At 61.2% G+C, this 42,564-nt stretch carries 36 protein-coding genes; 17 read left to right on the top strand and 19 right to left on the bottom strand.

Annotation, left to right across the window (positions count from 1 at the left end):
• Positions 1-371 precede the first annotated feature (371 nt).
• The 3 genes from QRN48_RS06950 (at position 372) to QRN48_RS06940 (ending at position 1,771) form a co-directional block, all read left to right on the top strand.
• Positions 372-1,127 carry a hypothetical protein gene (locus QRN48_RS06950; protein ID WP_285349649.1) on the top strand — a complete coding sequence of 252 codons (756 nt, stop codon included), beginning with the start codon at positions 372-374 and terminating at the stop codon, positions 1,125-1,127.
• Positions 1,128-1,242: 115 nt separating this feature from the next.
• Positions 1,243-1,491: a hypothetical protein gene (locus QRN48_RS06945; protein WP_285349648.1), complete on the top strand. Its 249-nt coding sequence runs from the start codon at positions 1,243-1,245 to the stop codon at positions 1,489-1,491.
• Between the two features lie 64 nt (positions 1,492-1,555).
• On the top strand, positions 1,556-1,771 hold the full coding sequence (locus tag QRN48_RS06940; RefSeq protein WP_285349646.1) for a hypothetical protein: 216 nt from the start codon (positions 1,556-1,558) through the stop codon (positions 1,769-1,771).
• Between the two features lie 111 nt (positions 1,772-1,882).
• Here QRN48_RS06940 and QRN48_RS06935 read toward each other — a convergent pair whose 3' ends face one another.
• Positions 1,883-4,291 (bottom strand): glucose/quinate/shikimate family membrane-bound PQQ-dependent dehydrogenase, encoded by a 2,409-nt coding sequence (locus QRN48_RS06935; protein WP_285349644.1) that lies wholly within the window; start codon positions 4,289-4,291, stop codon positions 1,883-1,885.
• A gap of 308 nt (positions 4,292-4,599) precedes the next feature.
• Here QRN48_RS06935 and QRN48_RS06930 point away from each other — a divergent pair, with 308 nt between their 5' ends.
• On the top strand, positions 4,600-5,064 hold the full coding sequence (locus tag QRN48_RS06930; protein ID WP_285349643.1) for a hypothetical protein: 465 nt from the start codon (positions 4,600-4,602) through the stop codon (positions 5,062-5,064).
• Positions 5,065-5,256: 192 nt separating this feature from the next.
• A complete protein-coding gene (locus tag QRN48_RS06925; protein WP_285349642.1) occupies positions 5,257-6,066 on the top strand; it encodes a GNAT family N-acetyltransferase in 810 nt (269 codons plus the stop codon).
• Position 6,067: 1 nt separating this feature from the next.
• On the opposite strand, the gene QRN48_RS06920 is transcribed toward QRN48_RS06925, so the two are convergent.
• From QRN48_RS06920 to QRN48_RS06910, 3 genes are read right to left on the bottom strand one after another with little or no spacing between them, the layout of a single operon-like run.
• Complete coding sequence (locus QRN48_RS06920; RefSeq protein ID WP_285349641.1) at positions 6,068-6,667, bottom strand: SAM-dependent methyltransferase; 600 nt, start codon at positions 6,665-6,667, stop codon at positions 6,068-6,070.
• Positions 6,664-7,425 carry a PIG-L deacetylase family protein gene (locus QRN48_RS06915; RefSeq protein ID WP_285349640.1) on the bottom strand — a complete coding sequence of 254 codons (762 nt, stop codon included), beginning with the start codon at positions 7,423-7,425 and terminating at the stop codon, positions 6,664-6,666. The genes QRN48_RS06920 and QRN48_RS06915 overlap by 4 nt, the downstream gene beginning before the upstream one ends.
• Complete coding sequence (locus tag QRN48_RS06910) at positions 7,422-8,510, bottom strand: acyl-CoA dehydrogenase family protein (protein WP_285349639.1); 1,089 nt, start codon at positions 8,508-8,510, stop codon at positions 7,422-7,424. The genes QRN48_RS06915 and QRN48_RS06910 overlap by 4 nt, the downstream gene beginning before the upstream one ends.
• Before the next feature lie 434 nt (positions 8,511-8,944).
• Between QRN48_RS06910 and QRN48_RS06905 the strand changes: the two genes are divergently transcribed.
• Together QRN48_RS06905 and QRN48_RS06900 are read left to right on the top strand one after the other, a co-directional pair.
• On the top strand, positions 8,945-9,553 hold the full coding sequence (locus QRN48_RS06905; RefSeq protein WP_037010666.1) for an SCO family protein: 609 nt from the start codon (positions 8,945-8,947) through the stop codon (positions 9,551-9,553).
• Positions 9,553-10,050: a copper chaperone PCu(A)C gene (locus tag QRN48_RS06900; RefSeq protein ID WP_285349637.1), complete on the top strand. Its 498-nt coding sequence runs from the start codon at positions 9,553-9,555 to the stop codon at positions 10,048-10,050. The genes QRN48_RS06905 and QRN48_RS06900 overlap by 1 nt, the downstream gene beginning before the upstream one ends.
• A 685-nt stretch (positions 10,051-10,735) precedes the next feature.
• On the opposite strand, the gene QRN48_RS06895 is transcribed toward QRN48_RS06900, so the two are convergent.
• The 5 genes from QRN48_RS06895 to QRN48_RS06875 form a co-directional block, all read right to left on the bottom strand.
• Complete coding sequence (locus tag QRN48_RS06895; RefSeq protein ID WP_285349650.1) at positions 10,736-12,010, bottom strand: Nramp family divalent metal transporter; 1,275 nt, start codon at positions 12,008-12,010, stop codon at positions 10,736-10,738.
• 188 nt (positions 12,011-12,198) lie between these two features.
• Positions 12,199-12,864 carry a glycosyltransferase family 2 protein gene (locus QRN48_RS06890; protein WP_191943474.1) on the bottom strand — a complete coding sequence of 222 codons (666 nt, stop codon included), beginning with the start codon at positions 12,862-12,864 and terminating at the stop codon, positions 12,199-12,201.
• 220 nt (positions 12,865-13,084) lie between these two features.
• The gene (locus QRN48_RS06885) at positions 13,085-13,648 is read right to left on the bottom strand and encodes a type 1 glutamine amidotransferase domain-containing protein (RefSeq protein ID WP_191943473.1); all 564 of its coding nucleotides are present in this window, start codon (positions 13,646-13,648) and stop codon (positions 13,085-13,087) included.
• Positions 13,649-13,850: 202 nt separating this feature from the next.
• On the bottom strand, positions 13,851-14,198 hold the full coding sequence (locus QRN48_RS06880) for a hypothetical protein (protein ID WP_191943472.1): 348 nt from the start codon (positions 14,196-14,198) through the stop codon (positions 13,851-13,853).
• 41 nt (positions 14,199-14,239) lie between these two features.
• Complete coding sequence (locus QRN48_RS06875) at positions 14,240-14,470, bottom strand: hypothetical protein (RefSeq protein ID WP_285349634.1); 231 nt, start codon at positions 14,468-14,470, stop codon at positions 14,240-14,242.
• 40 nt (positions 14,471-14,510) lie between these two features.
• On the opposite strand from QRN48_RS06875, the gene QRN48_RS06870 reads away from it, so the two are divergent.
• The 4 genes from QRN48_RS06870 (at position 14,511) to QRN48_RS06855 (ending at position 18,097) form a co-directional block, all read left to right on the top strand.
• A complete protein-coding gene (locus QRN48_RS06870) occupies positions 14,511-15,596 on the top strand; it encodes a glycoside hydrolase family 3 N-terminal domain-containing protein (RefSeq protein ID WP_285349631.1) in 1,086 nt (361 codons plus the stop codon).
• A 191-nt stretch (positions 15,597-15,787) separates the two neighbouring features.
• Complete coding sequence (gene tam / locus QRN48_RS06865) at positions 15,788-16,552, top strand: trans-aconitate 2-methyltransferase (protein WP_285349630.1); 765 nt, start codon at positions 15,788-15,790, stop codon at positions 16,550-16,552.
• Between the two features lie 80 nt (positions 16,553-16,632).
• A complete protein-coding gene (locus QRN48_RS06860) occupies positions 16,633-17,136 on the top strand; it encodes a cupin domain-containing protein (protein WP_285349629.1) in 504 nt (167 codons plus the stop codon).
• A 175-nt stretch (positions 17,137-17,311) separates the two neighbouring features.
• Positions 17,312-18,097 carry a sulfite exporter TauE/SafE family protein gene (locus QRN48_RS06855; protein WP_037010645.1) on the top strand — a complete coding sequence of 262 codons (786 nt, stop codon included), beginning with the start codon at positions 17,312-17,314 and terminating at the stop codon, positions 18,095-18,097.
• A 113-nt stretch (positions 18,098-18,210) separates the two neighbouring features.
• Here the strand turns inward: QRN48_RS06855 and QRN48_RS06850 are convergent, their stop codons facing one another.
• The 8 genes from QRN48_RS06850 to glgA all read right to left on the bottom strand — a co-directional run bounded on the left by QRN48_RS06850 (position 18,211) and on the right by glgA (position 30,900).
• Positions 18,211-18,516 (bottom strand): DUF6482 family protein, encoded by a 306-nt coding sequence (locus QRN48_RS06850; RefSeq protein WP_037010644.1) that lies wholly within the window; start codon positions 18,514-18,516, stop codon positions 18,211-18,213.
• A gap of 230 nt (positions 18,517-18,746) precedes the next feature.
• A complete protein-coding gene (locus QRN48_RS06845; RefSeq protein ID WP_191943467.1) occupies positions 18,747-19,076 on the bottom strand; it encodes a hypothetical protein in 330 nt (109 codons plus the stop codon).
• A 671-nt stretch (positions 19,077-19,747) separates the two neighbouring features.
• A complete protein-coding gene (gene glgX / locus QRN48_RS06840) occupies positions 19,748-21,928 on the bottom strand; it encodes a glycogen debranching protein GlgX (protein WP_191943466.1) in 2,181 nt (726 codons plus the stop codon).
• Between the two features lie 184 nt (positions 21,929-22,112).
• Positions 22,113-22,604 (bottom strand): DUF2934 domain-containing protein, encoded by a 492-nt coding sequence (locus tag QRN48_RS06835; RefSeq protein ID WP_037010639.1) that lies wholly within the window; start codon positions 22,602-22,604, stop codon positions 22,113-22,115.
• A gap of 16 nt (positions 22,605-22,620) precedes the next feature.
• Positions 22,621-25,407, bottom strand: coding sequence for a malto-oligosyltrehalose synthase (locus QRN48_RS06830; protein WP_285349625.1), 2,787 nt, complete (start codon positions 25,405-25,407; stop codon positions 22,621-22,623).
• Positions 25,404-27,473 carry a 4-alpha-glucanotransferase gene (gene malQ, locus QRN48_RS06825; protein ID WP_285349624.1) on the bottom strand — a complete coding sequence of 690 codons (2,070 nt, stop codon included), beginning with the start codon at positions 27,471-27,473 and terminating at the stop codon, positions 25,404-25,406. Before malQ ends, QRN48_RS06830 begins: the two co-directional genes overlap by 4 nt.
• On the bottom strand, positions 27,463-29,289 hold the full coding sequence (gene treZ / locus QRN48_RS06820) for a malto-oligosyltrehalose trehalohydrolase (protein ID WP_285349622.1): 1,827 nt from the start codon (positions 29,287-29,289) through the stop codon (positions 27,463-27,465). The genes malQ and treZ overlap by 11 nt, the downstream gene beginning before the upstream one ends.
• A gap of 24 nt (positions 29,290-29,313) precedes the next feature.
• Positions 29,314-30,900, bottom strand: a complete 1,587-nt coding sequence (glgA, locus tag QRN48_RS06815) for a glycogen synthase GlgA (RefSeq protein WP_285349620.1) — start codon at positions 30,898-30,900, stop codon at positions 29,314-29,316.
• A gap of 615 nt (positions 30,901-31,515) precedes the next feature.
• On the opposite strand from glgA, the gene QRN48_RS06810 reads away from it, so the two are divergent.
• Positions 31,516-32,007: a GNAT family N-acetyltransferase gene (locus QRN48_RS06810; RefSeq protein WP_037010630.1), complete on the top strand. Its 492-nt coding sequence runs from the start codon at positions 31,516-31,518 to the stop codon at positions 32,005-32,007.
• Between the two features lie 585 nt (positions 32,008-32,592).
• Positions 32,593-34,155 carry a TerC family protein gene (locus QRN48_RS06805; protein ID WP_285349617.1) on the top strand — a complete coding sequence of 521 codons (1,563 nt, stop codon included), beginning with the start codon at positions 32,593-32,595 and terminating at the stop codon, positions 34,153-34,155.
• A gap of 106 nt (positions 34,156-34,261) precedes the next feature.
• On the opposite strand, the gene QRN48_RS06800 is transcribed toward QRN48_RS06805, so the two are convergent.
• A complete protein-coding gene (locus QRN48_RS06800) occupies positions 34,262-36,007 on the bottom strand; it encodes a phosphoethanolamine transferase CptA (protein WP_285349615.1) in 1,746 nt (581 codons plus the stop codon).
• A gap of 328 nt (positions 36,008-36,335) precedes the next feature.
• Complete coding sequence (locus QRN48_RS06795) at positions 36,336-36,509, bottom strand: DUF6026 family protein (protein ID WP_152597594.1); 174 nt, start codon at positions 36,507-36,509, stop codon at positions 36,336-36,338.
• Between the two features lie 321 nt (positions 36,510-36,830).
• Between QRN48_RS06795 and gnd the strand changes: the two genes are divergently transcribed.
• From gnd to QRN48_RS06775, 4 genes are all read left to right on the top strand, one after another.
• Positions 36,831-37,808, top strand: coding sequence for a phosphogluconate dehydrogenase (NAD(+)-dependent, decarboxylating) (gnd, locus tag QRN48_RS06790; protein ID WP_285349613.1), 978 nt, complete (start codon positions 36,831-36,833; stop codon positions 37,806-37,808).
• Positions 37,808-39,331 (top strand): glucose-6-phosphate dehydrogenase, encoded by a 1,524-nt coding sequence (gene zwf / locus QRN48_RS06785; RefSeq protein WP_037010620.1) that lies wholly within the window; start codon positions 37,808-37,810, stop codon positions 39,329-39,331. The genes gnd and zwf overlap by 1 nt, the downstream gene beginning before the upstream one ends.
• The gene (locus tag QRN48_RS06780; protein ID WP_191943456.1) at positions 39,328-40,146 is read left to right on the top strand and encodes an HAD family hydrolase; all 819 of its coding nucleotides are present in this window, start codon (positions 39,328-39,330) and stop codon (positions 40,144-40,146) included. Before zwf ends, QRN48_RS06780 begins: the two co-directional genes overlap by 4 nt.
• A 78-nt stretch (positions 40,147-40,224) precedes the next feature.
• On the top strand, positions 40,225-42,030 hold the full coding sequence (locus QRN48_RS06775) for a glycoside hydrolase family 15 protein (protein ID WP_191943455.1): 1,806 nt from the start codon (positions 40,225-40,227) through the stop codon (positions 42,028-42,030).
• Positions 42,031-42,564: the final 534 nt, after the last annotated feature.

Raw genomic sequence — 42,564 nt, 5'->3', positions numbered from 1 at the left:
GACCGGCTTCAGCCGGGAAGAGGCCCTTGGAAGCACCATAAAATTTCGCAGCGTGACACTCAATGCCTTCCCGGCTAAAGCCGGTCCTACAGGATGCACACCATTGCTGTTGGTGGGACCGGCTTCAGCCGGGAAGAGGGCATCGGCAACACCATAAATTTCGCAGCGTGACAACCGACGCCTTCCCGGCTGAAGCAGGGCCTTCGCGTGTTCATATTGCCTTTGTCGGGTAGCGCATCGGGATGTGCGGCGGTATCTTCACGCGTCTTTTTGTCTTTCAAGGATGATTTCTCTTGCCCGCTTGCCCATCGTTTCGTCTCCCTCGTCTTCTCCCCACGTCCTTCTGCAGCCGACTCCTGATCAGCGCCGTCATGGCTGCTGCCGTTACAGGCTGCCAGTCACACCAGGTCGCCTCGCCTTCTGCGGGGTCCGCAGCTGCCGAGTCCGCGCCCAGCGCCGAAGCCACCAAAAAGCAGCGCTTCGATCAATTCGTCAGGCGCTTCCAGTCAGCTATCGGTAATGCGGCGATGGACGCCAACAGCGACGGGTTGACCGGAGAAGTGCGGCTGGTCGTGCAGATTGATCGCAGCAATGCGGTCGTCAGTTGCGACACCCACGCCACCGGCTTGTTCTCGGCGAATCCGCGGCTTGCCGAGCTTTCAAAGGCGGCCTGTTGGAGCGCCGTGTTCCCACCGGTGCCTCCGGAACGGCTTGACCAGGACGGTTTAAAAGTCGTTGCGCCCTTGATCTTTCTTTCGATGAACGAGCGCCAGCGACTCTCCATGCAGGGCCGATATCAACAATCCGCACAGGCACGCTATTTCGCCGAGCGCACGTTGATGAAGTCACCACCCGACAGCATGGGTGTCGTCACCTTCGAGTACCTGGCGGACAAGCAAGGCAAGGTCCAGGAGTGCGTCGTCAATCTGGAGCGTCACCTCGACAGGCTGGACGCGTTCAAATACGACAATGCGCTGCAGGCGAGGCTGACTGAACAGTGCAAGCACCTGGAACTCGCTCAAATGCCGGGGTTTGAGGTGGATGCCTCCGGCGTTGCCAGGGGCACCGTGTTCTTCAACTACAGCCCCTGGATGGGCGGCGGCCTGCGCGGTAGTCAGGCGCAGTAGTCAGGCGCGATAGTCCGGCGCCGGCCGCGATGCGCAACGCCGTGCGTCTTCCGGGAGTGAACTGTGCCGGCCTGCTGCGGCCTGACAGTTACACTCGCTTAAGGAAGCCAACGCCATGAACAACGACGACTTCAACCAATACGACGCAGAACGGTTCCATGGTCAGGTTGCCGAGCAACTGGGCATCAGCGTCGACGAACTCAAAACCTGGATGATCAACGACATTGAGCGGGTCACCGAGGGCGGCAAGGAAGTCGGGCACATGGTGGTGTTTCGTGAATCCACGCCGGAAGAGGTCCTGGAAAAACTCCACAATCGCCAGACCCACTTCACTGCAATGACGGGCGTCATCGAAAGCGCCTGAGACAGCCGCAATCGGCGTGCGCAGATGTCACTGCACGCCTGGAACAACGATGGTGATGCCTGCCATGGACGTGTTCAGAATCGAAGCAGACGGGCCGCAATGGAAATTGCTCAAGGCCCATGGCTACAAGGTAATCAGGGTGGCAGAGGATCAGGCCACCCTGATTGAGCATGTGCTGACCCTCACCCAGGGCCACGGCGCCGTCATCCGCTTTGAGTCCGACAGCGGTGTGCGTGAACTGCGTGTCGGAGATGTCGACACGGATGAGTACACGCCTTAGCGGCCTTAAGCCGGCCCGGCTGCGCTCGACCCGTCCAACGCAAGACCTTCAAAAACAGCAGACAAAAAGAAGCCCGATCACTCGGGCTTCTTTTTGTTGCTCAACCGCCGATCATTTCGACGGCAGCGCGTAGGCGATCAGCGAATCGCCCATCTTCGTGCCGAACGAGCCGTGCCCGCCGGCCATGATCACAATGTACTGTTTGCCATTGCTCTCGTAGGTCATTGGCGTGGCCTGACCACCTGCTGGCAGGCGTGCTTCCCACAGCAAATCGCCATTTGTCACGTTGAAGGCGCGCAGGTAGTTGTCCTGCGTACCGGCGATGAACATCAGGTTGCCCGCAGTTGAGATAGGGCCGCCGAGCATGGGCACACCGATTTTCAGCGGCGGCAGTTGAATCCCTTTCAGGCTGTCGCGGATGGTGCCGATGCGCTTGCGCCAGACCACGTCGTGGGTCTTCATGTCGACGCCGGCAACGTAGCCCCAGGCCGGCTCTTTGCACGGCAGGCCCAACGGCGACAGGAAGGCATTGATTTCCACGCCGTACGGAACGCCATATTGCGGCTGGATACCCATTTCGGTGCCGGTACCGGTACCGGTCAGGCCTTCTTTAGGCCAGAGGGGATTGTTCGGACCACGAGGAATCAGCTTGGACACGAACGGCAGTGCCATCGGGTTCATCAACGCGACCTGACGATCGGCGTTTACCGAAATGCCGCCCCATTCGAACACGCCCAGGTTGCCCGGGAACACCAGCGTGCCTTGCTCGGACGGCGGTGTGTACTGGCCGTTGTAGGACAGCTGCTTGAAAATCACGCGGCAGACCAGTTGGTCGAACATGGTCGCGCCCCACATTTCCTTGTCGGACAGCGTCTGGATCGACGTCAGGTTAAGGTCCGAGCGCGGCTGAGTAGGACTGACACGATCACCCGGCGCAGCTTCACCGGCAGGCACCGGCATCTCGTGGACCGGCACGATTGGCTTGCCATCGCGACGGTCAAGGACGAACAGATTGCCGGCCTTGGTCGGCACATACACCGCAGGCACCGCCTCGCCGGTCCCGGTCTTGACGTCAGCCAGAGTAGGCTGAGCCGGCACGTCCATGTCCCACAGGTCGTGGTGAGTGGTCTGGAAGCTCCACACCAGCTTGCCGGTGGAGCCGTTCATTGCAACGATCGAACTGGCATAGCGCTCCATCACCGGCGTGCGGTTGCCACCCCAGATGTCTGGCGTCGGATTGCCGGTCGGTACGTAGACCACGTCGGTTTTAGCGTCGTAAGCGAGCGGCGCCCAAGCGTTAGGCGAGTTGTTGACCAGTGTCTGGCCGTCGCCTGGAATGGCATTGGGGTCTTCTGCGCCCGTGTCGAAAATCCACTTCAACTTGCCGGTGTGGACGTCGTAACCGCGGATGGCGCCGGAAGGCTCATGCACCGACAGGTTGTCGGTCACCGAACCACCGATGATCACCGTAGTGCCGGTCACCACAGGCGGGGAGGTAGGTTCGAGGCCACCCGGATACGGGTAAGGCTGCAAGTGCAGCAGGTCCAGCTCGCCGTTGTTGGCGAAGTCGGCGCAAGGGGTGCCGTTGTCGGCATTGATCGCGAACAGACGCCCATCGTTGACCGGCAGGAACACTTTGCGCGGGCAGCTGGTGGTGGCCGGCTGCGCGCCTTCCAGGCTCTTGGCGAATTGCGCGGTGTCGGCCTGATCAAAGTAGGCAACGCCACGGCAGGTCAAGTGCTGGAAGGAGGGATCGGATTTGAGCTTGGGATCGAATCTCCACTTCTCTTTGCCCGTGGCCGGGTCCAGCGCCACCAGAATCTGGTGGGTGGTGCAGATGTACATGTTGTCGCCGATCTTGATCGGCGTCAGCTCGTTGGTGGTTTCACCGGAATCGTTGGCGGTTTTCGATTCGCCGCTGTTGAAGGTCCAGGCCACCTGCAGGTCTTTGACGTTGCCTTCGTTGATCTGGGTCAGCGGAGAGTAACGCGTTCCTGACTGCGAACGGCCATAGGCCGGCCAGTCACCGTTGGCGATCCCTTCAACCGGCTGATGCTGCGCGGGTTGCGCGGTGGCCATGCTGCCGTTGATTTCCTGCGGATCGTTGAAGATCGAGTAAACCAGCACAGCAATTGCCAGGGCCAGTGTTGCAGAAAGAAAGGTCTTGCCGGGCTTCAGGCGCGCCGGAATGTCCCGCGTCACCGCCGGAATCAGCAGCCACAGGCCCAGCACCCCAAGGATGTCGAAGCGCGGCACCAACGCCCAGAAATCTGTACTGGCTTCCCACAGGCCCCAGACCACAGTGATCAGCATCAGCGCGCCGTACAGCCATAGCGAAGCAGGCGAGCGTCGCCACAACAGCGCAGCGAATACCAACAGCGCAACGCCTATAAACAGGTAATAAAAAGAGCCGCCCAACGTGAGCAGCCAGATACCGCCTACCAACAGAAACAGAGCGAAGATGCCTGCAATGATGGATGTGAAACGCCTCAGCCCTGAAGCTTTTGATAAGTCGTTCATCGATGATCCCCCCTAGGTGTAGTGCATGGACTGTGCGCCGTAATTGGGGTTCAACAATCCACCGCGTCGGAAGATGAAATGTTTCGGCATCACTGACCACCCGCTTTTTTCAAGCATAGGTCGGATTTGCGATCTGATAGCGGGCAAAAACCATTCAGATCGGGAATCGCAAAGTGCATCCCGTCAGCGCGGTTTGCGACGGGCAGGGCAGCGTACTAAAGTCAGTTTCAGCATGAAGCGGCAGACAGGTCTGCAAACACTGGCTGCTGCCGCCCTAGGAAACACGGGAAGTTCACGTTCTTATGGATATGAGATTCAAACGAGCCGAAGCCGCGCTGATGCTGCTGTTGGCGGTGGCCTTGTCGAGCGCAGCGGGCTGCACATCCCCGAAGGCCAGCGGGTTGTCGCTGGTGGATTACGCCTCGGTGAGCGCCACGCCGCCGCCTGAGGACCTCACGGGTCTGTGGGCCGGGCCTCACGCTGGCGGGACCTTTTTCGTCGAGATTTTTGATGACGGTGGCTTGCGCACCTGTCTCAGCGCGCCGCCTTATTATCAGGCGCTGGACGGGAAGTATTCAGACGAGGCGCTGCACCTTGAGGATGGCGCCCGCATCGAGTTTGAGACCAAGGGCGCGCATCACATCACGATCTACTCGCCGCCCGGTAAACCCGTGACGACGCTTGCCCGCAGCGCGTTGTCGGTGTCCGCAGAGAAGTGCCTGGCGGGCGCTGCAGACGTTCAGCGCAAAGTTGCGCATTGGGCTTCGCACTAAATCAGGCTTTTAACTTGACCAGGCTTTTCACCGCTCAACACCCGGGCCTGGCGCGTGGTGCATCTGCGGCCGGTGATTCGGGACACAGCGCCGGGCAGCGAGGGGCCCCACTCCAGGGCAAGGCGGGTATGATGCACCTCGCGATGCGATGCGAAGCGCCTTGCGCAGTCCAGCCACAGACTCAGGATCACCATGCTCAGCCCCACGTTCACCGTCACCCGTCTTGACACAACCCCGCCCGAATTCATCAAAAGCCAAATCATGCAAATGGTGATCGACTATGTCACCGACATCAGCATGGTCGCGATCGCGCCGAGCAACCCGCTGTACCCGCTCTATCAATACGGCGTCGGTCACGAGGTGCACCAGTACCTGCAGGCAATGGACGGTTCGCGCGGGATCGCAGTGGAGTTGATCGTGGCGCTCGACGCCGAGGACCCCTCGGTGGTCATCGGCTTCCTGCTCTGCCTGCCGGTGACGGAAGCGGCCGCACAAGATGCCCCCTCACAGGATCGGCTGACCGAGCATCCAACCAATCAGCAGCCTGCGGTGCTTCAAGACGTTGAGCGGGCCTGCTCCGTGGCGTACATGGCGGTTCAGACGGCGCGCCGCCGTCAGGGTGTCGCGCGGGCCATGCTGAAGCTGATGACCGACCGATATCCACACGCCGAGCTCGCGTGCTTCGTCCCCAAAGTGCCTGTGTTCGAAGCGTTGGGCTTTAATGTGTTGGGCGCGCGGGGCCCCCAGGTACTGATGAACACCCGGACGCGGCAGAGCGGAGGCTTGCTGGCCGTCCTGGACGTGGCGCCGATTTACAATTCGCTGGAAGTGCGGCAGATCCACAGCTACCTGCTCAAGCAGCACGGCAAGCGTGCCATGACCGATGCAGAGAAGCAGCGTGATCGCCACATCGACCACCTGACCCGTCAGGCGCGGCTGTTCGCCAACGATCGTCTGGGCGAGGCGGGCGGGCAAAAGCTAAACGGACCGCGGCTGGTGTGAATCAAAGCACGGCTTCGGCGAGGTCGATTCCGCGGGGGTCCTTGCTCCACACCTCCAGCAGGAAGTCGCGCTCCTCGTGCCGAATCGTGCGCTCCATTGCCAGGTGTCGCCCCAGCACTTGATGCACGTCGCGGCCGTCCATCGGGCAACCTTCGATGGGGTGCAGCCAATGGCAGGCCAGCACCGTGCCGTCCGGTGTCAGGCTTTCGCGGACGCGCTCGATGATCTCGGCGAAAGCTTCAGGCGTGAGGTAGTAAGCCCATTCGCTGATGACCACCAGGTCGAATGCGCCGGCCGGCCAGTCCTGCGGCAGGCAGCCCTCCAGCACCTCGACGTGGGGATGTGCGCTCAGCCGTGCACGGGCCAGCGTGACGGCCCGGGCGCTCATGTCCATGCACAGCAAGGCGTCACAGCGCTCTGCCAGGCGCAGGCTCAGTTCGCCGTTGGCGCAACCCGGTTCGAAAGCTCGCGCGTAGCGCTGACGAGGGAGCATTGCCAGGGTCAGGTCACGTTTGCGGTGTTCGTACCAGCGGGTGCGAAACGCCCAGGGATCGTCGCTGTTGGCGAACAGAGCGTCGAAATACTCACCGGAAATGCTCACAGAAATACCAGTTCGAATGGCTGCAGGAGACGCTCTAGCGTTACCGGGCTCAGGACCGGGGGGGCGCCGGTGCTGGGGTCGCTTTCAAGCTGGCTCAGATGAGCGCCGACTGCTTTGCGCTTGCGTTGCAGTTGCTCGTCGCTGAGCCAGAATTTACGCGCTTGCTCCCATGGAATGCGCGGGTCGTTGGGCTCGGCCCAGTGCCATGCCCAGACCGGGATTTCCACCAGCGTCGCGCCGCTGTTGGCGGCCGCCTGGGCAGCGCAGTGGCCAACCGCTTCGTGATCACAGTGGCCGTCGTGGCGCCAGGTGGTGACCAGAACATCCGAAGGGCGCAGGTCTTCGCTGAGCAGCGCGATCAGTGACTCGGCCTGCTCGGCGACCTGCCCGTCGCGCAGGCCGAGCCGTTGCCAGGACAACCGCATGACGTCGAGGCCCAGGTGTGCCACCGCGTGCACGCTTTCCCGGGGACGCTCGGCTTGCAGGCGCTGTACGGGCCACAGCGGCGAGCCCGGATGGCTGCCCTCGCCATCAGTGACGGCGATCAGCTGCACATCATCCTGGCGTCGGGCCATCGCGGCAAGCAGCCCGCCGCAGGTCAGCACTTCATCGTCGGGGTGTGGCGCAAGCACAATCAGGCGCGCCCCGGGCGGTACCAGTTCTTCGAGGGTAACGGGGCGCACACCGCGTAGCGCGACACTGTCTTGCCAGGCGCTCAAGGAGGTTCCGCTGACGCCAAAAGGGGATGCTTCATTCATAGAGACCAGTCCTCGGTTGCGCTCGCGGCGACTCGCTGGCCCAAGTGCGCCAGGTCCCGTTCGGCGTGACTTTGTCGGATAAACACGGGCAGGTCAGCGGCCAGCCGGGCGAAGTGCGGATCGCGGCAGAAAGGCGTCGCGCCCAGCGCCCGGCCGACATGCCGACACACCTGCTCGACGGCCATTTCGACCTGCGCACGCAGGCGCTGAACGGGCAGACTTGCATCCTGTTGCGGGTGCGCATCAATCCATCCGGCGCATTCACGCAAGGACGCTGCAGCGCCAGCCAGCGCTGCATCAACGGCGCCCAGATGGGCATCGGCGTGGGGTTCGGCACGCCCATCTCGTCGATGCCTGCGCAGGACGTTCGCCAGCGCCACTGCCGCGCCATACCAGGCCGCAGCGATGCCGCCGCCGCCCTGCCAAAACCCGGGGCGGGAGAGGTAGCCACCACTGTCGCCGACGCAAAAGCCGACTGCCCGGTCAAAATGCACATCGACGCTGGCGGTACTCGCCATGCCCACGGCCTGCCAGTGCTGACTGGCAAAGCTGACGCTCTGTTGTTTGAGGTCGACAGCCACCAGGTGCGGCGTGCCATCGTTCGCCCACGCAGTCAGCAAGGCGTAATCGAGCAGTTGCGCGCCGGAGCACCAGGCCTTGCGGCCGTCTAGCTGTACTTGATCGCCTTTGCGCTGACTGACGATGACCCTGGCGTCGGGCGGTTCTGCCGCCCACACCCCCCAGACCCCGGGCTTGGCAAACGGCGCTTCGACCGCCCTCCGGTCGCTCGGCGGGTTTAAGTCGGACTGCATGCCCGGTGGGTTAAAGCCCAGTTCATGGAGGATGGCGAGGGCGTCGGTGTGGCCCTCATAAAGCTTGAGCAGCGGCAGGTCGATACCGGCCACGGCCGCCAGGCGCTGCCAGCGAAGCAAGGTGCGGCCGCTGCCCGGCAAGGGAAGTTGATCGAGGCCATGGTCGACGCAGCGCTGCATGGCGGCACGCAACGCGGCATCCGGCAGGTGCGGATTGTCACGCCGGGCGAACTCAGCCAGCAGTGATTCCAGTCCTTGTGCGTCGTTGTGCATGCTGAGCCCTCAATGTCCGTCGCTCATGCGCAAGACGTGAGCGTTGTGGCCCTGTTGCGCGGCCTGCTGAAGCCATTCGGCAGCGCAAGCGAAGCGGGGTTCAAACATTTCTGCGGTCACAGTCGTTGCATTGATGCGGGATGGGCTGGCCAAAAAAACGCAGCGCGTGAGGCCTGCAGGAACAGGTGTGCGGTTTTGTCGCAGCGGGCAGTCCGTTGGCACTGCGGGTCAAGGCGTTCACGGCGTTAGAATGCTGTCGGTAACAGTCGTCCGCTACGCAATCGGCGCACTTATGCGCGACACTGTCGGGCACCTGTTTTTTTCGCTTCGTCCCTCGCCGCTCCAGTGCGACTGCCAATGAACGCCTGCGAACCGGCAAGCTGGACGAAAAAAGGCCTGGCATTGGCTGGCCGCTGCTTTCGAGAGATCGCCAGATGAATGAGTTTCTGACCCGCCGTCAGGTGGTCGCCGGCATGGGCCTGTTGGGGCTGGGCCTGCTGGCCGGTTGTGACGGTTCGACCACTGCGCTGGATTTCAAATACGGCAAAGATCTGAGCAACAAGATCATGGGCCGCACGTTCAAGCTGACCGACACTGACGGTGAGGTCAGAACCCTGTCGAGTTATCGCGGGCTGATGCCGATGGTTTTCTTCGGCTTCACCCAATGCCCGGCAGTGTGCCCAACGGCCCTGGCGCGCGCCGCACAGATCAAGAAGCTCATGGGCGAGGACGGCAAGACGCTGCAGGTGATTTTTATCACCGTAGACCCCGAGCGCGACACGCCGCAGATTCTCGACGCTTACATCAAACAGTTCGACCCGACGTTTGTGGCGCTGCGCGGTTCGCTGGAAGACACCGCCCATGTCGCCAAAGAATTCGGCGTGTTCTACGAGAAGGTCCCGGCGGGCAATACGTACACCATGTCCCACACCGCCACCAGTTTCGTCTTCGACTCCCGTGGCAATCTGCGCCTGGGGCTGTCGCCATCCCTTTCCGCCAAACAATGCGCGGAAGATTTGCTCACTGTCATGGAAGTCTGCTGATGAATGCTTTGTTGAATGCTGTTTCGCGTTCGCTCGCCTCGCGTGCGTGCGGGGTCGTGCTGCTGGTGGGTGTCAGCCTGGGCGCGGTTGCACAGACGCGGGTCGAGGACCCCTGGGTGCGTGCGACAGTGGCGGGGCAGCCGTCCTCCGGCGCGTTCATGCGCATCACCGCCGACACCGACAGCACGTTGCTCAGCGTGACATCGCCGGTGGCCAAGGACGTGCAGATCCATGAGATGAGCATGACCAATGACGTCATGCGCATGGGCCCGGTCGACGCCGTGCCTCTGCCCGCAGGCAAGACCGTGGCGCTGGACCCTGAGGGTTACCATGTGATGCTGATGGGCCTGAACGGGCAGATCAAGGAAGGCGACCAGGTGCCTCTGGCGCTGACGGTCAAGAACGCCAAGGGCGAGACCGAAGTCCTGAACGTCAGTGCTCCGGCCCGCGCGGCGGCCACGATGGACATGAAACACGACCACGGGATGACGCATTAAGCCCCCTGCGTAGATAGAGGTTCGTCCAGCCAGTGGACCGGCTTACGTCGAACTGTAGGAGCGCGCTTGCCGGCGAATGCAGGGTGTCAGGCGATTGATTCGTCACAGGCAGAATGCTTTCGCGGGCAAGCGCGCTCCTACAGTGGTTTTGTGTAGGGCGTACAACCTTTGGCATACGTAAGGCCCGCGCCTGCAATGGATTTCGTGCAAGGCGCGCAACTTTTAGCGTGGTTGAGGTCGGCGCCTGCAGGTTGGTATGACAATGGCTCACCATTCAACGCGATCGATGTAGGAGCGCGCTTGCCCGAGAATGCAGGGTGTCAGGCGGTTGATTCGTCGCAGGCAGAATGCTTTCGCGGGCAGAATGCTTTCGCGGGCAAGCGCGCTCCTACAGTGGTTTTGTGTAGGGCGTACAACCTTTGGCATACGTAAGGCCCGCGCCTGCAATGGATTTTGTGCAAGGCGCGCAACCTTGGGGGCGGCTAAGGTCGGCGCCTGCAGGTGGGCATGACAATGGCTCACCATTCAACGCGATCGATGTAGGAGCGCACTTGCCCGCGAATGTGGGTGTCAGGCGATTGATTCGTCAGAGGCAGAATGCCTTCGCGGGCAAGCGCGCTCCTTTAATGGATTTGTGTAGGGCATACAATCTTTGGCGCGGATAGGGTCCGTAGGAGCCGGGGCTTCAGTCGCCAAACGCCCCCACCAGCAGCACCACATTCAGCACGATGATCAGCAGCGCAATGCCCCAGGCGACGCTCGTCAGCACCGGTCCGGTCACGAATGTGCCCATCAGCTTGCGGTCTGACACGAAGCGCACCAGCGGCACGATGGCGAACGGCAGCTGCATCGACAGAATCACCTGGCTCAGCACCAGTAATTTCGCGGTGCCCTGGGCGCCGTAAATACTGGTGACGACGATCACCGGAATGATTGCCAGCCCGCGGGTCAGCAGGCGACGTATCCACCCCGGCAGACGCAGGCGCAAAAAACCCTCCATGACGATCTGGCCGGCAAGTGTGGCGGTGACCGTGGAGTTGATGCCCGACGCCAGCAGAGCGACGCCAAACAGCATCGATGCCATGCCGATGCCCAGCATCGGCGACAGCAGGTGGTAGGCCTGTTCGATTTCCACCACGTCGGTCTTGCCGGCCTTGTGAAAGACCGTCGCCGCAGTGATCAGGATGGCGGCGTTGACGAACAGCGCCAGGGTCAGCGCGATGGTGCTGTCGGTAACCGCCCAGCGCAGACCGATGCGTCGGCCTTCTTCCGTGCGCGGATAGGCGCGGGTCTGCACGATGGAGGAATGCAGATACAGGTTATGCGGCATCACCGTGGCGCCAATGATGCCGATCGCCAGGTACAGCGCCTCGGGGTTGGTCACCACCTCGGCCTTCGGAATGAAACCAGCAAACAGCTCGGCCAGGTCAGGCTGTGCAAGGACCATCTGAATGGCGAAGCAGCCGAAAATGATCAGCAGCAGCGCAATGACAAAAGCCTCCAGCGCCCTGAAGCCACGGCCCATCAGCAGAAAAATCAAAAAAACATCCACGGCAGAGATGACCGCGCCCCAGATCAGCGGGATGCCGAACAAAAGATTAAGCGCGATGGCGGTGCCAATGACCTCCGCCAGGTCGCAGGCCACAATGGCAATCTCGCAGGCGACCCACAACGCGATGCACACGGGCCGGCTGTAGCGTTCCCGGCAGGCGCGGGCCAGGTCCCAACCGGTGACGATGCCCAGACGCGCCGACAACGCTTGCAGAACAATGGCCATCAGGTTCGACAGCAGGATCACCGACAGCAGCAGGTAACCAAATTTCGAGCCGCCCGCGATGTCCGTGGCCCAGTTGCCCGGGTCCATGTAGCCCACGGCAACCATGTAGCCAGGGCCGGTGAACGCCAGCAGCCGTTTGAACCAATTGCCGGTCTTTGGCATGGCGACGCTGGCGCTGGGCATGCCGCCACCGAGCGTGTCGTCCCCGGGGCGGGCAGAGTGGTCAATGGGCGGCATCGAGAATTCCGGCTGTTAAGCGTGAGCAGTGGGCGGGTGGTGTAGACGGCATTCTGACCGTGCCCCGAATGGAGCGCGGGAGCAGACGACTCTGGCCGATGCTTCCGTCAGACCGACGCAAGTGGGCGCAACCCTCAGCCCGGCATCGGCGTCGCTGCCAGCGTATTCAGATAATCGCCGAAGCCTTCCTTGCAACGGTAGTCCTTTCGCGCACTGGTGGTGACGCTGTTTGCGGATATCCACGCGATGGAAGCACCGATGCGTTGCAGATCAGCCACCAGATGCACATCTTCGTGGGCCGCCAGCGCTTTGAAGCCGCCGGCGCGCTGGTAGGCATCGGCGCTTACACCCAGGTTGGCGCCGTGAATGTGCCGATGGTCATCGACCGGCTGGTACAGGGAATCGTAGCGCTGACGCACGTGTTCGGGGTAACCGGACCAGTCGTCGACCTCTACGATGCCACAGACCGCGTCGGCCTGCAGACTGACCTGATGCGCCAGCCAGGCGTAAGGCACGACGCTGTCGGCATCGGTAAACGCGAGCCAGCGGGCGCCGCGTTCCAGCAGAATGCGCGCGCCTTCGGCCCGGGTCATGCCGACGTTGCGGTAGGCGCACAGCCGAGTACCGACGGGGTGCGCGGCCGCTACCTGCGCTGAAGCGTCGGAGCAGTCATCGAGCATGATCAGAATTTCCACGGGCTCGCCGTGCAGACCCTCGTGGGCAGAGGCAGCGATCAGGGACTTGATGCAGTCGTGCAGAAAATCTTCCTCGTTGTGCGCGGGGACAATAATTCCAATCATCAAAAGGTCTCGTCTCGGCACCTGCGCTGATCGCGGCGTCCGTGGATGTCGACCGAAGCGGCGGAAATTTGGTTTCAAGTATTTTCGTTTCGGTGGGGCCGCTTCGTCTATTAGCTCACCGACGTGACTTTTTTGAGGGCGCACAAACGCATCGACGCCGCTGTTCAGCGGCGTCGATGCGTCTTGCTTAGGTGAGCGCCGGGGCGCTCTGAAGCGAACTTCAACCGGCCAGCAGCGCCTGAGTGATCGCCTCATTGAAGGCCGGAATGTCATCTGGCGTGCGCGACGTGATCAACGTCCAGCCATTGGCCGGGCATTGCTTGACCTCGGCGTCCACCCAGTCGGCTGCGCCGGCGTTGACCAGGTCGGTGCGCACACTTGGGTACGAAGTGAGCGTCTTGCCCTTGATGACACCCGCATCGATCAGCAGCCATGGGCCGTGACAGATTGCCGCGACCGGCTTGCCGGCATCGGCGAATGCCTTGACCAGCTGCTGCGCATCGCTGTCCTGGCGCAGGGTGTCAGCGTTGACGGTGCCACCGGGGATCACCAGCGCGTGGAAATCACCGGCAGACAGCCCGCTCAGCTTGCTGTCGGAGGTGACGGTGGCGTCTTTTTCGGTGTCGTGCAGAAACAGCTGCGCAGTGCCGCCTTCGATGGTGGCGTGAGTCACCGCAGCGCCTTGATCCTTCAGTGCCTGCAGCGGCTTGAGCAACTCATCGCGCTCGATGCCGGTGTTGGACGTGATGATCAGGACCTTTTTGCCGTTCAGTTGATTGCTCATGCTTTCGGTTTCCTCTGACGTTTACACGGCGCCCATGTAGCAGGCGTTGTGACGTTCAGAGGAAGTCTGAAAAACAAAAGTTCAGCCCGATTGCTCAACGGGCGATGACCAATCTGCAGCGTGAACCTTGCCTCGCCGCGTGGTGGCGGGGGTTACGCCATGCGCCGTGCGACCAAAGGGCGCAGTTTCGATGCGTTGCCGATTACAGGCAATCGCGTACCGCTTTTTCCAATGCGTTGCGGCCAAAAGCGGACGACAGCGGGGCACGCTGGTAAAGGAAAACGCGGGTCTTGGGATTGCCTTTGTAGACCTCGAGGATCTCATCGGAAGCGATCTTGCCGGAGATGAGCAGTTTGTAGTGGCCCTTGCTCTCGGTCATGGTCGTGTCGGGCTTGATCTGCTGCCACTTGGGGTAAATGCACTTGGCGTAGTCAGAAGGCGTCTTGGCGGTATCAAAATCATACGACGGGTTGTTCGGCGTTGAACTGCAACCCGCCAAAGCCACGCCCATGGCGCAGCTGAGCAACAAGCTCGGTAGAAAACGGCGCATCAATTCATCCTGAATTAGAAAACGGGACAGTGATCGGCACTTTACGTGTTGGGTTGATCGGCGGCTATGTTGACCAGCAACCGCGCAAATGAAAAGCGCACGTTCGGAATAATTTCCCGGCTGCGTCTCGGGCAGCCGCAGCCTCGTTGCAGCCGAATGCCTTGCGGCCAAGGCGTCTTCAAAGGAATGCTCGTTTTGCAATCTCTGTGCTCGATTTTGTTGACAGGCTGCTCGATCAATATAAAGTGAGCGGAAACGAGCATAAGCATCATGCACATCCGCTCGTCAGCATCGTATCGAGGTAGGCCGCACATGAAACACGACGAGCTGCAACGGGCTGCGCGATCAGTCCTGATGCCGGCGATTGCCGGGCTGACCCTCGACGACCCGGTCCGTCGCCATCTGCATGCTGGCGGGGTATCGGTGCTGCTGGGTGAAACCCGGGACGAATATCAGGCGCGGCGCATGAGTTTCGAGCGCAGGCGTGCTGAAACCCATGTGCAGTTCTCAACCATGGCCAGGGACGCCAGGTTGTGTGCAGCGGCGCCAGTGCTCATCGCCGTGGATCAGGAGTTGGGTGGCATTCAGCGCTTGCACGGGCTGGTACCGGGCATGCCAACGCCGGCTGCGCTGACGCACATGAGCGCCGTTGACATTGAGGCCCGCAGCTATGAGATGGCTGGCTCGGCCCGTGCCATGGGCATCAACCTGTTTCTGGCGCCCATCGTGGATGTAGTGACCGGGGTCAATCCCTGGCTGCACAATCGCACGCTCGGGGCCGATCCTGCCGAAGTGGCACGCATCGCCTTCGCGTTTATCCGCGGGGTGCAACGCGCCGGCATCACCGCCACCGCCAAACACTTCCCTGGCCATCACGCGCTGGCCCAAGACCCGGCGGTGGAGCGAGCTGTAGTGCCCGACAACGCTGCTGCGCTGCACGACGGGCTGGACGTGTTTCGTCAGGTGATCGCTGCGGGCGTCGGGGCGATCATGCCGGGCCCTGCGGTGTTCCCGGCCCTGGACCCGCATCAGTCGGCGAGTACTTCGGCGGCGGTGATCGGCCTGCTGCGCCAGGGCCTGGGGTTCAAAGGGCTGATCGTGTCCGACGACCTCGATGCCGTCTCCATACTGGCCGGCAACAGCATCGCCCAGGCCGCGATTGCGGCCCTGAACGCCGGCGCACATCTGTTGCTGGTGTCGGCAGAGGCGGGGCTGGACGACCTTGCTGACGCGATCGAACAGGCGGTGGCGCAGGGACAACTCGACGCCCGGTGCCTGCTGGCCGCTGCACACAAAGTCCGCTCCACAGCCCTGGCCTCAAACGCCCAGGTGGAGGCGGGGCTTTACGTGTCCTACCCCATCAGCGGGGGCCATCTGACACGCCGCGTAATGCTCTAGCCGAGCCAACTTTCACACGCGTGCAACGGTTTATTGCTTGCAGCTTGCAGCTTATCGCTTGCAGCTTGCAGCTTGCAGCTTGCAGCTTGCAGCTTGCAGCTTGCAGCTTGCAGCTCGTTTGCCACCCATTTGTACTCCGGGCCTGCGCGTTTTACTCTCCATGACTTCGCACATGTCAGAAGGAATGCCCGATGAGCTGGTCCGCCAAGCAGTACTCCCTGTTCGAGCAACAACGCACGCGTCCGGTACGCGACCTCGTCGCCGCCATCCCGAGGGAGTCAGCCCAGACCGCTGTAGACCTCGGTTGTGGCCCGGGCAACTCCACCGAGGTGCTGGCCGAGCGTTTCCCCCAGGCCAGGGTCACGGGTCTCGACAGTTCCACTGACATGCTCGGCGAGGCGCGGCAGCGACTGGCGGCGGTCGAGTTCATCCAGGCCGACATTGGCGACTGGAAGCCTGCGCAGACCTATGACGTGATTCTGGCCAATGCCTCGCTGCAATGGGTGCCTGACCACGCGCAGCTGTATCCGCGGCTGGTCAGCCTGCTCAACCCGGGCGGTGCGCTCGCGGTGCAAACGCCGGACAACCTTGATGAACCGGCCCATCGCCTGGCGCGCGAAATTGCCGCGAGCCCGCAGTGGGCCGACAGGATCGGCGACGTAAGGCATCCCGATCGACACCCTGCGCCATATTATTTCGACCTGCTGAGGCCCCACTGCGCCGAGGTCGACGTGTGGCGCACCACCTATCATCATCCCCTCGCAGGCGGGCATCCAGCGGTGGTGGAGTGGTTCAAGGGCTCGGCCCTGCGGCCCTATCTGCAAAGGCTCGATCAGGCCGCGCAGCAGGATTTCCTCGACACGTATCTGCATGCGATTAGCCAGGCCTATCCGCTGCTCGCCGACGGCACCGTGCTGTTGCCATTCCCGCGGCTGTTTATCGTGGCGACCCGTTGACCGGGTCGATCCCCGGCGCGTGCTCTGGGGCCCTCGTGCCGGGCCTGTCAATTGATATCAATTCCATGCTGGAGTGAGCCATGAGCATCGACCCTGCGGCACTGGCCGCGCGCCTGATTCGTAACTTCAACGACGTACCGCTGCAGCATGAATGCCGCGCCCCGCTGTACGAGAGCCATGCCGCACGCCTGGGCACCGGCACGGCTGCGCAAAAGCTCGGCGCATCAATCGACATCGTCGCCCCGGGCAAGCGGTCCTGCCCTTATCACTTCCACTACGCTCAGGAAGAGATGTTCATCATCCTGGACGGGCAGGGCACGTTGCGCGTCGCCGGACACATGCTGCCCGTGCGCAGCGGCGACGTCATCTTCATTCCGGCCGGCCCCGAGTACCCGCATCAATTGATCAACACCTCGGATGCTCCCCTGAAGTACTTGTCCATCAGCACACGCGAAACCCCGGAAGTGTGCGAATACCCCGACTCCGGCAAGTACCAGGCGATGGTGACGATCAATGGCGCGCGCGCCTTTGCCGCTGTGCAGCGCCCAGACGCGACCCTGGATTACTGGGAAGGCGAGCCGTGAATTTGTCGAAGCGCGCCCACGTCGGCATGCCACTCGGTAGGCTGTCCCCGCAAAGTCACATTCGGTTATAACCATAGAACGTCTCGATCTAGCGCTGATATAAGAAAACCGCCGGTCCTTAGAGCAAAATCGCTATCCTGCCTGCCGGCTTTTGAATGTGCAGTCAGGCAGAGCAATGGATTTTGGCAACGCAGGTTTCGTCGTCGCAGGGTTGGTAGTGGGTTTCATCGTCGGGATGACGGGGGTCGGCGGCGGCTCGCTGATGACGCCCATTCTTCTGTGGTTCGGCATCAATCCCGCCACTGCTGTGGGCACCGACCTGCTGTACGCCGCGATTACCAAGAGCGGCGGCGTGCTGGTTCACAAAAAGAATGACAACATCGACTGGGGTATTACCGGCTGGCTGACCCTGGGCAGCGTGCCGGCAGCGGGGTTGACGCTGTGGTATCTGAGCAGTCTGCACACGGCGCCGGACGCCATGAACCTGGTCATCAAGCAGGCATTGGGCGTGGTGCTGCTGCTGACGGCGCTGGCCATTTTCTTCAAAAAGCGCTTGCTTGCCTTCGCTCAACGCCACGCCGGGGATCGCTATCGAATGAGCGACAGGCGCCTGAACGCGCTGACCGTTCTAACCGGCGTCATCCTCGGCACCATGGTTGCGCTCACCTCGATCGGCGCTGGCGCGCTGGGCACCGTGGCGTTGTTCCTGCTTTACCCCTTCCTTGAAACCCGGCGCCTGGTCGGCACCGAGATCGCCCACGCCGTTCCGCTGACGTTAGTCGCCGGAATCGGCCATGCCAGCATGGGCAACATGGATTGGTCGATGCTGGGCTTTCTGCTGATGGGCTCGCTGCCCGGCATCTACATGGGCAGCCACTTGACGGGGCGCATACCCGATGCCGTCCTGCGCCCGTGTCTGGCGCTGATGCTGCTGGCGATCGGGTACAAGCTGGCATTTTGAGGAAGGCCTACGGCGCGTTCGCCAGCAAGCCGGCTCCTGCAACTGAGCTTTTGTCATCAGGGCTGTCAGGCATGCGCCAGATGCAGTCAGCTCAAGAACCCCTCGCCACCGGGTCAGTTACCGGAGCGGAACGGGATCGGCTCGCGCGGTGCTTCGGGAGTTGTGTGGGGCTGGCCAACCATTTCGTCGTAGACCACCGGATGGACGATGAACAGTTTCACCTCTTCGGTGGACGACAGGCACTTGCGCGCTTCATCGACCGACGCCACATGCAGCACCTCGCCATTGGGGCTGGTGATCGCATTGGACTTGCCGTCCATGAGCGCGTGAATGACGTACGAACCCCCTTCGACCGAGACCAGATTGATCTCGGTGATCTCGCCGGCTTTGACGTGTTTGCTGAGCTTGTCCAGATCCATTACGGCACCTTAATTTGCCCGAGGGCTTTTGCTGTTCCATGAATTGAAGCGAGGCCGTCGAGGCGGCCCGCATGCATTGGAAGAGGATAGCGGCGCCAAGTTCAAGGCAATTGGGCAGAGAGGAGGGCAGCCTGGCTCAGAGGTGGCTCAGGTGGCTTGCCACTGGAAGCGGTCTTGCAACACCGTGCTGCTGCCTGCCATCGATGACAGGCAGGCAGCAGCGCCTGCGATCAGCACAACTTGTCGATGACCTTCAGACCCGGCTGTTGCTGGACGGCGCCCCACTCGCTGCTCAGGGTTTCGAGCACCTGACCGAGGAACTGCTTGTCCGCAGCGGCCTTCTTGCCGACATAGCCATGCCCCTTGCGGTACATCTTCAGACGCGCGCGCATGTGCGGGTGCTGACTCTCGAACTGCTGCTCCTCGGTGCATGCGCCGAGGCCGTCCATATGCACGTTGCCTTCCTCACACACCCAAAGGATGTGGTTATCCAGGGAGTCCTTGCGGGCGGCGAACAGTCGAGCCAATTGATCAATGGTAGGTTGGTTGTTCAGGTTCATGGTTGGATACCCCTTTTTGACCACTGGTTAATCTTTCGAGTGAGTTCAAACGCTTTGGCGAACCGGTCGTCGATTCGCAGTCCTTCACACGCTGACAGGCAAGGTCCGTCGGTACACAGAGCCGGTGCCGGGCTGTCGGTGCATGGCTATCGATGAGGGCAGAGAACATGATCAAAACGGGTGAAGCGTAAGGCGGACGCCTGGTGACACGGGCAACTGGAAGGTTGACCACAAGTGTCATGAGGACGTGTCGCCAGCGCTCGGCCAAGTGGTCGATCATGCCGGTTCGGCTTCATCAATCTGCCTTGTGGGCAGCACACATCCAGAGTGGGTTCGACGGCTTTGTCGAACATGCCCGGGGTACATTTGCCAGCTCTCCCGATCGGGGAGACGCTTGAACTATGCCGTCGCCAAACAGGCCCGTCAACAGGTTTGTAGTGAATATTTTAAAGCACTACATAAATTGTAGTGTGGGAACACCCAAGTCCATTTGTGACTACAAAGTCAATGAAACCGGGCGTGGCAGCGAAGGTGAGCAATAGCGTGGTGGAATAATGCGAGGACAAAACGACGCTTGCCCGCGACCCGGTCAACCGGCCCTGTATCTGGCTGGCTGACCCGGTCGCGGGCAAGCGATTGTCGCTAGGTAGTCGGGCGCGTTGTGCTTACGCCTAATCTTCCTTCTGCAGCTTGAACAGCAGCAGCGAACGAGGCGTCACCGTGTACTCGGTGCCGAATTCAAACTCGTCCTTGCCAGTGATTTCCGGCTGGTTGGTGTCAATCAGGCTGGTCCAGTTGCGGCCTTCAGGCACTTCCGGCAGCGTGAAGTTGACGCCGTCATGGTGCGAGTTGACCACCAGCAGCAGCGTCGCTTCCGAACCGCGACGACGGATACCGGTTTCCTGTGCACGACCGTCCAGCAGCATGCCCAGGCAGCGGCCGTTCGGGTCTTCCCATTGCTCGGTGCTCATCTCGTCGCCACTTGGCGACAGCCAGGTAACGTCCTTGACGCCCAATTCCTCGTTGTAATCGCCCACCAGGAATCGGCTGCGACGCAGGATCGGATGCGATTGACGCAGCTTGATCAGGCGTTTGACGAACGTCAGCAGCGCCTTGCCGTCTTCGTCCAGATCCCAGTTGACCCAGCCAATTTCGCTGTCCTGGCAGTAGGCGTTGTTGTTGCCGTGCTGGGTACGGGCGAACTCGTCACCGGCAACCACCATCGGCGTGCCTTGGGCGAACAGCAGCGTGGCGAAAAAGTTACGCATTTGGCGCAGGCGCAATGCGTTGATTTCAGGATCGTCCGTCGGCCCTTCTACGCCACAGTTCCAGGAACGGTTGTCGTTGCTGCCGTCCTGGTTGTTTTCGTCGTTGTCCTCGTTGTGCTTGTCGTTGTAAGACACCAGGTCATGCAACGTGAAGCCGTCGTGGGCAGTGATGAAGTTGACCGAGGCATATGGGCGGCGGCCACGCTGATTGAACAGGTTGCCGGACGCCGTCATGCGGTTGGCAAAGTCGGCCAGTTGGCCTTCATCGCCTTTCCAGAACGCGCGGATGTTGTCGCGGAATTTGTCGTTCCACTCGGCCCAGCCCGGCGCGAAGTTGCCGACCTGATAGCCGCCTGGACCACAGTCCCACGGCTCGGCGATCAGTTTCACTTCACGCAGCACGGGATCCTGGCGGCAGGCCACGAGGAAACTGTGACGCTCGCTGAAGCCGTCATGGTAACGGCCGAGGATGGTTGCCAGGTCGAAGCGGAAACCGTCGACGTGCATGTCAGTCGCCCAGTAGCGCAGCGAATCGGTGACCATCTGCAGCACACACGGGTGGCTCAGGTCGAGCGTGTTGCCGGTGCCGGAGTCGTTGATGTAGTAGCGCTTGTCGTCAGGCATCAAGCGATAGTACGAGGCGTTGTCGATCCCGCGCATGGACAGGGTAGGGCCGCGCTCGTTGCCTTCAGCGGTGTGGTTGTAGACCACGTCCAGAATCACTTCCAGACCTGCATGGTGCATGTGCGCGACCATTTCCTTGAACTCGGCAATCTTGCCGTGTGCCAGGTAGCGCGGGTCAGGGGCAAAGAACGCCAGGGTGTTGTAACCCCAGTAGTTGGTCATGCCTTTTTCCAGCAAGTGCTGGTCATTGACGAAGGCGTGGATCGGCAGCAACTCGATGGACGTCACGCCCAGACCTTTGATGTGCTGGATCACGTCGTCGACCATCAGGCCGGAGAACGTACCTTTGACTTCGTCAGGCACCGAAGGGTGGCGCATGGTGAAGCCACGAGTGTGGGTCTCGTAGAAAATGGTCTTGTCCCACGGCACGTTGACGCGCTGCTCGCGGCCCCACGTGTATGCAGGGTCGATGACCTTGCACTTGGGCACGAACGGGGCGCTGTCACGCTCGTCGAAGCTCAGGTCGTCATCGGGATGGCCGATGGTGTAACCGAACAGGGCTTCAGACCACTTCAGCTCGCCGACCAGTTGCTTGGCATACGGGTCGATCAGCAGTTTGTTGTGGTTGAAACGGTGGCCGTTCTTTGGATCGTACGGACCGTACACGCGATAACCGTAGACCAGGCCCGGGTGGGCGTCAGGCAGGTAGCCGTGGAAAATCTCGTCGGTGTATTCCGGAAGCTCGATGCGCTCCAGCTCGACTTCGCCGGCGGAGTCGAACAGACACAGCTCGACCTTGGTGGCGTTGGCGGAAAAGATCGCGAAGTTGACGCCGAGGCCGTCCCAACTGGCACCCAACGGGAAGGGCAGGCCTTCACGAATGCGCGAGGCCGTGACTTCGGGGGCGCCAGCGTTGCCGGATTCATTCTGTGTAGCGGCTTTCTTATCTTGCGTGCTCATGTGTATTCCTGACGTTCGAATGAGTTCCTGAAGGCGAACAAAGCCGTGGCCGCAGTTCCAGGACTGCGCCAGCGATGCAACAGGGTGGCTATTACAGGGTTGAAAGTTGCCGCAGGGTCGCTGTAAACGCGAGTCCTGCGGCAGGGGTATTGGCTGTGCGACGGTGTTGCGTCACACCAACAGGTCAGGGCGCGGGAGGCTTGGCTGCGGCTGGCTTCTTCGCGGAAGACTTGGCAGCGGGTTTTGCCGCTTTGGCACCCGAGTCAGCGCCACTGGCAGCGGCTTTGGGCTTGGCAGCAGGCTTCGCTGCGGCCTTGGCGGCTGGCTTGGCACTGGGTTTGTCAGCTGGCTTGGCATCGGCTTTCGCTTCAGCCGGTGCGGCCGACTTTTCAGCAGACTTGTCAGCAGGCTTTGCCGCCGCTTTGGCAGCGGGTTTTGCAGCCGGCTTGGCCGCAGACTTGGCAGCGGGTTTCGCAGCGGCAGCCTTGGGCTCCGCCTTGTCGTCAAGCTTGGACTTCGCCGTCTTCGCAGCGGCCGGTTTCTTAGGCGACTTGGCCTCGGCTGCTGCCAGCTTGCGCGCCATCTCCCAGTGGCGGGCGTCCTGCCCATGTGGCTTGCCTTCCGTTTCCCAGATCTGGTGGGCAAGTTCGCTGATTCTTTTCTCGTCGGCACTCATCTCGACACTCCCGGTATCACAAGGTTTGTATAAGCAGGTTTACAGAAATTTCCTTGAGCGCTGCGCTGAGCAACATTTCCTTGCTGGATGTGACTGTAGCCTGTGAAAAAAGTCCCTTCCAATTTGGATTTGAATCAGCGAACGGCAGGTTGATTCGTGTATCGCCCCAATTTACTGCACTGATGAATGGAGTTTGCGCAGTGCCTAATAGTTCAGCCGGCAAGCGCGGAACCACAACAATAGCTCGCATTTCCTCCGTCACTCGCGCAAAAGCGAGGACATGTTCCGCCTTTTCTCCTACCACTTCGAGCGGCAGGTATTCGCCTTCGGCAAACACAGCGGGGTACTGGTTGCGCAGCTCAAGCACCTGAGCAATCAGCGCCTGCTTGATACGGCCGTCCTGCCAGTGGGTCAAAAGCTCGGCAACCGGAACGGATTCCGCCAGTGCGCGTTCCCGTGCGGGATAGTCCACTGGGCGACGGTTGTCCGGGTCCACCAGGCTGAAGTCCCAGAATTCAGTGCCCTGATACAGGTCCGGTACACCCGGCGCAGTCATGCGCAGCAAGGTTTGCGCCAGACTGTTGATTGCACCGGCGGCAGCGATACGGTGCGCTGTCGCACCAATCGACTGGCGCAAGGCCAAGCCTTCCTGGCTCAGCAGCAATTGCTGCAGGAACTCACGGCACGCTGTCTCGTACGCTTCATTTGGCGCGCTCCAGCTGCTGTGCAGCTTGGCTTCGCGCAGGGCCTTTTCCTGCCACTGGGTCAGACGCTTTGCATAAGCCTCGAACGCCGGCTCTCCCTCCAGATCCAGCGGCCAGCTGCCGATAATCGCCTGATACAACATCAGTTCGTCGCCGGGGCTAATGGGGGTATCGCCCGTCTTGAGTGGCGCCGACAGCTGCTGCCAGCGCTCCACCTGCTCGGCGTACCACGGCGCCATTTCGCTCAGCACGGCAAGGCGCGTACGGGTGTCTTCGCCGCGCTTGTGGTCATGGGTCGCGGTGGTCAGCAGGTTATTGGGGAATGATGCATGACGTTCGGCACTGACCTGGTGAAACGCCTCCACCGGTGCACTGAAATGTTGCGGGTGGAAGCCCACGTCGTTACGCGACAGCAGCACGGCAGAGCGATAAAAGGACGTGTCTTCCACCGACTTGGCCGCTACCGGCGAGGTCAGCTGCTGGAATCGGTTACCTGCTTTGCGGCGCATTTCGCGCAGCGGGCCGGTCGGGTAGTCGCGCAGTTTCTCACCGCCGAGCCACAGCTTGAGCGAGTCCAGGACAGGCCAGTCGCCTTCACTGAGCATCTCCCGGGCGCCATCCATTGCCTGCTGGAAGAAACGCTCGTCTTCAGCCGAACGTCCACAAGCGGTCAGGTAGGTACGGTAGACCGGGAAATTACTCACCAGCGCCAACAGCGCACGGCGGATCGCCCCAAGGGTCATGTCACGGGTCATGACGTCGCTTCGGGCCACTTGCAGCAGCGCCTGGGCGAGGTTTTCGAAATCGCCGGCCAGGGTGCCATGCAGAACCAGATCGCGAGCCTCCAGCACTTCCTGGTTGAAATCCGCCGTGCGACCGCTGACGCGGCTCCACAGCTCGCCCAAGACCGCTTCGCCTTTCGGGTCATGCTGCAGCAGCGAGACCTGGTTCATGAACTCGTAGCCGGTGGTGCCATCGACGTTCCAGTCGGTGCGCAGTTGCTCGTCCGGGCCGAGGATTTTTTCCACGAAAATCGGCAGACGGTCCAACTCCGTGCCGGCCGGACGCAGCTTCATCAGGCTGTCCACGCGACGACGCAATTTGCGGCAATACCCGCGCGGGTCGGCAAGACCATCGATGTGGTCGATGCGCAAGCCGTCCACAAGCCCCTCGGCGATAAGCTCGAAGATTTTGCCGTGGGTCGCCTCGAACACCTGCGAGCGCTCGACCTTCAGGCCGCCCAGCTCGTTGATATCGAAGAAACGGCGCCAGTTGATGTCATCGCCAGCGGTACGCCAGCTGGCCAGACGGAAGTCCTGCTGCTCCAGCAAACGGTGCAGCCGAGTGAAGCCCTCCGGCGTGCTGGAGTCGAATTGCGCCAGCCCGTTCTCGACGGCCTTCACCAGGTCCGGATTGGCCTTGACGCTCGCTGCCAGGTCCGCTTTGGCCTGACGTGCGCGCTCGTATGCCTGCGGGAACTCGTCCAACTTGGCGAAGCGCTGAGCCAGCTCGTCGAGTTCGGGACGTTTCGCTGCACTGAGCAGCGGTCCGTAAGTGCCCGGGTTGATCGGGAAGTGGTGCTGATAATGCTCGGCGTAAAAGCTGCCGTTTTCGGCGTCGAAACGCAGGGGGACTTCGCCGTTCTGCAGGACGGTGCCGTAGTCGGTGCTGAGGAACGGCAACAGCAGTTGGCCTTTTAGCAACGGATCCGGAGAATTCCACTGAATGTCGAAGAACTTGGCGTATGGGCTGCGCTGGCCCCACTCGATCAGGTCGAGCCACCACGGGTTATCGTTACCGCCCACGGCCATGTGGTTGGACACGATGTCGAGAATCAGCCCCATGCCGTTTTCGCGCAGAGCCGCGACGAGGCGCCGCAACGCTGGTTCGCCACCGAGCTCCGGATTGATCACGCGCGGGTCAACCACGTCGTAGCCGTGCATTGAACCTGCGCGTGCTTTCAACAGCGGCGAAGCATAGATATGGCTGATACCCAGACGGGCAAAGTAGGGCACCAGCTTGGTCGCATCGTCCAGCGTGAAGTCTTTGTGGAACTGCAGGCGCTGTGTTGCCCGCAGAGATTTAAGGGGGGTTGTCATTGATCACGCTCCGCGGCTTGTTTGCGTGCCGCTGCCAGAATTTCAAGACGTCGCGCCGCATCGGCGTTATCCAGCAGAGAACTGCTGTCGCCGTTGAGCCGACGTCGCCAATTGGGATGACTGTCGATGGTGCCGGGGAAGTTGGCTTGCTCCTCGATACCGAGAGCATCCTCGATGGGGAGCAAAACCAGCGGCGCCGGGGTGTGGCCGAGGTAGGCGATGCTGTGGTCGATGATGTCGCTGGCAGACTGCCCTGGCATTGTGTAGTTCTGCTTGAGCGCCTTCACCAGGCCTTGCCGCTCGCGTTCGCGATCGGCGCGCATTTTTTGCGCGGCGGCCTCGTCGGCAAACCCGAGGGTCTGGTTCCATTTGACGTCCAGTTCGCTTAACCAGCCTGTCAGTGTCGGCAGGTCATGGGTGCTGGTTGTGGCCAGCGCGTCTTTGGACCACTTCATGATGGGCTTGAACGTTGCGTTGTCCTGTTCGAACAACAACACGCGCATGCCGAGAATCTCGCGCTCGGACAGCTTTTCATGCAGCCCTTCCGGGACAGTGCCCAAGTCTTCGCCCAGTACGATTGCCTTGTGCCGCCAGGACTCGAGGCTCAACAGCCGCAGCATGTCGTCCAGCGGGTAGTTCAGGTAAGCACCCTCATTGGGTGGCGAGCCCATCGGGATGACCCACAGGCGCTGCAGGCCCATGACGTGGTCAATGCGCAGGCCGCCGGCGTGCGCAAAGTTGGCCCGCAGCATTTCGATAAACGCCTGGAAACCGTTGCGCTTGAGGCCCGTTGGTGAAAACGCCGAGATGCCCCAGCTCTGCCCGGCACGGTTGAGAATGTCCGGCGGTGCGCCGACTGTCAGTGCCGAAAGCAACTCGTCCTGACGGCTCCAGGCCTGGCTGCCGGCACCGTCCGCGCCAACGGCCAGGTCACCGATCAGCCCTACGCTCATGCCACTTGTGCGTGCTGCGGTCTGGGCGCGCTCGAGGCCGCGTGCAATCAGCCACTGAGCAAAGGCGTGAAAGCCAATCTCGTCGCTGTGCTGCGCCGCGAACTCATCGAGGGCAGCATGGCGCGGATCCTTGTACTGCTGGGGCCAGTCATGCCAGTTGCCGCCAATGCCCAACGTGTCGCCTGCGTCGCGCAGCGCTTCAAAGCGGCAGTGATTTTCCAGCGCTTCGCCGCCAGCGCGACGGAAGCTCTGGAAGTCTTCATGAAAGGGATGATCGCTGCCGGTGAAGTCTGCATACAGCGTGCGCAGCAGTGTCCATTTGGCCGCCGCAGCCGCTGGCCAGTCGATCAGCGGCAGGTCTTCGAGGCGTTTGAACTCTGCCGCGAGCCCGGCTTTCTCGATGGCCTGTTCAACCGCGCCGTCACCGAGAATGGTGCCGGGCGCGGCGTACAGTGCGTTGAGAAACAACCGACTGGACGGCGAATACGGGCTGTAGCGCTGGCTGTCGTTGGAAAACATGGCATGGACCGGGCTGATCGCCACAGCACAGGCACCACGCGTCCCTGCTGCACGGACGAAAGCCTCCAGGCCTTGGGTATCCCCGATGCCGCCATCTCCCTTGCGACGCAAATAGTACAACTGCGTGGTGAGGCCCCAGTCACGCGCGATCGGGGTATTGCCGGCCATGCCCAGGCTGTAGCAGGTCTTGGGCGCCACCGCGATGGTCAGTGACTGGCCATCGATTTCCAGCGCGTGATAACCCACTGCTTCGACGCCCGGCATGTGCGCCTGGGCAGTCAGTTTCCCTTCCTGCGTACGCCCGTCTTCCTGCTTGAGCGTGAAAGGGCTCGCTGGCGCGAACCACGCCGACAGGTCCACAGGCGTGTTCTGGTCCACGGTGATCAGCGGCGGCGGGGTGGCCGGCTGGCTGTCCTTGCGCAAACGCTCAAGACTGGCCTTGACTTCGTCCTCTGTGTCAGCGGGGTAACCCAGACCGCCGAGGACCTTGCGCAGGACCTCGGGGCTTACGCGTTGCGGCTTGGCGTTGGCGTCCTTCCAGTCGACCGACAGGCCTGCTTCGGCCGCCAGCGTTTCCAGTTGCTCATTGCTCATCCTGTTCCTCCACAGCATCACTCGATTTCAGGCTGACAACGGCCGTGTATTGATTGAGAGTGCCGTGTGAGGAAAGTTCTGCGGAGTTTGGCTGCGATTGATAAAGGATTCTGCTGGCGGTGAGGTCGTCGGTCGAGACGGCTTCAGTGCCCAGGTTCAGATCGATGCGCAGCTCGCTGCCGTCACCCAATTGCCAACGGGCGCTGACCGCTTTGTCGCCCAGTTCGGTGACGCCCAATGCCTTGGCGCCGGCCAGGCGAGGAAACAGCTCGGTACGACGAATCTCCAGCAGCTGCTTATATAGGGCCAGCCAGTTGCGATGGTCCTGGCCCTTGTCGGTTTCCAGCAGCAACGCATCGAAGGCCGGGCGCGACGCTTCAAACGTCTTCAGGGCGTTCGGGTCCGGGATCTGCTCGCGCTTGGCCGGGTCTTTGAACGCCGCGAAGTCCTTGAACTCGCCGCGACGACCTTCACGCACCGCATCCGCCAGTTCGTCGTGGAAGTCAGTGAAGAACAGGAACGGTTCGCTCGCGCCCCATTCGTCTCCCATGAACATCATCGGGATCATCGGCGACAGCAACAACAGGGCCGTGGCCGCCTGCAAAGCCTGCGGCGGGCTCAGCTGGATCAGTCGCTCGCCAAACGCACGGTTGCCGATCTGATCGTGGTTCTGCAGGAACAATACGAAGGAGGTGGGCGGCAGATGACCGCTTGGCTCGCCTCGGGTGTGACCGTGGCGGGTGGCTTCGCCCTGATAGACAAAACCTTCGCCCAGCAGGCGCGCCAGCTTCTGCGTAGGCTTTTCCGCGAAGTCGGTGTAGTACGCGTCGGTCTCGCCGGTCAGCAGAACGTGCAGCGTGTTGTGGCCGTCGTCGTTCCACTGCGCATCGTAACCCTGCGCCATGCGCGTGGCCTCGTTGTGCTCGTTCTCCAGCGTCAGCCACACGTGGCGCTCGCTGCCAAGGGTGTCGCGGACCTGGCGGGCGAGGTCTTCGAGGAACGTCGGGTCTTCGATGGCATGCACGGCGTCGAAGCGCAAGCCGTCGAAGCGGTAGTCCTGCAGCCACATCATCGTGTTGCCGATGAAGAAATCGCGCACTTCGTCGCGACGGAAGTCGATCGCGTCGCCCCACGGCGTCTTCTTGTCGCTGCGGAAGAAGTGTTTGGCGTAGGCGCCCAAATAATTGCCGTCCGGCCCGAAGTGGTTGTAAACCACGTCAAGAATCACCGCCAGGCCGAGACCGTGGGCGGTGTCGATCAAATGCTTGAGCTGATCGGGTGTGCCGTAGGAGGACTGCGCGGCGTAGGGCAGGACACCGTCGTAGCCCCAGTTGCGATCGCCGGGAAACTGCGCAATCGGCATCAGTTCGATGGCGGTGATGCCGGTATCGACCAGATGCTGGAGACGCTGCTCGACGCCTTCGTAGCCGCCCAGTACGCCTGCGTGCAGTTCATAAATGACCGCTTCGTGCCACGGGCGACCTTGCCAACCCGGGTTTTGCCATTGGTAGGCTGACTGATCAACGACGATGCTGTAACCGTGCACATCACCGTCCTGCGCCCGGGAGGCCGGGTCAGGTACGGTGAGGGTGTTTTCGGGGTCGAGGGTAACGCGGTAGCGGTAGCGCGTGCCGGCGGCACAGGCCGCGTCGAGCACAAACCAGCCGTCTTCTTTAGGCTGGAGGGCCTGGGCTGGCCCGTTTTCGAACTCGACGCTGACTTCTTTGGCGTCCGGTGCCCAGAGGGCAAACCGGGTGTGTTGCTGATCCAGCATGACGGCGCCGTGGCGCCAGTTTTGATCCGTGCGCGATGGCATCCGAAACTCCTGATCAGTGGTTTATCAATAATGCAGCGCCACGGCTGCGTTTTTCTTCAGCAGCTCCTGGTACAGATCGGCGTACGGTTCAACCGCCTTGTGCCAATCGAACGGAGCAGCCATGGCGCGGCAGCGCATGGCGTTGAGCAACAGAGGGCTTTCGAAGACCTTGAATGCGCGGGTCAGGGCTTCGGTGTAGCTTTCTACGGTGGACTCATCGAACAGGAAGCCAGTGCAACCGTCTTCGATGGTGTCCGCCAGGCCACCGGTGCGGCGGGCGATGGGCAGGGAACCGAAGCGTTGCGCATACATTTGGCTCAAGCCACAAGGCTCGTAGCGCGAAGGCATGAGCAGGAAGTCGCTGCCGGCAAACATGCGGCGGGCGTCGGTCTCGTTGAAGCCGACGCGCGCGCTGATCTGGCCCGGGAAGCGCGCCGCGAGCTCGCGCATGGCGTCTTCTTCCTCTGGCTCGCCACGACCGATGATCGCGATCTGGCCGCCGTTGTTGACGATGTACTCGGCCACGCCGATGGTCAGGTCCAGACCCTTCTGGTACACCAGCCGCGAGACCACGGCGAACAGCGGGCCGGTCGATGGCTCCAGTTCAAACAATTCGCGCACGTAGTCGGCGTTGATTTCCTTGCGGGTCCACTCGTTCGGCGCGAAGCGGCAAATCAGGTGCTCGTCGGTCGCGGCATCCCAGCTCTCATCGATGCCGTTGGGGATCCCGCTCAGTTGGCCGCGATCAGCCTTGCTTTGCAGGAAGCCTTCCAGACCACAACCGAAATCCGGGGTGGTGATTTCCTTGGCGTAGGTCGCGCTCACGGTGGTGATGTGGCTCGAGTACGCCATGCCAGCCTTGATAAAGGACAACTGGCCGTAAAACTCCATCCCCTCAGGGCTCAGCGCTTCGTCCGGGATGCCCAGCTCGCGGCTGGAAGCAATGCTGACGAAGCCTTGATAGGCGAGGTTGTGGATAGTGAAGATCGACGGGGTGGTTTGCCCGCGCCATTTCATATAGGCCGGTGCAAGGCCTGCTGGCCAGTCATGGGCGTGAACCAGCTCCGGGCACCACTGGGTCTTGACTGCGCCGGCAGCGAAGTCGGCAGCGGCCAGGCCCAGGCGGGCAAAGCGAATGTGGTTGTCGGACCAGTCGCGTCCTTCGTTGTCGCCGTAAGGAGTGCCCGGGCGCTCATACAATTCAGGACAGATCAGCACGTAGATGACCAGGCCATCTTTCATGTCCATTCGGCCAATCTTGCACGGCGGCAGCGCAGCGTGGCCGTTCAGCTCGCTGATGATGTGAATCGGGTTACCGCTGTTGATCACTTGCGGATAGCCGGGAATCAGCACGCGTACATCGTGCAGGTGGCGCATGGCGCGCGGCAGTGCGGCAGACACATCGCCCAGGCCACCGGTTTTCACCAGGTCGGCCATTTCTGAAGTCACGAACAGGATTTTCTTGCGGGTTACCGAAGAAATCGCCGGTTGAACAGGAGGCAGTTGCAGCACGGGTGCGCTCGTCGTTGCGAAGACCGGCAGATGGGTCAGCTCGCTGGCCGGCTGATTAAAACTCTCTCCCTTCTGGGTTTTGACAGCGGCACTAATCATCGTTTTCTCCAGTTCGATATGCAGTGTTGGTACAGCAATGGTGCAATTTCTAATTGCAGCGGCCATTTCCTATGGCCAGGCACACAAGACCTACGCAAAATCGATACCCATTTACCGACTGCACATACAAGGACCAGGTGAAAGCGGACTTTGCTTGATTTTTTTCAACAGCATAGTTGCTCTATTCACATGACCTCGCGGGCTGTGAAGAAGTTTCGACTATTTTTCAGGGCGATGTCTGGCTGGCGGGGTAGCGGGGCGGTTGCCGCTGGTATTCGCTGCGTCGGATCGATCTGCACGCGTGTGAACGCGCAGGCGTGGAGCATGGGCGCTGCGCGATTATCGCGGGGTGCCGCCGGTCGGATTGTTTGACAATCTTTCAACAAGTGGTCTACTCCGACGCTGCTGCCGCGCTGTCCTGGCCCAAAAACCACCCCTTTTTAATGGTGTGCCTTTTCTTGGTGCGTGATGGCTAAATTCCTGCCCGATCAGAGACATTTCCTACTTCCGTATAAAGATTATTTCCCGATCCCGGGGTTAGAATCTGCGCCACGCGGCGCACCGGCATTGTTCAGCCCGGCGCCTGTTCAGTTTTTTTGCGGGTCGAGGAAGTCAATGCAAGCTCCTGAGGTTCTGGTACTGCAGGCGAGTTACAGCAATGCGGTTCATGCTGAAGCCATCGGGTTTCTGCTCAACCAATACGCGGAAGACGCCATGGGCGGCGGGGAGTCTTTATCGATAGACACCCGCCAGCAGCTGGCAATCGAACTGGCCAAGCGGCCCCATGCCTTCAGCGTGCTGGCGTTCATCTCAGGCGAACCGGTCGGCCTGGTGAACTGTTTTGAGGGGTTCTCGACCTTCGCTTGCCGCCCCCTGATCAACGTCCACGATGTGGTCGTGATCGCCTCGGCGCGAGGCATGGGTATCAGTCAAAAGATGCTGGCGAAGGTCGAAGAGATCGCCCGTCAGCGCGGCTGCTGCAAAATCACCCTTGAAGTGCTGGAAGGCAACGAAGCCGCTAAAGGCGCTTACCGCAAGCTAGGCTTCGCCGACTACCAGCTGGATCCGCAAATGGGCCGTGCGCTGTTCTGGCAGAAGGCGTTGTAGCTAAAGGGCAATTGAGTCGCATTGAGTGGCAATGGCGAACGCCGATACCACTGGATTCTCGCGATGCTGTGAGAGTGGGACCGGCTTCAGCCGGGAAGCGTGAGCCCGAGCATCGGCTCGCACGCAAATGATACGCGGGGGCCCGTAGGAGCCGGCTTGCTGGCGAATGCGTATGGTCAGTCGACACACTCACCGCTGACTCACCGCGTTCGCCAGCAAGCCGGCTCCTACAGAGGCGACGCTGTACGAAGGCGCTCATTCAGTTCGCCGCCGATTTCATGTGTGCGTGGCCTGTAGTTGTTGCGCCAGCAACACCTCTCAAACTATTTGTAACAGTTGTGTCCTGTAAGGCGATTCCGAGAGCGCGATAGGATCGCCTCCCGTATTGCCTTCAGGACTCACATGTCGCCCTCTCTGGAACCTCCCAGTCTTCCACTCCCTTCAAGCCGACTCTTTTTAAAAAGCGTCGCAAGCCGTCACCTCGCTGTTACGCCCCCGCACTCAAACCCCGCCAGCCGCGCGTTGCCCGACCGTACGGCCGGCATTCGCGTGGCTGTCTACCTGCCCGTCATGGAGGGCTGACCCATGGAGTGGATCGCTGACCCCACGGCCTGGCTTGGCCTGTTGACCCTGATCGTGCTTGAGCTGGTGCTTGGCATTGATAATCTGGTGTTCATCGCCATCCTGGCTGACAAACTACCGCCCGAGCAGCGTGACCGCGCGCGGGTGCTGGGCCTTTCCCTGGCGCTGATCATGCGGCTGGGCTTGCTGGCGAGCATCTCGTGGATGGTCACCCTGACCGAACCGTTGTTTGAAGTATTCGGGAAGAGCTTCTCGGGCCGTGACCTGATCATGCTGTTCGGCGGGGTGTTCCTGCTGTTCAAGGCGACCATGGAATTGCACGAGCGCCTCGAAGGCCACGTCGCACAGCGCTCGGGCAGCACGACCTATGCACTGTTCTGGCCCATCGTCGCGCAGATCGTAGTCCTCGACGCGGTGTTCTCTCTGGATGCCGTGATTACTGCCGTGGGCATGGTCGACGAATTGTCGATCATGATGATCGCCGTGGTGTTCTCGATCGCGATCATGATCATCGCCAGCAAGCCGCTGACCGCATTCGTCAATGCTCACCCGACCGTCATCATGCTGTGCCTGGGCTTTCTGATGATGATCGGCTTCAGCCTGACCGCCGACGGCCTCGGTTTCCATATTCCCAAGGGCTACCTGTATGCAGCCATTGGCTTCTCGATCCTGATCGAAGTGTTCAACCAGATCGCCCGGGCACGGCGCAAGCGCAGCGTAAAGGGCGATCTGCCGCGCCGCGAGCGCACCGCCCATGCCGTGTTGCGTCTGCTGGGCGGGCGCAAACCCAACGCCGAGGAGGTTGGCGACGAGATCGCCGACATGCTCGACGGCGACGCCGACAGTGGCGAAGTGGTTTTCGACCGCCGCGAGCGGGTGATGATCAGCGGCGTGCTGCAGTTGGCGCAACGGCCGGTGCGCAGTGTGATGACAGTGCGCAACGACGTCGACGTTATTGACCTGGATGAGACACCCGAGGGCATCCGTCAGCGGTTGCTCAGCTCCACCTATTCGCGGTTGCCATTGATACGCGGTGGGCGTATCGATGAGCCGCTGGGCTTCGTGCATAAAAAGGAAATGCTCAACGCGTGGTTGTCTGGTCTCGAACCGAACGTCGAGCACCTGGCCCGGCCAACACTGAACCTGCTGGAAAGCTTCTCGATCCTCAACGCCCTTGAGCAAATGCGCGCGCAGTCCACGCACATTGCTTTCGTCATCAACGAATTCGGTGACTTCGCCGGTATCCTCACCATGACCGACATTCTCGAATCCATCGCTGGCGAATTGCCGGACGCCAGCGAGATCGAGGGGCCGGCTCTGGTCGAGGAGGGCGATGGCGTGCTGGTCAATGCCGCAATGAACCTGAGTCATCTGCGCGAGCGTGTCGGGTTCAAGGCGCGCGCCACCGACGACTATCAGACTCTGGCTGGCCTTGTCATGAGCCTGCTTGACCGTCTGCCGGTGATCGGGGACGAACTTCAGTGGCAGGGCTGGCACATGAAGGTGGTGCAAGTGCAGGAACGCCGTGTGACACGGGTGCTGTTGCGGCAAAACCCTTCGCCATGAAAGGCCTGATCCCTTGATCCCAGCAGGCAGAAATTGACCCACCACACGCCCAAACGAAAGGCCCGCAGTGTGCGGGCCTTTCGTGGGATGGCGGTTCAAAGGGCGATTATTTCTGCACAACGTCGGCTTTGCCATCAGCCTGGCCGGCAGCTTTCTCCATGTGCGCGAAGTCACTCAAGCCCTTCTGCGCGTACGGGTCGCCGATCATGCGCGGGCGCGCCTTGAAATCCAGGCTGACCAGGCTTTTGGTGCTGTCCAGCTCATCGAAGCTCAGTCCTGCCAACTGCGACCAGGTATGAATCAGGTTCGAGCTGGTGTAAGGCCGATCATGGATGCTGTCGAAATTCCAGTCATGGGTCTGCCGCCACTTGGGCGAAGCGTAGGCTATGAACGGCACGGTGTACATCGGAATGGTCGGCTTGTTCTCGTTTCGCCCCAGGGTGCTGCGCCCGGGTGAATCGTAGACGTCTTCGCCGTGATCGGAGAGGTACAGCAGGAAGCCGTTCGGATCGGCCTTGCCGTATTCCTTGATCAGGCTGGACACCACGAAATCGTTGTACAGCACGGCGTTGTCGTAGCTGTTGTACAGCTCCAGCTTGCTGTCATCGATGTCGGCCGGGACGCCATCACGTCCACTGAATTTCGCGTATTCCTCCGGGAAGCGGTACTGGTAGGCCATATGCGTACCCAGCAAATGCACCACGATCAGTTTTCGGGGTGCGGCGTCGGTCAGCGCTTTGGCGAAGGGCTCCAGCACATCGCCGTCGTACTGGCGGGCGTTCTGGTTGCGGTTGTTGTTCAGGTAGACCTGCTCGTCCGCTTGCTCGGAAAACGTCGTGAGCATCGTGTTGCGCTTGGTCATCGTCTGCTGGTTGGTGATCCAGAAGGTTTTGTAACCGGCCTGCTTCATCACGCTGACGATCGACGGCGTCTTCAGGTAGAGGTCCGGGTTTTCTTCGTCAGCGAAGGTCAAGACCTGCTGCAGGGCCTCGATGGTGTAAGGCCGCGGCGTGATCACATTGTTGAACACCTGCAGCTGGTCCTTCATGGCGTCCAGATTCGGCGTGGTCTGGCGCGGATAGCCGTACAGGTGCATGCGCCCGCGGTTGGTCGACTCACCGATAACCAGCACCAGAGTCGTTGGCAGGTTAGCCTGCTGGTCCTGTAGGTTTTTCAGCGGGGGGATATTGCTGCTGCTGGTCAACATGCCTTGCATGCTGTCCAGCTGCTGAGTGTAGCGGTGATAGGCAACCAGCATCTGCCATGGCACTGCGGGCTCGATCCGTGACTCGAAGGCTTCGAGCGCCGAGGCGGTGTCGTCGTGGCGAGCGAACTGCTTGGCGAGCGGGTAACCGATGATGCCGATCAGCAATGCAGCGGCCACGGCGTAGGCGCGTGCGCGTGGCATGTACACCGGACGCAGGCGTGTCCAGAGAAAGATCGCGAAGGCGGTGTGGGCAATGAATGCCAGCACGATCCACCACGCAAAATACTGGGTCATGTATTCGCCGGCTTCAGAGATGTTCGACTCGAACATGATGAAGATGACGCTCTGGGAAAACTCCTGCTGATAAATGAAGAAGTAGCCCAGGCTCGCCATGGAGCAAGCCCACAGCACAACGCCGATAACGGCGGCCATCGCGCGGGTCTTTTTCGGGAACATCAACATCGGCGCCAGCCAGATACCACTGATCACGAACGCCTGGCGGAAGCCGGCGAAGCCGGTGATGCCGGTCAGCTGGATCAACAGTTGGGTGATGCCGGAGAAGTACCAGAAAAATACAAACAGCCAGACGATGCCCGCCCAGTCGAATCTTTTCGGAGTCGTGGTGCTCCGTTCAGTCGTTGCCATCAAGCGCTCCGCTATAGACTTTTCGGGCGGCTGAACGCCGTCCGATTTCATTCAAGTGCCAGCAATTGGCCAGCAGCTAACAGGTTGAGGGTCGGGATTATGTTTTCAGGCGGGTGAAAATTTTGTCAGCAGGTAAGTTACACGGCAGGAAAAATGAGCTAAGGCACCTGCCTGAATGCAGTCAGGGGAACGGAACAGTGCTTGCCGGGTCCGACGCAGGGTTGAAATTTGCGGTGGACGTTGCGCAAGGCGCATCAGGCAGGAGGGGATAAGCGAGGCTCAGGCAAGCCGGTTGATGGGCTTGCCCTGGCAGGGTGAAGCGCGGTGGTCAGGCGTGCAGAGCGTTGCTGCTGCCGATCAACTGAGCGTGCTGCATCATCGAGGTCAGTTGAGCGACCTTCTTCTGCAACAATGCGCGTTCTTCCCTGAGCTGGCGCAGCTCGTCACGGCGGATTGTGACGTAGAGCGTTTGTGGAGCGTTGGCTGGTAGTACTGTGCCCATTGGACACCTCGCAATGGCGGATTCAACTTCAAAGGTCCAGGCAATGGCGGGTTGCTGCTCGCCACGTCCTGCTCAGTACCTCTATCGGCCGGGATTCTGATTTCTTTTGCAGAAAAAAGGAACTTTTTTATTTTTGATGGTCAGCCGCCGTTCAGGATCGCGGAAACCGGCGCCATAGGGCAGTCTTGCAAACCCCATGCGCGTCTGCACATGAAAGTTTTTTCACCGGGAAACCCTAGTTTGCCTCCCCGGACTAACCCACTATGCGGCACTGGGCTATAAAATGAGGCACCTCTGAATTTGATTAAGGAGCACCTCTACATGCAACTCGGGATTGTTGGACTAGGCCGCATGGGCGGCAACATCGCACGTCGACTGATGCTCAATGGCCACACGACTGTGGTTTATGATCACGATGAGACGTCTCGTACCGCGCTCGCAAATGAAGGTTCGACCCCGGCCCACGACCTGGCGTCGCTGGTGGCCGGGCTGGAGAAGCCGCGGGCTGTCTGGGTCATGTTGCCTGCTGGCGCTCCAACCGAAGACACCATCAACGAACTTGCAGGGTTGCTCGATGCCGATGACGTGATCATCGACGGTGGCAATACTTTCTATAAAGACGATGTGCGCCGTTCGGTGGCATTGAAAGACAAGGGCCTGCACTACGTGGACGTCGGTACTTCGGGCGGCGTCTGGGGGCTGGAGCGCGGCTACTGCATGATGATCGGCGGCGAAACAGAGGTCGTTACCCGACTCGACCCGATTTTCAAAACGCTGGCCCCGGGCATCGGCGAAATTCCCCGCACCAAAGACCGCGCCAAAGACGCCGATCCGCGCGCTGAACATGGCTACATCCATGCCGGCCCACCGGGCGCCGGTCATTTCGTCAAGATGATCCACAACGGCATCGAGTACGGCATGATGCAGGCCTTCGCCGAAGGCTTCGACATCCTCAAGACCAAAAACTCTGACAACCTGCCGGCCGACCAGCGCTTTGACCTGAACCTGGGCGACATCGCCGAAGTGTGGCGTCGCGGCAGCGTAGTGTCCTCCTGGCTGCTGGACCTGACCGCTGATGCACTGGCGACCGATCCGCAGCTCAATGCCTATTCGGGCTCGGTGGCCGACAGCGGGGAAGGCCGCTGGACCATTGAAGCGGCCATGGAGCAGGCGGTACCGGTTCCGGTGCTGTCCACGTCGCTGTTTGCCCGCTTCCGCTCCCGTCAACAAAGCACGTACGGCGACAAGATGCTGTCAGCCATGCGTTTCGGATTTGGTGGTCACAAGGAACCAAAATAATGGGTTTATCGCGCAGCAAGCAGAATGCTCCGGTCGCTCCGGCGACCACGCTGTTCCTTTTCGGCGCCCACGGTGATCTGGTCAAGCGGCTGCTGATGCCCGCGCTCTACAACCTGTTCCGCGACGGGCTGGTGGGCGAGGACCTGCACATCGTTGGCGTGGACCACAACACCGTCAGCGACGCCGACTTCGCCAAAAAGCTTGAGGATTTCATTCGTCAGGAGGCGGCCAGCAAGGTCGCCCAGGGCGGCGAAGACCCTCTGGACCCAGCGTTGTGGGGCAGCTTGTCCAAGCGCATCACGTACATCACCGGTGATTTCCTCGACGACTCCACGTATGCCGACATCAACGCGAAGATCCAGAGCACCGGCACCCGCAATGCCGTGTTCTACCTCGCGACTGCGCCGCGTTTCTTCAGTGAAGTGACGCAGCGCCTGGGCTCTTCCGGGCTGATGGTCGAGGACGACGAGAGCTTCCGGCGCGTGGTGATCGAGAAGCCGTTCGGCCATGATCTGCCCAGCGCCGTGGCCCTGAACAACTGCTTGCTCAAGGTCATGAGCGAGAAGCAGATCTACCGCATCGACCACTACCTGGGTAAGGAGACGGTGCAGAACATTTTGGTGAGCCGTTTCTCCAACGGTTTGTTCGAGTCGTTCTGGAACAACCATTACATTGACCACGTGCAGATCACCGCAGCTGAAACTGTCGGTGTCGAAACCCGTGGCAGTTTTTACGAGACCACCGGCGCGCTGCGGGACATGGTGCCCAATCACCTGTTCCAGTTGCTGGCCATGGTCGCCATGGAGCCGCCGGCTGCATTCGGTGCTGACGCCGTGCGTGGCGAGAAAGCCAAGGTGGTCGGCGCAATCCGCCCCTGGTCCGAAATGGAGGCCCTGGCCAATTCGGTGCGCGGTCAGTACTCGGAAAGCAGCATCGAGGGCAAGGCCGTGACCGGTTACCGCGAGGAAGACCGCGTTGCCCCCGACAGCAACACCGAAACCTACGTCGCGCTGAAAGTGATGATTGATAACTGGCGCTGGATGGGCGTGCCTTTTTATCTGCGCACCGGCAAGCGCATGAGCGTGCGCGATACCGAGATCGCCATCTGCTTCAAGCCCGCGCCGTATGCGCAGTTCCGCGACACCGATGTCGACAGCGTCGCGCCGAACTTTTTGAAGATTCAGATCCAGCCCGACGAAGGCATGTGGTTCGACCTGCAGGCGAAAAAGCCGGGGCCGACCCTGGACATGCAGACCATCGAGCTGGGCTTTGCCTACAAGGACTTCTTCGAGATGCAGCCGTCCACGGGCTACGAGACCCTGATTTATGACTGCCTGACCGGCGATCAGACGCTGTTCCAGCGCGCAGACAACATCGAGAACGGCTGGCGCGCGGTGCAGCCTTTCATCGACGCCTGGGCCAAGGATCCGCAGGTGGAGCTTTACCACGCCGGGGAGGATGGTCCAGCGGCCGCGGACGAATTACTGGCCCGCGATGGCCGCACCTGGCAGCGTCTGGGATGAGTGATGCTTCGCTACCCCTCATCCGATTCATGCTGTCAGACATCGACGGCACGCTGCTGCACCCCGATCACAGCCTGAGCCAGGCCAACATTGACGCTGTGCGTAAATTGCAGGAGGCCGGGATTCATTTCTCGGTCGCCAGCAGCCGTCCGCCGCGCGCCATGCGTCAGCAGATCGAAGCCTTGGGCATCAAGCTGCCGACGGTGGCCTTCAACGGCGCCAACATCATCAACCCTGACGGCAGCCTGTTGAAAGCTCACCGCATTGATGCCGCAGCCGCGCGCATCAGCCTTGAGCTATTCGCCAGCGAGGCGGTGGCCGTCTGGGTTTTTGCCGATGACCAGTGGCTGCTGCTCAATCCCGAAGGGGATTACGTCGATCACGAGCGCAACACGCTGGGCTACGACTTCGTTCAGGTCGACAGCTTCGACGAGTACCTGGACCGCATCGACAAGATCGTCGCGGCGAGCAAGGACTTCGAGTTGCTCAAGCGCCTTGAGCTCAAGCTCAATCCACTGATTGCTGTGTCTGCGCTGGCGGCACGTTCGCAATCCTATTACCTGGACGTCACTGCGCTGGACGCCAACAAGGGCACCGCACTGGCGACGCTGGCTGAAACCTTGGGCGTGCCGTTGGCCCACACTGCTGCGATTGGCGATGCGGGCAACGACGTGGCGATGTTCCTGCGTGCCGGGCTGTCGATTGCAATGGGCCAGGCCGAGGTAGGCGTCAAAACCCACGCCAATTACGTGACCGACAGTAACGCGGAAGACGGTCTGGCCAAGGCCATCGAGCGCTACATTCTGCCTCGTTGAACGATGCGGGGTGTGCGTAGCGTTGGCGGGACTGCTGCAACGGAGCAGGCGCTATCCACCTAGAGGAATAACCGCTCGATGGCTGCATTGATCGAAGATTACGCGCTGCTCGGCAACTGCCGTACCGCAGCGCTGGTGGCCCGCGACGGGTCACTGGACTGGCTGTGCTTCCCGAGCTTCGACGCGCCCGCCTGTTTCGCCGCGCTGCTGGGCGACAGCAACAACGGGCGCTGGAAGCTGGCACCGGCCGACGCCAACGCGCAGTCACGCCGCAGTTATCGCGACGGTACGTTGATTCTGGAAACCCTGTTCACCACTGAAACAGGGCAGGCGCTGCTCATCGATTTCATGCCCATGGACATCGATAGCAGCGTGGTCCGTCTGGTTGTCGGTGTGCAAGGGCGAGTGGACTTTGCAATGGATCTGGCGATCCGTTTCGACTACGGCAGCAGTGTCCCGTGGGTCGAGAAGCGCGACTTGCACACGATGACTGCCGTGGCTGGACCCGACATGCTGGTGTTGCGCACGCCTGCGGATCTGCACCCCATGGATCACCACACCGAAAGCCTCTTTACCGTCCAGGCGGGGCAACGACTCGGCTTTGCCCTGTCTTGGCAGGTTTCTCACGAGCCGGTGCGTGCAGGGTTCAATATCGAGTCGGCGCTGCAGCAAACCGAGTCGTTCTGGCGGGATTTTTCCGGGCGTTGCCCGGACGTCGGGCCATGGACTGATCAGGTCAAGCGCTCGTTGATCACGCTTAAAGCGATGACCTACGCGCCAACCGGCGGCATCGTCGCAGCGGTCACGACGTCGCTGCCCGAGCAGTTGGGTGGCGAGCGCAACTGGGACTACCGGTTCTGTTGGCTGCGTGACGCGACCATGACGCTGCTGGCGTTCATGAACCTCGGCTACTTTGAGGAAGCCACTGCCTGGCGCAACTGGCTGCTGCGTTCGGTCGCGGGCAATCCGGAGCAGGTGCAGATCATGTACGGCCTGGCCGGGGAGCGACGTTTGCTCGAGTACGAACTGAAGTGGCTGGCAGGGTACGAAGGGTCGCGTCCGGTACGTGTGGGCAATGCTGCGGCAAGTCAGGTCCAGCTGGACGTTTACGGCGAAGTCGCCGACGCGATGACTCAGGCGCTGAAAAGCGGCCTGCCGGTGCTACCGCGCAGCACGGAAATCCAGAAAGTGATCATGCCGTTTCTGGAAAAAGTCTGGCACCAGCCAGACGCCGGTATCTGGGAGATTCGCTCGGAGCCTCGGCACTTCACCCACTCCAAAGTCATGGCCTGGGTGGCCTTCGACCGTACCGCAGGAGTGCTCGCGCTCAGTGAAAACCCGGAAGATCGCGAGCGCGGGGAGCATTATCGTGCCGTTGCCGAGCAGATCCATGCCGATGTGTGCGCCAACGGTTTCAACGCAGCGCTGGGCAGCTTTGTGCAGACCTACGGTGGCACCGAAATGGATGCCAGCCTGTTGCAGATCGCCCTGACCGGTTTCCTGCCGGTCGACGATCCTCGTGTCACGGGCACGGTCAGGCGTATTGAATCAGCATTGATGAAGGACGGCCTGTTACTGCGCTACGACAGCGAACGCAGCACCGACGGCGTAGCTGGCAGTGAAGGGACGTTCCTGGTGTGTTCATTCTGGCTTGCAGACGTCTACGTGCTGCAAGGCCGAGAGGAAGAATCGCGCATTTTGTTCGAGCGCCTGTGTGGATTGTGCAACGACGTCGGCCTGCTCGCCGAGCAATACGACCCCCAGCAAGGCCGCATGCTCGGCAACTTCCCCCAGGCCTTCAGTCACATCGGGATCATCAACACCGCCCTGAATCTGCACCGCGCCGTATGCCCGGTAAAAAGCCGCGCCGCTGCGGGGCTCTAGCGAGTCGAGCGTTAGCGTCCGTTGGTGAAGGCGCGAGACCAGACTTGGTCACGCCCCATCACCAAGGGTGCCATGCCGGCCTCTTTCCGGCTGAAGCCGATCCCACACAAACTCCGCGTGCAGTCAGTAAACTGGTGTCGCCAGCAAGCTTAGTGACGCCGAAATACCGAGGCTGCTCACACCGGCCTCTTCCCGGCTGAAGCCGATCCCACACAAACTCCGCGTGCAGTCAGCAAAACCGGAATCGCCGAGAAGGGACGCGGAGCGTCCCGGGATGCATACCCACGCAGAGCGTGGGCACGATCGTGTAAGGGATGCGCCCACACGCTCGGCACGTGCGCTATCACGCACCCCACACACCCTGTGGGACCGGCTTCAGCCGGGAAGCCTTTGATCTGCTCTTGATCTGCTCTTGATGTGCTTTTGATCTGCTCTTGATCTGCTCTTGATTTCCAGCACAGAAAGCCCAAACACCGCCAAACGCGACTTGGGTGCAGGCTGAACGCAGGTCTTGCGCAGTGGGCCGAGCGGCAT

Origin of the sequence: Pseudomonas sp. ME-P-057 (genome assembly GCF_030208975.1) — a bacterium.
GTDB classification, from domain to species: Bacteria; Pseudomonadota; Gammaproteobacteria; order Pseudomonadales; family Pseudomonadaceae; genus Aquipseudomonas; species Aquipseudomonas lutea.
This window is presented reverse-complemented; position numbering and strand designations above follow the sequence as displayed.

Bases quoted from the DNA above. Each gene is read 5' to 3' on its own strand.
- QRN48_RS06950 (WP_285349649.1), top strand. From the start codon at position 372: ATGGCTGCTGCCGTTACAGGCTGCCAGTCACACCAGGTCGCCTCGCCT.
- QRN48_RS06945 (WP_285349648.1), top strand. From the start codon at position 1,243: ATGAACAACGACGACTTCAACCAATACGACGCAGAACGGTTCCATGGT.
- QRN48_RS06940 (WP_285349646.1), top strand. From the start codon at position 1,556: ATGGACGTGTTCAGAATCGAAGCAGACGGGCCGCAATGGAAATTGCTC.
- QRN48_RS06935 (WP_285349644.1), bottom strand. From the start codon at position 4,291: ATGAACGACTTATCAAAAGCTTCAGGGCTGAGGCGTTTCACATCCATC.
- QRN48_RS06930 (WP_285349643.1), top strand. From the start codon at position 4,600: ATGAGATTCAAACGAGCCGAAGCCGCGCTGATGCTGCTGTTGGCGGTG.
- QRN48_RS06925 (WP_285349642.1), top strand. From the start codon at position 5,257: ATGCTCAGCCCCACGTTCACCGTCACCCGTCTTGACACAACCCCGCCC.
- QRN48_RS06915 (WP_285349640.1), bottom strand. From the start codon at position 7,425: ATGAATGAAGCATCCCCTTTTGGCGTCAGCGGAACCTCCTTGAGCGCC.
- QRN48_RS06910 (WP_285349639.1), bottom strand. From the start codon at position 8,510: ATGCACAACGACGCACAAGGACTGGAATCACTGCTGGCTGAGTTCGCC.
- QRN48_RS06905 (WP_037010666.1), top strand. From the start codon at position 8,945: ATGAATGAGTTTCTGACCCGCCGTCAGGTGGTCGCCGGCATGGGCCTG.
- QRN48_RS06900 (WP_285349637.1), top strand. From the start codon at position 9,553: ATGAATGCTTTGTTGAATGCTGTTTCGCGTTCGCTCGCCTCGCGTGCG.
- QRN48_RS06895 (WP_285349650.1), bottom strand. From the start codon at position 12,010: ATGCCCAGCGCCAGCGTCGCCATGCCAAAGACCGGCAATTGGTTCAAA.
- QRN48_RS06890 (WP_191943474.1), bottom strand. From the start codon at position 12,864: ATGATTGGAATTATTGTCCCCGCGCACAACGAGGAAGATTTTCTGCAC.
- QRN48_RS06885 (WP_191943473.1), bottom strand. From the start codon at position 13,648: ATGAGCAATCAACTGAACGGCAAAAAGGTCCTGATCATCACGTCCAAC.
- QRN48_RS06880 (WP_191943472.1), bottom strand. From the start codon at position 14,198: ATGCGCCGTTTTCTACCGAGCTTGTTGCTCAGCTGCGCCATGGGCGTG.
- QRN48_RS06875 (WP_285349634.1), bottom strand. From the start codon at position 14,470: ATGATGCTTATGCTCGTTTCCGCTCACTTTATATTGATCGAGCAGCCT.
- QRN48_RS06870 (WP_285349631.1), top strand. From the start codon at position 14,511: ATGAAACACGACGAGCTGCAACGGGCTGCGCGATCAGTCCTGATGCCG.
- tam (WP_285349630.1), top strand. From the start codon at position 15,788: ATGAGCTGGTCCGCCAAGCAGTACTCCCTGTTCGAGCAACAACGCACG.
- QRN48_RS06860 (WP_285349629.1), top strand. From the start codon at position 16,633: ATGAGCATCGACCCTGCGGCACTGGCCGCGCGCCTGATTCGTAACTTC.
- QRN48_RS06855 (WP_037010645.1), top strand. From the start codon at position 17,312: ATGGATTTTGGCAACGCAGGTTTCGTCGTCGCAGGGTTGGTAGTGGGT.
- QRN48_RS06850 (WP_037010644.1), bottom strand. From the start codon at position 18,516: ATGGATCTGGACAAGCTCAGCAAACACGTCAAAGCCGGCGAGATCACC.
- QRN48_RS06845 (WP_191943467.1), bottom strand. From the start codon at position 19,076: ATGAACCTGAACAACCAACCTACCATTGATCAATTGGCTCGACTGTTC.
- glgX (WP_191943466.1), bottom strand. From the start codon at position 21,928: ATGAGCACGCAAGATAAGAAAGCCGCTACACAGAATGAATCCGGCAAC.
- QRN48_RS06835 (WP_037010639.1), bottom strand. From the start codon at position 22,604: ATGAGTGCCGACGAGAAAAGAATCAGCGAACTTGCCCACCAGATCTGG.
- QRN48_RS06830 (WP_285349625.1), bottom strand. From the start codon at position 25,407: ATGACAACCCCCCTTAAATCTCTGCGGGCAACACAGCGCCTGCAGTTC.
- malQ (WP_285349624.1), bottom strand. From the start codon at position 27,473: ATGAGCAATGAGCAACTGGAAACGCTGGCGGCCGAAGCAGGCCTGTCG.
- treZ (WP_285349622.1), bottom strand. From the start codon at position 29,289: ATGCCATCGCGCACGGATCAAAACTGGCGCCACGGCGCCGTCATGCTG.
- glgA (WP_285349620.1), bottom strand. From the start codon at position 30,900: ATGATTAGTGCCGCTGTCAAAACCCAGAAGGGAGAGAGTTTTAATCAG.
- QRN48_RS06810 (WP_037010630.1), top strand. From the start codon at position 31,516: ATGCAAGCTCCTGAGGTTCTGGTACTGCAGGCGAGTTACAGCAATGCG.
- QRN48_RS06805 (WP_285349617.1), top strand. From the start codon at position 32,593: ATGGAGTGGATCGCTGACCCCACGGCCTGGCTTGGCCTGTTGACCCTG.
- QRN48_RS06800 (WP_285349615.1), bottom strand. From the start codon at position 36,007: ATGGCAACGACTGAACGGAGCACCACGACTCCGAAAAGATTCGACTGG.
- QRN48_RS06795 (WP_152597594.1), bottom strand. From the start codon at position 36,509: ATGGGCACAGTACTACCAGCCAACGCTCCACAAACGCTCTACGTCACA.
- gnd (WP_285349613.1), top strand. From the start codon at position 36,831: ATGCAACTCGGGATTGTTGGACTAGGCCGCATGGGCGGCAACATCGCA.
- zwf (WP_037010620.1), top strand. From the start codon at position 37,808: ATGGGTTTATCGCGCAGCAAGCAGAATGCTCCGGTCGCTCCGGCGACC.
- QRN48_RS06780 (WP_191943456.1), top strand. From the start codon at position 39,328: ATGAGTGATGCTTCGCTACCCCTCATCCGATTCATGCTGTCAGACATC.
- QRN48_RS06775 (WP_191943455.1), top strand. From the start codon at position 40,225: ATGGCTGCATTGATCGAAGATTACGCGCTGCTCGGCAACTGCCGTACC.